The following is a 44,780-nucleotide window of genomic DNA, read 5'->3' as shown; positions in this document are numbered from 1 at the left end:
TCGCCACTGATCCACCCCGAAGGGCTTCACCGTTCGACTTGCATGTGTTAAGCACGCCGCCAGCGTTCGTCCTGAGCCAGGATCAAACTCTCCGTGAATGTTTACTCGGCCCCGACATAAAGCAGGGCCGGTTCACACCCGCGTTGAGCGGCACGGCAACCACCGGAATAAGGCGGCCCCGCGCACTGCGTCCTCGCTAGTGTTATTTCAAAAGGAATCTCCAACCCCGATCAAACGACCGAGGCCGGGGATGTCAACATATCTGGCGTTGACTTTTGGCACGCTGTTGAGTTCTCAAGGAACGGACGCTTCCTTCGGACCGCCTTCCAGCAGGCCCTCCGGGCTTCGTTCTTTCGCGTTTCCAGCTTATCAGACGTTTTCCGCTCCGTTTTCCGGAGTTTCATTCACCCAACTTCCCGAACTGGTCGGGCCCGCTTTTTGCGACATCCACCACACTAGCGCATTCCGAGTGTTACTCGGAATTCACACTCACCTGATTGGCGGGAACGCCGAAGTGCCCAATTTTCATGGGGATCAGAGTGAGAGTGGGTTGTGCTGAGTGAGGTGGCCGCTCCAGCGACTCGTTCAACACTAGGCCACCCGGCCGACATCGTCAAACGTCGAGGGCCGGATCTGTCCAGATCCGGCCCTCGTTGCTCAAAGCCGCAGCTCAGAGCGGGTGCACTTTCAGCCTGGCCTCAGGCCGGCCGGTCCGTAGACCCGTCAGCCGGCGGCAACCAGCTCCGCCGCCGCCAGGTTCCGCTTGCCGCGCCGCAGCACGAGCCAGCGGCCATGCAGCAGGTCGGCCTCGGTCGGCACCGCCTCCTCGTCCGTCACCTTGACGTTGTTGAGGTACGCACCGCCCTCCTTGATCGTCCGGCGGGCAGCCGAGCGGCTCGGCGACAGGCCGACGGCGACCAGCAGGTCGACCACCGTCTGGAGTTCGGACACCTCAGCCTTCGGGACCTCGGCCAGGGCGGCGGCCAGAGTCGCGGCCTCGAGGTCGGCGAGGTCGCCCTGGCCGAACAGCGCCTTGGACGCGGCGACCGCGCGCTCGTACTGCTCCGCGCCGTGCACCAGGGTGGTGAGCTCCTCGGCAAGGGCACGCTGGGCAAGGCGGGCAGCGGGGCGCTCGGTGGTCTCGCGCTCCAGCTCCTCGATCTCCTCCTTCGAGCGGAAGCTGAAGATCCGCAGGAAGTTGGGGATGTCCCGGTCGTCCGCGTTCAGCCAGAACTGGTAGAACGCGTACGGGGTGGTCAGCTCGGGGTCGAGCCAGACCGTGCCGGACTCGGTCTTGCCGAACTTGGTGCCGTCGGCCTTGACGATCAACGGCGTGGCCAGCGCGTGGACGGACTTGCCGTCGGCCTTGCGGATCAGGTCCGTGCCGGCGGTCAGGTTGCCCCACTGGTCACTGCCACCGGTCTGCAGGGCGCAGCCGTAGCGGCGGTTCAGCTCCAGGTAGTCCATGCCCTGGAGGATCTGGTAGCTGAACTCGGTGTAGCTGATGCCTGCGTCGGAGTTGAGCCGTCGAGCGACAGCCTCCTTGGCGATCATGTTGTTGACCCGGAAGTACTTGCCCACGTCACGCAGCAGGCTGATGGCCGACATCCCGGACGTCCAGTCCAGGTTGTTGACCATCCGCGCCGCGTACGGGCCCTCGAAGTCGAGGAAGCGCGAGATCTGGCCGCGCAGGCGCTCGACCCAGCCGGCCACCGTCTCGGGATCGTTGAGCACCCGCTCGGCAGTGGGCTTCGGGTCGCCGATCAGGCCCGTGGCACCGCCGACCAGGCCGAGCGGGAGGTTCCCCGCCTGCTGGATGCGGCGCATGGTGAGGATCTGCACCAGGTTGCCCAGGTGCAGGCTGGGGGCCGTCGGGTCGAAGCCGCAATAGAACGTGACCGGGCCGTCCGCGAACGCCTTGCGCAGTGCGTCCTCGTCAGTGGACAGGGCGATCAGCCCTCGCCACCGCAGCTCGTCGACGATGTCCGTCACGGTCACGCTTCTCCTTCGATCGGGCGTCCGCCCGGTGCCGGCCCGATTCGGTCGGGCCCCGGGTCGATACGACTCCAGCCTGTTAGAGCCTACGCGGTTCCGGCCAGCGAGTTTTCCCCGAGGCACCCCCGGGTCGGGTGGCCCGCCCTCGCGGGTCCCTCCCCGATACCGGAAATTCCGTTGTTCGACGGCTGCGGGCCCATTCAGAGTGGTTCCACCGCCGTGCGGCGGCAGTGACGTGTGTGGAGACGGTCGTGCCGCCGTGGCACGCCCGCGGGAAGGGTGTGCCGAGTGCGCAACACGCTGGTTCTGAACGCGAGCTACGAGCCCCTGACGACGGTGTCGCTCCAGCGCGCCGTCGTCCTGGTGCTCCAGGACAAGGCGGTGGTGGAGCAGGCGCATCCGCTGCGCTCGATCCGGGGAACGGGCGTGGCCGTCCCGGTGCCTCGGGTGATCAGACTGCAACGGTACGTAAGGGTGCCATTCCGACAACAGGCTCCGTGGTCGCGGCGGGGCGTCCTGGCCCGGGACCAGCACCTGTGCGCGTACTGCGGCCGGCGGGCCACCACGGTGGACCACCTCCAGCCCAAGTCGCGCGGTGGTGCCGACAGCTGGATGAACACCGTAGCTGCGTGCCCGGAGGACAACCAGCGAAAGGCGGACCGCACGCCGGAGCAGGCCGGGATGAAGCTACTGCGCCGCCCGTTCGTGCCGACGCCGCAGGCCAGCCTGATGCTGGCGCTCGGTCTGCGCAGCTCGGAGGTCCGGGACCTCGCCGACTGGCTGCCGACCGTACCGGGCCGGCCCGTCTCCGCCGCGTGAGGCGGTTCCCGGGAGCGAGGACGCTCTCAACCTGAGGAAACTCTCATTGTCAGGACGGCGGCGGGTGGGGGCGGCATGGGCGTGGACCAGGGCGGAAGGCCTCAGTCCTTCGCCTTGTACCCCGCCGCCGTGCCGTAGTTGGTCGAGTGCTCGGGTACCACGACCACCTGCCCGCCGCCGATCAGCACCCGTCCGGAGATCAGCAGCGAGCCGGTGCCGGGCGGGAAGTTGCCGCCGATCGCCTCCCGGCCGCCCGCCAGCGGGAACCGGCTGAGGCGGGCGGGCTGGTCGCGGCGTTCGTCGGCGGCCAGCACGAGCGACCCGCCGTCGATGCCGACCGCCCGGACGGCGCCCTTGGCGGCGGTCGGCACCTTCCAGCGCTGCTTGCCGGTGTCCAGGTCGTAGCCGACCGCGGCCACCGGCCCGCCGCCGTTCGGCGGTGCCAGGGTGGTGACCATCGTGCGGCCCTCGAAGTACACGCCGGGAGTGGCCGAAAACGCACCGTGCGCGACGTCCAGCCGACCGCCGTCGACGGCCACCGGGATCTCGGCGGCTGGGTCGCCGCCCGCGCCCCAGGCGAACACCCGGTCGGCCTCGGGCTTCTCCCCGGTGGTGAGGACCACGGACGGCTCGGCGGACAACACGGTCACCGTCTTCGGCTGGTTGTTCAGGCCCCGCCACCAGCCGACCTTGCCGTCCAGGATGTTCAGCGCCACGGCCTGGTCGGCGGGGGTCGAGTCGGCGCAGGAGGAGGCGACAAGCACGGTCTTGCCGCTGACGCCGCCGGACAGGGTGCAGAACTTGCCCTGCCCGGTGTACTGCCAGACGTCCTTCCCGTCGGCCGATTCCCAGGCCAGCACGCGGTCGTCGCCGACGGCGACCACCTTGTCCTCGGTGACGCCGACCCGGGCCGAGTAGCCGCCCTTGGTGTCCGAGAGGGTCTTGGTCCACGCGGTCTTGCCGGTCTTGCTGTCCACCGCGGCCACCAGCGTGCAGGGGCTCTTCGGATCGGGCTGCGGACGGAACAGCGCCGCGCCCAGGCCCGCCTGGTTCACCCCCGCCGACAGCCCGCACGGGACGGCCCCTGCGGCCGGCGGCTCCACCGACCAGGTCGGCTTGCCACCCGCCCGGTCGTACGCGTGCACCCCGGAGCCGTCGGCCCGGACCACCACGTCGGCCAGCAGCCAGCTGCCGATCAGAGTGTCGTCGCCCGCGGAGGAACCGGCCGCGGCGGGCTGCGCGGCCCACGCCCGGGTGTGCGCCACCGCGAAGCCCGGCTCACCACTGCTGCTCGCCGCCGCGCTGCCACCGCCCTCGGTGCCGACCATCAGCCCGGCCGCCACCAGCACTCCCAGCGCGACCACCCCGGCGCCGGTCCGCACCAGCAGGGCCTTGCGGCTGGGCACGTGTTCCCCTGTCAGCACCGCGTCGGCGGCCTTCCGGGCCTTGGCGGAAAGCGAGGAGCCGGAGCCCTCCCCAGCACCGGCACCGGCACCGCCGCCGGCACCTCGACGGGCAGCGGCCCGCGACGGCGCGGCGGTCCCGGCCTGCGGCACGGGAGCCTGCTCCGGAGAAGTCTCCGCAGGTTTCTCGGGGACGAGCGCCGGCGCCGGCTCGGCCTCCTCGACGTGCACGTAGCCGTCCGCCGAGTACCCCGCCCCCGCCGGGACGTACAGCCCCTCCTCGGCGGGCTGCTGCATGGTGGCGTACGTCGCGTACGCCTGGTGCTGCTGCGCGTGGTCCGGGTACTGCGGATACGGCTGGTACTGCTCCTGTCCGCCGTACTGGTCCTGGGCGTAGCCGCCCTCGCCATAGCCGACCTGGCCGTACCCGCCCTGGTGGTACCCACTCTGGTCATAGCCGGTCTGGTCGTAGCCGGTGTGCCCGTGGGCGCCCTGGCCGAACTGCGGCTGCTGCTGCCCGTACTCGGCCGAGGCGTAGCCCGGCTGCGGCTGCCACTGCGACGGCTGCTGCGGTGTCTGCTGCTGCTCGGTGTACCCGCCGTTCTGCCAGTCCGAGTGGCCCGAGGGCGACCACGGCTGCGGGGAGTGGGCGTCTCCGAAGGGCTCCTGCGCCATCCGTTCCGTCCCTCCCGAGCCGCCTGTCTGCCGATGCGGCAGTCAGCATCTCACGCCCGCCCGGTGACGCGGCCCGGGCCCTCGGTCGTACGGTCCCGGGCTCCTCGGTGGCGTCGCGTCAGGCTGCCGACTCGGCGCGCAGGGCCCCGTCGATCCGGGCGGCGAGGGTGAAGTCCAGCCCGGTGAGGCCGCCGGCGCTGTGGGTGGACAGGACGAAACGCAGAGTGCGCCAGCGGATGTCGATGTCAGGGTGGTGGTCGAGCGCCTCGGCCTGCTCGGCGACGGCAACGACCACCCGGATCGCCGCCGGGAAGTCCGGGGCGTCGGCGCTGCGGGCGATGCTGTCGCCCTCCCGCGTCCACTGGGGCAGCGCCGCCAGGGCCGCTGTGATCTCGTCCTCGTTCAGCCGTGCCCTGCTGGTCATCGCCGCGCTCCTGGTGGGTCGGGGGTGCCGGGATTCCGGGATGTCCGGGGTTCCGGGATGTCCGGGGTTCCGGGATGTCCGGGGTTCCGGTGTCAGGCGGCCTTCCGACGCGGACGGGCCACGAGCTCGCCGCCGCAGTTGGGGCAGGCGGCGGCCATGGCCTCTGTGCAGTCCGTGCAGAAGGTGCACTCGTAGGAACATATCGAGGCGCGGCCGTCCGCGCTCAGCGACACCGCGCAGCGCTCGCAGCTCTCACGCATCTCCAGGGCCATGGCGTACTCCTCCGACCTGCGTACGGTCTGACGTTCGTTCAACTCAGCAACAGCTTGGTGACGGCCACGAGGCCGACCACCACGATGACCCCGCGCAGCGCGGTCGGCGGGAGGCGGCGGCCGACCTTGGCGCCGAGCAGGCCTCCGACCAGCGAGCCCGCCGCGATCAGACCGGCGGCGGCCCAGTTCACGGTCGAGGTGAAGAGGAAGAAGAGCGCGGCGACTGCGTTGACGATCATCGCCAGGGCGTTCTTCACCGCGTTGATCCGCTGGAGGTCGTCCTGGAGCAGCATGCCCATCAGCGCCATCAGCAGCACGCCCTGCGCGGCGCCGAAGTAGCCGCCGTAGATGCCGGTCAGGAACACCCCGGCCAGCAGCACCTGGCTGCCGTCCGGATCGCCGCCGGGGCGGCGACGGGCGGCGACGGCCTTGGCCACCCGGGGCTGGATCACCACCAGGACGAGCGCGAGCAGGATCAGCGCCGGGACGATCGCGTCGAAGGCCCCGCTCGGCAGCTTGATCAACAGCATCGCGCCGACCAGCCCGCCGAGCAGTGACGCGATGCCCATGCGCAGCACGCGGCGGCCCTGGCCGACCAGTTCGCGGCGGTACCCGATCACGCCGCTGAGCGAGCCGGGGACCAGGCCGAAGGAGTTGGAGACGTTGGCGGTGACCGGAGGGATACCCACGGCGAGCAGAACCGGGAAGGTGATCAGGGTGCCGGAGCCGACGATCACATTGATCATCCCGGCGCCGACGCCGGCCACCAGGACGGCGATCGACTCCCAGAGCGTCATGGGTCACCTCTCCTCTCGGTCCTGTCCGAGGGGATCATGCCGGACGGCCTTGCGGGCCGACCAGACCCGCCCACGATTCGGGACGCACGCCACAGCGCCCGGTAGGCACGATTCGGCACCGCGAAAGGCCGAGGGCCCGCCACCTCTTGGCAGCAGGCCCGCGGCGAAGCAGGTTCGACCGATCACTCCGGGTCGATCTTCGGGTACTCCCGCGCCGGGTCCACCCGGGGACGGGCGGCGCCCTTCTCGGTGTCCACCGGCCGCGGGCCGGACGCCGGGTCCAGCGGCACCTGGGTGGCCGCGGGGGCAGCCTGCGGAACGCTGGGCGCCGCGACCGCGCCGCCGTTCACCCCGCCGGTCAGGCCGGTGAAGGCGCCGCCGAGGCCCTTGAGCGCGTCGCCCACCTCGCTGGGGATGATCCAGAGCTTGTTGGAGTCGCCCTTGGCCAGCTCGGGCAGAGTCTGGAGGTACTGGTAGGCGAGCAGCTTCTGGTCGGCGTCGCCGTCGTGGATGGCCTCGAAGACCGTCCGGATCGCGGCCGCCTCACCGTCCGCGCGCAGGACCGCGGCCTGCGCCTCACCCTCGGCCTTGAGCACCTCGGCCTGCTTCTCACCCTCGGCCTTGAGGATCTGGGCTTGGCGCTGGCCTTCGGCGGTGAGGATCGCAGCGCGCTTGTCCCGGTCGGCGCGCATCTGCTTCTCCATCGAGTCCTGGATGGAGGTCGGCGGCTCGATCGCCTTCAGCTCGACGCGGTTGACCCGGATGCCCCACTTGCCGGTGGCCTCGTCCAGGACGCCACGCAGGCCGGCATTGATGACCTCGCGCGAGGTCAGGGTGGACTCCAGGTCCATCGAGCCGATGATGTTGCGCAGCGTGGTGACGGTCAGCTGCTCGATCGCCTGGATGTAGCTGGCGACCTCGTACGTCGCGGCGCGGGGGTCGGTCACCTGGTAGTAGATGACGGTGTCGATGTTGACGACCAGGTTGTCCTGGGTGATCACCGGCTGCGGGGGGAACGGCACGACCTGCTCGCGCAGGTCGATCCGGTTGCGGACCCGGTCGATGAACGGGACGACGATGTTCAGCCCTGCGTTGAGCGTCCGGGTGTAGCGGCCGAAGCGCTCCACGATCGCGGCGCTGGCCTGCGGGATGACCTGGATCGTCTTGATCAGCGCGATGAAGGCCACCACGACCAGGACGACCAAAACGATAAGGACGGGTTCCACGGACTCTCCCCTAGACGACCAGGGCGGTCGCGCCCTGGATTTCGACGACGTCGACCTGCTGCCCGGGCTGGTACACCTGGCCCGGATGGAGCGCACGGGCCGACCAGATCTCACCGTTCAGCTTGATCCGCCCGCCCTCCCCGTCGACGGTTTCCGCGACGACCGCGGTGGCGCCCTGGAGCGCCTCGATGCCCATCTTGACCTGCGGGCCCTTCTGAAGCTGCCGATAGGCGATCGGGCGGACGAAGACCACCAGTGCGACCGAGACGACGACGAAGGTCACGGTCTCCAGGACCACTCCCCCGCCCAGCGCGGCCACACCGGCGGCGGCCAGCGCCCCGACCGCGAACATGGCGAACTCCGGCATCGCGGTGAGCACCAGCGGTATGCCGAGCCCTGCGGCGGCCAGAAGCCACCAGATCCAGCTGTCCACACATCCATCCTAGGGAGCGAAGGCCTTCGAAGCGGACAGTTCCCGCAGGTCGAGGGGCGGAAACCGGTCGCGTGTGCGACCGGTTCCGACGGCGTTCCGGATGAACCAACGGACGGGGCCTCAGCCCAGCGGCAGACCCTGGGCCGACCAGCGGTCTCCGTGCCGCTCCAGGGTGAGCGGCAGGCCGAAGCACTTGGAGAGGTTGCGGGCGGTCAGCTCGGTGTCGATCGGGCCGGCAGTGAGCACCTTCCCCTGACGGATCATCATGACATGGGTGAAGCCCGGCGCGATCTCCTCGACGTGGTGGGTGACCATCGCCATTGCCGGAGCGAACTCGTCCTGGGCGAGCGCGCCGAGTCGGCGGACCAGGTCCTCACGGCCGCCGAGGTCCAGGCCGGCGGCGGGCTCGTCAAGCAGCAGCAGCTCGGGGTCGGTCATCAGGGCGCGGGCGATCAGGGTGCGCTTGCGTTCGCCCTCGGAGAGGGTGCCGAACTTGCGGTCGGTGAGGTTGGCCATGCCGAGGCGGTCGAGCAGGGCGAGGGCACGGGCCTCGTCCGACTGCTCGTAGGTCTCCTGCCAGCTGACAGTCATGCCGTACGCGGCGGTGAGCACGGTCTGGAGCACGGTCTGCTCGGCCGGCAGCTTGTCGAACATGGCGGCGCCGGCCAGGCCGATCCGGGAACGCAGCTCGAAGACGTCGATCTCACCGAGCTTCTCACCCAGCACTGTGACCTTGCCCGAGGTCGGGAACAGGTACGAGGAGGCGATCTGCAACAGCGTGGTCTTGCCGGCGCCGTTCGGGCCCAGAATGACCCAACGCTCGCCCTCGGAGATGGACCACGAGACCTGGTCGACCAGCGCGCGCCCCTCCCGGACCACGGATACGTCCACCAGCTCCAGCACGTCGCTCATGCCTATGCCTTCCCCAAAAACAAGATTCTCGGCCGTCGGTGCGGGCGGCGGGCCTACTCCGGCAGCCGGTGGGCACGGGGTGGGTGCGCCGCACACGCATGGGCAAACCTACGCCACGCGGATGACCGCCGATTCCGTAGGCTGGCCGGATGCTCGCGACTCCTGCCGACAATCCGTACGAAGAGCCCCGTTCGGGGCGGCTCACCGCATGGGGCAACGCCCTGCTGGCCGGCCTGGTGCCGCCGGACGACGCCGCTGCGGCTGTCCTGGGTGCGGACGAGATCCACCGGGTTACCGATCTGCCCGGTGACGAGCCTGGCGAACAGCACGGGCTGACCTGGGCGCTGGGGCGGCTGCGGGTGCTCGGCGTGAAGGGCCTGCGTCTCGCTCTGCCCTCAGCCGGGCACCCGCTCGGATTGACCGGCCCGAAGGCCTTCAACGAGCAGGCCATGAGTGCGGGTGAGGCCGTCCTGGCCGTGGGCGCACCGCTCGGCCTGGTGCCGGAGGTGGAGGTGTACGGCCCGGTTGGAGACCGCTCGGCAACCGTGCTGTGGCGCTGTTCCGAGGTCAACGACACACCGCCGGCGGACGTGCCCTCTCTGAACGAGGCGGAACGTGAGCTGGCGGACGGGCTGCGCGAGGCGACCGTCATGCTCACCCGCCTCAACGTGGCTGGCGCCGGGCCCGAGGCCCTGCGCGCCCTCGATGCCTACCGCCGTCGAGGACACAGCAAGCTGCTCGCCCCCGGCTACCCACCCCGGGCCGTCCGTGTGCTGGAGTCGGCCCGCCAGGTATCCGCCTTGCTCGCCATCGCCTCCGGCAGCCACGGCGCTGCCGTCAGCGCCTCCGAGATGGCGGCCCGCCAGTCCCTCCTGGCCCCGCTGCGGCGCACGGCCCGACGTGCCCAGGTGGCCGCCTACAACGCCCTCGTCGACGAGCGAGACGACCGCTGAGAGGTGCCGGCTCCCGGGGTCGGCGGCGAGCGCGATTACCTCGGCGCGCTCGTACCTGCCGTCGGGCCCGGCGGCCAGGCTTCCCTGCGCCGTAGCTGCTGACAGCCGACACCGGGACCACCCCAGGACTTCGGCTGCCTCCTCCACCGAGTAGCTCTCCGCAAGCCGTTGCTCCGCCGCCTCGGAGGCGGCCCGCGCCGTGGCCGCAGCCTTGTGCATACGTTTCCTGACGACCTGCTCCACCGCGGCACGTGGGACGGCGGCCAAGGCCTCCCGGCTGTATGTCGGCCAGCCTCGATATCCGCCGCAGGGGCGCAGCTCCCCTGCGGCGGCAAGCCGCCTGATGTCTTCGGCGATCACCAACAGGCCGGTGGTATGGCCCAGAACCGTGGCTGCTTTGGCCACCCCCACTGGAGGCACAGCGCCCAGCGCGAGGATGATCTCCTCGGCACGGGCCTTCAGCTGCGCCTCGACGAGGGCCGACCAGGTGCCGTTTTCGAGGTCCGGCTCTGGGATCAGTTCACGTTCCCGTGCCAGGTTGAACTGCCAACGCCGCATCCGGAGCCGGCGCCTCAGCAGCTCCGGCCCGTAGGCGTCCCGCTCTCGGACTGCCTCCCGAACCAAGCTCGCTCCACGCTCGATGGCCTCGGCTGCGCGGACATCTACTCTCGCCGCCTGGCACCCGGACGAGCGTCCACCTGGCTCCCGTCCTCGATTTCCGCCCTCGGCAATCGGTTGCGACCCAGGCCCGGACATCGGAGGCTCATCGAACATGCGGCACGTCAACTCAAGTTCATGGGCCGGTACGACAGGCCCGCACTCACTGCACATCGCGTTCATCCGGCCCTCCCTCGGGATCGGTGTCGGCGATCAGCCTGGCACAGCCGACTGACTACACATCGCCCCAATTCCGGCGATCCCTGCCGAACAGCACATGCAGGACCCCCGTTTGACGCCTGTCCTGGCCGAAAACCTGCCGATCGGCACGGCGTCCGCACCAACTCCCCGCGCCCCCAGCGCACTACCCCTCGCGGGTCTCGCCGTGGCGAACGGCCCAGAGTGCTGCCTGGGTGCGGTCGGCCAGGTCCAACTTCATGAGGATGTTGGACACATGGGTCTTCACCGTCTTCTCCGAGAGGTGCAGGCTGCGGGCGATCTCCCGGTTGGAGCGGCCATCGGCGATGTGACCGAGCACTTCGCGCTCGCGCTCTGTGAGCGTGCCGCCGCGGCCCTGTGGAGCGCGCGGGCCATCGTCGGAAAGTAGAGCCTCGGCCAGTTCAGGCTGGAGCAGAACGTGGCCGGCGTGCACCGAACGGATCGCCCCGGCCAGCGCCTCCGGGTCCACGTCCTTGTAGACGTACCCGGCCGCACCGGCCCGCAGCGCGGGAACCATCGTGCGGTGCTCGGTGAAGCTGGTGACGATCAGGATCCGGGCGCGGCTGCCCTCCCCCTTGAGCGTGCGCAGCGCCTCGATGCCGTCGACGCCGGGCATCTTGAGGTCCATCAGGACGACGTCAGGGTCGAGTTCACGGGCCCGCTCGACGCCCTCCGCCCCATCGGCGGCCTCCCCGACCACGTCGATGTCGTCCTGAACTTCCAGGAAGGTGCGTAGCCCTCGTCGAACCACCTGGTGGTCGTCGACCAGCAGGACACGGATCGACGGTGTGCTCTCAGGCACCGGGGACCTCCATCTCGACGAGCGTCCCCCGGCCGGGGGCCGACTCCAGGGTGAGCGTGCCGCCGACGGCGGCCGCGCGGTCGCGCATCGAGGCCAGGCCGAGGTGGCGGCCGGCCCGACGGACGGACTCTGGATCGAAGCCGCGCCCGTCGTCGTGCACGCGCAGCACCGCACCGCGCACAGGCGTCCCGGCCAGGGTGACGGTGACCCGGCGGGCGCCGGAGTGGCGCAGCGCATTGTGCAGCGCTTCCTGGGCGACTCTCAGCAGCGCAGCCTCCTGAGCGGGCGGCAGCGCCCGGACGCCGTCGGCGGCGAAGACGACATCGGCGGTGTGCGCCCGGTCGAGGACCTGTACCTGGGAGGCGAGAGTGGCGCTCAGCCCGTCCTCCTCCAGGGCGGCGGGACGCAGTTCCACGACGACGGCGCGCAGTTCGTCGGCGGCCTCGGCGGCCAGCCGGGCGACCTCGGCAAGCTCGGCGCGCGCCCGGGCCGGGTCACGGTCGACGAGCTTGGCGGCCGCCTTGGCGGTGAGCCGGAGCGAGAAGAGCTTCTGCGAGACGGCATCGTGCAGGTCATGGGCGATCCGGGCACGCTCGCCGGCCAGTGTGAGCTCGCGGCTGCGTTCGTACAGCCGGGCGTTGGAGAGGGCGAGGGCGGCGTGCGCGGCAAGGATCCGCAGCAGTTCCTCGTCGTGGTCGGTGAAGAGGCCCCCGCCTCGCTTGTTGGCGAGGAAGATGACGCCCATCACCTGCGGCTCGTCTTCGGCCGCGTCGGTGTCCAGGATCGGCATACCGAGAAAGGCGTCCATATCGGGGTGGGCCGCGGGCCACCCTTCGAAGGCGGGTGCTTTGCGGACGTCCACGAGCCGGGTAGGGCCGGTCTCGTGCAGCATGGCCGCGAGCACGCCGTGTTGCCGGGGCAGCGGGCCGATCGCCCGCCACTGCTCGTCGGTGACACCGTCGACCACGAACTGGGCGAAGCCTCCGTGGTCGTCGGGCACGCCCAGGGCCGCGTACTCGGCGCCGAGCAGACCCCGGGCCGAGGCGGTGATGCGGCGCAGCACCTCGCGGACCTCCAGGTGCCGGCTCATGGCGAGCAGCGCCTGGCTGACGGCCTCGATCCCGGACAGACACGGTTCGCAGGCGGACAGCGGGCCCCGGTGGGCACGGTGGTCTCCGGTGGTGCTGGGCATACCGCCAACCTACCGCCGCCGTCACGACCGCCGCGTCCGTCCGCGGCCGCCCCGGGCCCAGGTCCGGGGACCTAGGCCGCAGGGCCCACCCGGAGCCTCGGGAGACCGCCCGGAACGCCGAGGGGCGGCCCTCCCCAGTGGGAGAGCCGCCCCTCGGCCTGCTGTCGGAGAAGGGGTCAGCCCTTCTGCATGACCTCGGGCTCGTGCCGGCGCTGGAGCCGGGTCACGAGGACGCCGATGACGATCGAGATGGCGATCAGCACGCCCGCGTCGATCGCCCACTGGGCGACGCTGTGCTTCCAGAGCGGGTCGTAGTTGGGGTTCTGGAAGTCCTTGTTCCAGGGGCCCATGAGCGTGGACAGGTCGAGCGTGGTGGACACGATGCCGGTGCCCCAACGGGCCGGCATCAGCCAGGCGATCTGCTCCAGACCGGGCTTGCTGAAGATCTGGAAGAGGCAGCCGGTGAAGACGACCTGGACGATGGCGAACATGACCAGCAGCGGCATGGTCTTCTCGGCGGTCTTCACCAGCGCGGAGATCATCAGACCGAACATCATCGCAGCGAAGCTGAGCAGGATCATGCCGATGGTCATCTCGATGATCGGCAGGTTCCTGACGATCAGGCCGTGCTCGGGGAGCTTGCGCGGCAGGAAGCCGACGGCGGAGATGATCGCGCCCTGGATCACGCTGAAGATACCCAGCACAATGATCTTGGACATCATGTACGCCGAGCGAGACAGGCCGGTGGCCCGTTCCCGTTCGTAGATCGCCCGTTCCTTGATCAACTCACGGACCGAGTTGGCCGCACCGGAGAAGCAGGCGCCGATCGCCAGGATCAGCATGATCGTCGCGGCCCCGCTGTTGAGGTGGAGCTGCGTCTTCGGGTTGGGTGCGAGCCCCGGTTCATTGGGGATCAGCACGCTGACCGCGCCGATGACCGCAGGCAGCAGCACCGACAGTGCCAGGAAGCCCCGGTCCGAGGCGAGCACCGACATGTAGCGGCGCATCAGGGTCCACAGCTGCGAGCCCCAGCTCTGCGGCTTCGGCGGCTTGACGGCCTCCTGCGCGACCTGGACGTGCTGCACCTCGCCCGCCTCCACGGTGGGTGCGGAGTACTGCTGGTAGTGCACCGAGCCCCGGTAGCGACCGGCCCAGTCGTGGTCCGGGTAGTTCTCGAAGGCCTGGAAGACGTCCGCCCAGGTCTCGTACCCGAAGAAGTGCAGTGCCTCGTCCGGCGGGCCGAAGTAGGCCACCGAACCGCCCGGCGCCATCACGAGCAGCCGGTCGCACAGTGCGAGTTCGGCCACCGAGTGGGTGACGACCAGGATGGTGCGGCCGTCGTCGGCGAGGCCTCGCAGCATCTGCATGACCTCACGGTCCATGCCCGGGTCGAGGCCCGAGGTGGGCTCGTCCAGGAAGATCAGCGAGGGCTTGGTGAGCAACTCCAGGGCGACCGAGACACGCTTCTGCTGGCCGCCGGAGAGCGCGGTGATCTTGTTGTCGGCACGCTTGTCCAGGCGCAGCTCGTACAGCACCTCGTCGATCCGGGCCTCGCGCTCGCGCGCCTCGGTGTCGCCGGGGAAGCGCAGTCGGGCCGCGTACTTGAGGCCCTTTCGGACGGTGAGCTCGCGGTGCAGGATCTCGGACTGCGGCACCAGGCCGATGCGCGAGCGGAGCTCGGCGAACTGCTTGTAGAGGTTGCGGCCGTCGTACAGGACCTCGCCGCGGTCGGCCGGGCGGTACCCGGTGAGGGCGCGCAGCAGCGTGGACTTGCCGGAGCCGGACGGGCCGATGACCGCGACCAGGGACTTCTCCGGGACGCCGAAGCTGACGTCGTTGAGCAGGATCTTCTTGCCGCCCTTGTGTTCGACCTCGACGGTCAGGTGGCGGGCGGAGAAGGAGACCGCGCCGGTGTCGACGAACTCCTGGAGCTGGTCGCCGACCAGGACGAAGCCGGAGTGGCCGACGGTCAGCCGGTCCTGCGGGCCCATCAGCTGACGCTGTACCCGCTGACCGTTGAGGAAGATGCCGTTGTGGCTGCCGAGGTCGACGATCTCGTAGCGGCCGTCCGGGAGCTGACGCAGCTCGGCGTGGTGGCGGGAGACCTGGAGGTCGGACACCACGATGTCGTTGTCGAGCGCACGACCGATCCGGACGGTGCGCATCGCCGACGTCAGGTTGCGGATGATGGTCGGCTGCGGCCCGTCGCCACCCTGCTGCGGCGGGCCCTGGAAGCCCTGCTGCTGCGGGAAGCCACCGTGCTGGGGCTGCGGCTGCGGGGCCGGCTGGGCCTGCGGCGGCGCGTACTGCTGCTGCGGGAACGGCGGCTGGGCCTGCGGCTGACCCGGCCAGGCCTGCTGCGGCTGCTGGTACGGCTCGTGCTGCGGCCAGCCCTGCTGCGGAGCGGGCTGCTGGGGCGTGGGCACCGGACCACGGCTGGTGGTGGCCTCGTGCATCGGGGCGGTCTGCGGAGCAGCGGCGTGCGCGGGTGCGGAGAAGCCGAGCCGGGGGCCGTTCTCCGGGTTGCCCAGGTTGACCACGGCACCGGGGAACAGCTGGGCCTGCATGGTGCGGGCGCCGGCCACGTACGTTCCGTTGGTGCTGCCGTGGTCGTCCAGTTGCCAACCGCTGCCGTTGAAGCTGATGGTCCCGTGCTGCCAGGACACCCTGGCGTCGTCGAACGGGAAGTCGGACTGCGGGTTGCGCCCGATGGTGTAGGACCGCCCCGGCTCCAGAGTCCGCTGCTGTCCGTTGATCTCAATGACGAGTTGCGGCACTGCGCGCCTGCCCCGCTCTCTCGGTTCCCCCGAATTGTTGCCCCCGGCCAGGGGTGCGATGTTCCTGTGATTGACGGGGGGAATCATTCCAGCCCGCCGACCGCCGATGAAAGTCGGCCCGGGTGACTGTGACCAGGCTGCTACCGAGCCGGACCCGTGGCGTCCCGCGAGGTGGGACGGGTGCCCCCGGGCCGTCGAGCGCCCGGTAGCGTGGGAGGCACCATGAACGCATCGCCCCTGGCCGCTGAGCCCCTCCCCGCCGCCCAGCACCGGACCGCGGACGAGCGCACCCTGCTCGTCAAGGTGTTCGGCAAGGACCGCCCCGGCATCACCGCCGGCCTCTTCGCGACACTGGCCGGCTTCGGCGTCGACGTCATCGACATCGAGCAGGTCGTCACCCGTGGCCGCATCACGCTGTGCGCCCTGGTCACCCAGCCCCCCACACCCGGCGCCGAGGGCGGGCTGCGGGCCACCGTCCACCGCTGGGCCGACGAGCAGAAGCTCCAGGCCGAGATCCTCTCCGGCATCGGTGACAACCGGCCGCGCCGTGAGGGCCGCTCGCACGTCACGGTGCTCGGCAACCCGCTGACGGCCGCCGCCGTCTCCGCGCTCACCTCCCGGATCACCGCCTCGGGCGGCAACATCGACCGTGTCTTCAGGCTCGCCAAGTACCCGGTGACGGCGGTCGAGCTGGCCGTCTCCGGTGTCGCCACCGACGAGCTGCGGGCCGCGCTGGCCCAGGAGGCGGCCACCCAGCGGGTGGACGTCGCGGTGGTCGCGGCCGGGCTGGAGCGCCGGGCCAAGCGCCTGGTGGTCATGGACGTCGACTCCACGCTCATCCAGGACGAGGTGATCGAGCTGTTCGCCGCCCACGCGGGCTGCGAGGAGAAGGTCGCCGAGGTGACGGCGGCGGCGATGCGCGGCGAGCTGGACTTCGCCGAGTCGCTGCGGGCCCGGGTGGCGCTGCTGGCCGGGCTGGACGCCTCGGTGACGGAGAAGGTCCGCGCCGAGGTCCGCTTCACGCCGGGCGCGCGCACCCTGATCCGCACCCTCCAGCGCCTCGGCTACCAGGTCGCGGTGGTGTCCGGCGGCTTCACCCAGGTCACCGACCACCTGGTGGAGCAGCTGGGGCTGGACTTCGCGGCCGCGAACACCCTGGAGGTGGTGGACGGCAGGTTCACCGGCCGGGTGGTCGGCGAGATCGTGGACCGGGCGGGCAAGGCACGCTGGCTGGCCCGCTTCGCCGAGCAGGCGAAGGTGCCGCTGGAGCAGACGGTGGCGATCGGCGACGGCGCCAACGACCTGGACATGCTGAACGCGGCCGGCCTCGGGGTGGCGTTCAACGCCAAGCCGGTGGTGCGCGAGGCCGCCGACACCGCGGTGAACGTGCCGTTCCTGGACACCGTGCTGTACCTGCTGGGCATCACCCGCGAGGAGGTCGAGGCGGCCGACGCGCTGCACGGCACCCCGACCGAGTAAGGGCCGGCCCGGCCACGGCCGATGGAGTGAGGCCCGCTCGAAGAGGGCCTTCGGACGTACACGAGGGGCGCGCGGATCAAGTCCGCGCGCCCCTCACGTACGTTCCCGGGATCAGTCCTGCGGCGTGTAGTACGAGACCAGCTGGGCCACGCCCGGCTCGACGCCCTTCCAGGAGCCGCTGAAGCTGAGCACGGCGATCGCCGCCGTCGGGAAGCCCCCGAGCCGAAGCCGCTCCAGCGCGTCCCGGTCGCCCGCGTCCCCGGCCAACACCTGGGTCAGACCCAGCACACCCGGGTTGTGGCCGACCAGAACCAGGTCCGAGAACTCCTCCGGAGTCTCCTGGAGCACGGCGATGATCTCACCGGGGCTGGCCTCGTAGACCCGGTCCTCGTACACCGTCTTGCGGGCCCGCTTGGGCAGCTCGTGCGCCGCCAGCTTCCAGGTCTCGCGGGTGCGCAGCGCGGTGGAGCAGAGCACGTAGTCGGGGTTGATGCCGGAGTCGACCAGCCAGCGGCCGGCGTCCGGAGCCTGGTGTCGGCCCCGGTCGGCCAGCGGCCGCTCGTGGTCGTCCACACCGTTCGGCCAGTCGGCCTTGGCATGGCGGAGAACGATGATCCTGCGGGGCGTGTCGGCGCTCATACCCAGCAAGCTTGGCAGAAAAGCGGCCCGGCGGCGCGATGCTCCCGGATGCCACCACTCCGAGGGACGAGGAGTCTCACCAAGCCCCGTTCACCAGGGCATCAGGTGGCGTACGGAATCCCTCAGCCCATCGTGGCCGCGACGGTGGCGATGATCGCCACCAGCACCACGATGGCACCGAAGGCGAGGGCGATGCGGCCGAGCTGCTTGCGGCCGTCGGTGGGATCAGGATCGAGAACGGGCATGTCCGGAATTCTCCCATCCCGAACGCGCCCGCCGTCCGCTGGCCCCACCGCCTTGGCCAGGCCTTGACCTTCCCCGTCGGTCCTCGCCCTTCACCGCCGCGTGCGGTCCCCGGCGTCACACACCCCCGTCGGACGTCACGCCCTGGTCTGCTCCCCCGGGTGCACCGCCTCGTCCTCGATGTACCGCGCCAGCGCCGCGCGCAGGCCGAACAGCATCTGCGGCACCAGCAGCAGGGCCAGGAAGCCCAGCGGCCAGTACCACTGGCCGGTGACGTCGTAGATCCGGCCGATCAGGATCAGGCCGGGAACGGAGATCAGGTAGCCGATCCCCTGCGCGAAGGCGGACAGCTGTGCGACGCCGCCGGCCGTCCGGGCGCGCAGTCCGATCATCGTCAGCACCAGCGGGAAGGCGCAGTTGGACAGGCCCACCAGGACCGCCCAGACCCACGGCGCGCCGGCCGGGGCGAGCGCCAGCCCGGCGTAGCCGGCGATGCCGCACGAGGCCAGCACGACCACGAACGGCCGCTGGTCACCGCGGCGGGCGGCGAGGTTGGGCAGGACATAGGAGACCGGCACGCCGATCACCATGGTGACCGCGAGCAGCACCCCGGAGGTGCCCTTGTCGATGCCGGCGTCCTGGAAGATCTTCGGCAGCCAGCCCATCACCATGTACGCACCGCTGGCCTGGAGGCCGAAGAAGCCGGCCAGCGCCCAGGCCGTACGGCTGCGGGTGATCGGCAGCTTGGCCGGGACGGCGTTGCCGCCCGCCCGCTCGCCGCGCTCGCGCTTGGCGATCAGCACCGGCAGCCAGAGCAGCAGCGCGAGCGCGGCGAGCGCTGCCCAGACGCCCAGGCCGTAGCGCCAGTCGCCGCCGAACGCGCTGGTCAGCGGCACGGTGACGGCCGCGGCCAGCGCGGTGCCGGCGGACAGCGCCATGGAGTACAGGCCGATCATCGGACCGACCTTCTCCGGGAAGTAGCGCTTGATCACGACCGGGAGCAGCACGTTGGAGACCGCGACGCCGGCCAGCGCGAGCGCGGTCAGCAGCAGGAAGACCGCGGTGCCACCCGCGAAGGAGCGGGCCAGCACGCCCGCGGCGATCGCGCCCATGCCAGCCGTGATCACCGCGATGGGGCCGATCCGGCGGGCCGCGGCCGGCGCGGCGAAGCCGAACAGCGCGAAGCACAGCGACGGGACGGCGGTGAGCAGCCCGGCGAGGGTCGGGTTCATTCCCAGGTCGGCGCGGACCTGGTCGAGCAGCGGCCCGAGGCTGGTGACCACGGGGCGCAGGTTGAAGGCTGCGGCGGCGATCGCGACGGCGAACAGCCAGCCCAGGTACTTGGCGGAGCCTGAGGCGGCGGGCCGCTCGGCCGGCGGCCGCCGGGTGTCGGTCGGGGTGGAAGCGGTGGTGTCTGCTGCGGGCATGAGCGACATCATAGAATGATGGGATGAATTGATGCACCTTGTACTTGGCATGATGTGCCGACCGTTCATCCACCGGCCACCTCCCACCAGGCCCCACCCGAGCCGTAGTCGCAAGGAGTCCCCGTGGCGCTGTCCTCGCCGAGGCGCACCCCGCTGTCCGACCAGGTGATCGCACAGCTGCGTGCCCAGATCACTTCCGGGGAGTGGCCGGTCGGCTCGCGCATCCCCACCGAGGCCGCCCTGGTCGAACAGCTCGGCGTCGCCCGCAACACCGTCCGCGAGGCCGTCCGCGCCCTCGCCCACAACGGCCTGCTCGACATCAGGCAGGGCTCCGGCACGTACGTGCTGGCCACCAGCGAGCTGGCCGGAGTGATGCACCGCCGCTTCGCCGACGCCGAGCAGGCCCAGATCGCCGAGCTGCGGGCGGCGCTGGAGACCTCGGCGGCGGGCCTCGCCGCCCAGCGCCGCACCGCGCGCGACCTGGAGCTGCTGGACGGCGCGCTGGCCCGCCGGGAGGCCGCCTGGCACTCCGGCGAGGCCGAGGACTTCATCCAGGCCGACGCTGCCTTCCACCAGGCCGTGGTGGCCGCCGCCCACAACGACGTCCTGCTCGCCGTGTACGCCGACCTCGGTGAGGTCACCCGCGAGCACCTGCGGCACGACGTCGGCCCCGAGCTGATCGCCGAGCGCTACATCGGCCACCACGGCATCCTGGAGGCCATCCGGGCCGGCGACGCCCAGCGTGCCTCGGTCGAGGCGGGCCGCGCCATCGGCGTCTGCGCCACCGCTGAGGTCTGACCGCCCGCGCGCCGACACCAGGCCCGCCCTCAAGCCCGACGCGCCCGGCCCCGATCCCGACCCCAACCCCGGCCGGGGATCCCGGCCGGGAGCCCAGGCCCGCCCTGGATCCCCGGCCGAGACGAGAACGAAACGCCGCTGCCCGGCACCCCCACGAGGGAGGGCCGGGCAGCGGCGTACGGGCGGAGCGTCAGGCGCCGATGGCGTGCAGACCGCCGTCGACGTGGATGATCTCGCCGGTGGTCTTCGGGAACCAGTCCGACAGCAGCGCGACGATGCCGCGGCCGGCCGGCTCCGGGTCGCTCAGGTCCCACTTCAGCGGGGAGCGGTGGTTCCAGGTGTCGGCCAGCTCGCCGAAGCCCGGGATGGACTTGGCGGCCATCGAGCCGATCGGACCGGCCGAGATCAGGTTGCAGCGGATGTCCCGCTCGCCCAGGTAACGCGCCAGGTAGCGGTTGGTCGACTCCAGGGCGGCCTTGGCCGGGCCCATCCAGTCGTACTGCGGCCAGGCGAACTGGGCGTCGAAGGTCAGACCGACCACCGAACCGCCGTCCTGCATCAGCGGCAGCAGCGCCGTGGTCAGCGACTTCAGCGAGTACGCCGAGACGTGCATCGCGGTGGCCACGGACTCCCACGGGGTGTCCAGGAAGCTGCCGCCCAGAGCGTCCTGCGGAGCGAAGCCGATCGAGTGGACGATGCCGTCCAGGGTCGGCAGGTGCTCGCGGACCTGGTCGGCGATGCCGGCCAGCTGCTCCGCGTTGGAGACGTCCAGCTCCAGCACCTTGACCGGGTGCGGCAGCTTCTTGGCGATCCGCTCGGTCAGGCTCGGACGCGGGAAGGCGGTGAGGATGATCTCCGCACCCTGCTCCTGCGCGAGCTTGGCGGTGTGGAAGGCGATGGAGGACTCCATCAGCACACCGGTGATCAGGATCCGCTTGCCTTCGAGGATTCCGCTCATGATCAGTGACCCATGCCCAATCCGCCGTCGACGGGAATGACGGCTCCAGTGATGTACGCGGCCTCGTCCGAAGCGAGGAACCGCACGGTGGAGGCGACCTCGGCGGGCGCCGCGTAGCGGCCCAGCGGCACGCCCGCGACGATCTCCGCGCGGCGCTCGTCACTGAGCACGGCGGTCATGTCGGTGTCGACGAAGCCGGGGGCGACCACGTTGACGGTGATGTTGCGCGGGCCGAGCTCGCGCGCCAGCGACCGGGCGAAGCCGACCAGGCCGGCCTTGGAGGCGGCGTAGTTGGCCTGGCCCGGGGAGCCGGACAGGCCCACCACGGACGAGATCAGCACGACGCGGCCCTTCTTGGCACGCATCATCAGCTTGGAGGCGCGCTTGACCACCCGGAAGGTGCCGGTCAGGTTGGTGTCCACGACGGAGGTGAAGTCCTCCTCGGACATGCGCAGCAGCAGGGTGTCGTTGGTGATGCCCGCGTTGGCGACCAGAACCTCGACCGCACCGTGCTTCTGCTCGATCTCGGTGAAGGCGGCGTCGACCTGCGCGGAGTCCGTGATGTCGCAGCGGACCGCGAGGACGTCGTACTTGGCCAGCGCCTCCGGCACCTCGCCCGAGCGGCTGGTGACGGCCACCTTGTCGCCCGCTTCGGCGAAGGCCTGGGCGATCGCGAGGCCGATGCCCCGGTTTCCTCCGGTGACGAGAACCGAGCGGCTCAACGATCCACCTCTCTCCGTGTGTGAGCGCGTACGTCGGAATGCGTACGCACTGTGACGCTATCGGGCGGTCGGCGGCGGCGGCGCATCGGGCTCCCACAGCGCCTTCCCGGCGGATCTGTCGCAATCCGACAATCCGTGCCCGCCCGTTCCGTCCCGGCGGCGGACATCGCCCAGGCCCGGGCGCTGCCCGGATCGGGGCGACTGTACGGGAACAACACGGGCGGGCACACCCGTTGCCCCCGTGGTGCGGGCCGGCCCGGGACCTGCCGTACCGATTCCCGACCATCCCGGCGAGCGACGAAGGCAGAGCGGATGACCAAGGCACGGCCCGGGAGCACCCACCGAGGCGGACGACTGCTGGCCCTCACCGCGCTGGCGGCCGGCCTGGGCGCGACCGTCTGGTCGCTGCGCGACCTGCCTGCGGCGTTCGGGCGACGGCCGGACGGCGAGCGCGAGGAGCGGGTGCGCAACTCCCCGCAGTACCGCGACGGTGTCTTCCACAACGCGCCCTCCGCGCTCGCCCGCGCCGCCGACGCCCCCGGCTTCGACGGCGCCACCGCCCGCCGGATGCTGTTCGAGCGGGCCGGCCGCGTCCCCGCCCACCCGGTGCCGACCGTCCGCCCCGCGACCCCGCCCGGACCGGCCGCCGAGGGCGTGGAGGTCACCTGGTACGGCCACGCCTCCGCGCTGGTGGAGATCGAGGGCTTCCGGGTGCTGCTCGACCCGGTCTGGAGCGACCGCTGCTCCCCCGCCGCGCACGTCGGCCCCAAGCGGCTGCACCCGGTGCCGGTCGAGCTGGAGGAGCTGCCGCAGGTCGACGCGGTGCTGATCTCGCACGACCACTACGACCACCTGGACATGGTGACGGTCAAGCGCCTGGTGCGCAGCCAGTCCGCGCCCTTCGCGGTGCCGCTCGGCATCGGCGCCCACCTGCGCCGCTGGGGCGTCCCCGAGCACCGGATCATCGAGCTGGACTGGGACGAGACCTGCACCCTGGGCGACCTGGTGCTCACCCTCACCGCGGCGCACCACTTCTCCGGCCGCGGGCTGACCCGCAACACCACGCTGTGGGGTTCCTGGGTGATCGCCGGCCCGAGCCGCAAGGTCTTCTACACCGGCGACTCCGGCTACTTCGAGGGCTACGCCCGGATCGGCGAGCAGCACGGCCCGTTCGACGCCGCGCTGGTCCAGATCGGCGCCTACGACGCGGCCTGGGCGGACATCCACATGACCCCCGAGGACGCCGTCCTCGCGCACAAGGACCTGACCGCCGGCCTGCTGGTGCCCGTCCACTGGTGCACCTTCAACCTGGGCCTGCACCCGTGGGCCGAGCCGATCGAGCGGCTGGTGACGGCGGCCAAGAGGCAGGCCGTCCCGCTGGCCGTCCCGCGCCCCGGCGAGCGGGTCGACGTCGACAACCCGCCGGAGCTGGACGGCTGGTGGGAGACCGTCGCCTGACGGCCCGTGCCGACACCCCCGGGCAGCGGGGACCGGAAGCGGGAATCGGCGGCCGAACCGTACTGGCCGAAACCGCAGCGCACCGGTCGAAATGCACTGGCCGGAAACCCGGTGGACGGGAAATGATGCGGTGTGGGCGCCCCTGTGGCGCCGCACCGCCACCCCCGCGACCTGGGAGCCCGATTGCCTCCGATCCCTCCGGCCGATCGCTCCGGCGCCCCGCACGGGCGCGCCGTCGACCCGCTGTTCCTCGCCCTGCCGCTGCGCCCCCTCGCCGACGCCGCGCTCACCCGGGCCCGCGAGCTGGGCGTGAGCCACGCCGACTTCCGCCTGGAGCGGATCCGCGGCGCCTCCTGGCGGCTGCGCGACGCGCGTCCGGCCGGCACCTCCGACAGCGTGCAGCTCGGTTTCGCCGTCAGGGTGCTGCTGGACGGCGCCTGGGGCTTCGCCGCCGGTGTCGACCTCACCCCCGACGCGGCGGCCCGGGTCGCCGAGCAGGCCGTCGCGGTGGCCCGCCTCTCCGGCGGGATCAGCCGGGCGGCCGGTTCCACCGAGCGGGTCGAGCTGGCCGACGAGCCGGTGTACCGGGACGTCACCTGGGTCTCCGCGTACGAGATCAACCCCTTCGAGGTGCCGGACGCCGAGAAGACCGCGCTGCTCGCCGAGCGCAGCTCCCGGCTGCTGGCCGCCGAGGGCGTCTCCCACGTCCGGGCGGCCCTGCGGACCGTCCAGGAGAACAAGTTCTACGCGGACACCGCCGGCACGGTGACCACCCAGCAGCGGATCCGGGTGTACTCCGACCTGGAGGCCACCTCGGTCGACGAGCGCACCGGCGCCTTCGACTCGATGCAGACCCTGGCCCCGCCGGTCGGCCGCGGCTACGAGTACCTCACCGGCGCCGGCTGGGACTGGGACGCCGAACTCGCCGAGCTGCCCGTCCTGCTGGCCGAGAAGATGAAGGCCCCGAGCGTCGAGGCCGGCCGCTACGACCTGGTCATCGACCCGACCAACCTCTGGCTGACCATCCACGAGTCGATCGGCCACGCCACCGAGCTGGACCGCGCGCTCGGCTACGAGGCCGCCTACGCCGGCACCTCCTTCGCCACCTTCGACCGGCTCGGCTCGCTCAAGTACGGCTCCGAGCTGATGCACGTCACCGGCGACCGCACCGCCGAGCACGGCCTGTCCACCATCGGCTACGACGACGAGGGCGTGGCCACCCAGTCCTGGGACCTGGTCAAGGACGGCATCCTGGTCGGCTACCAGCTCGACCGCGGCATGGCCGGGTTGAAGGGGTTCGAGCGCTCCAACGGCTGCGCCTTCGCCGACTCCCCCGCACACGTCCCGGTGCAGCGGATGGCCAACGTCTCGCTGCAACCGGCCGCCGACGGCCCGGACACCGAGGGCCTGTTCGCCCAGGTCGAGAGCGGCCTCTACATCGTCGGCGACCGCTCCTGGTCGATCGACATGCAGAGGTACAACTTCCAGTTCACGGGGCAACGCGCCTACGCCATCAAGGACGGCGAACTCGCCGGCCAGGTCAAGGACTTCGCCTACCAGGCCACCACCACCGACTTCTGGGGCTCGATGGCGGCGGTCGGCGGCCCGCAGACCTACCGCCTCGGCGGCGCCTTCAACTGCGGCAAGGCGCAGCCCGGTCAGATCGCGGCGGTCAGCCACGGCTGCCCGTCGGCGCTGTTCCGCAACGTCAACGTGCTCAACACCCAGCAGGAGGCGGGTCACTGATGACCGCGAAGCAGCCCCACGAACTCGTCGAGCTGGCGCTCGGCCTCTCCCGCGCCGACGGCTGTGTGGTGATCGCCGACGAGGAGTCCACCGCCAACCTGCGCTGGGCCGGCAACGCGCTGACCACCAACGGCGTCACCCGCAGCCGCCGTCTCACCGTGATCGCCACCGTGGCCGGCGCCGAGGGCACCGCCTCCGGCGTGGTCTCCCGCGAAGCCGTCACCGCGGAGGAGGTGGAGGACCTGGTGCGGGCCGCCGAGGAGGCCGCCCGCGCGGCCGGACCAGCCGAGGACGCCCAGCCGCTGATCGCCGACCAGCCCTCCTCGCCGGACTTCACCGAGCCGCCCGCGGTGACGTCCATCGAGGTGTTCGACGCCTTCGGCCCGGCCCTCGGCGAGGCCTTCGCCCGCGCCGCCGCCCAGGGCGAACTGCTCTACGGCTTCGCCCGGCACGAGATGACCTCCAGCTACCTGGGCAGCTCCACCGGCCTGCGGCTGCGCCACGACCAGCCCACCGGCATGGTCGAGATCAACGCCAAGACCGCCGACCTGTCCGGCTCGGCCTGGGTGGGCGCCGCCACCCGGGACTTCGCCGACATCGACGTCGCGGCCCTGCACGCCGAGCTGACCAGGCGGCTCGGCTGGGGCGCCCGCAAGGTGGACCTGCCGGCCGGACGGTACGAGGCGCTGCTGCCGCCCTCGGCCGTCGCCGACCTGCTGATCGTCCTCAACTGGTCCTCCGGCGGCCGGGACGCCCAGGAGGGCCGGACGGTCTTCTCCAAGCCCGGCGGAGGCACCCGGCTCGGCGACAAGCTCAGCGGCCTGCCGCTGACGCTGCGCTCCGACCCGCACGAGCCCGGCCTGGAGGCCGTGCCGTTCGTGCTCGCCCACTCCACCGGCGGGGACTACTCGGTCTTCGACAACGGCCAGCCGATCGCCGCCACCGAGTGGATCCGCGAGGGCGTGCTGAACGACCTGATCACCAGCCGCCACGCGGCCGCCCTCACCGGCCTGCCGCTGCGCCCGGCGATCGACAACCTCGTGCTGGAGACGGCGGACCAGGAGTCGGCGCCGACCCTGGACGAGATGATCGCCCGCACCGAACGCGGTCTGCTGCTCACCTGCCTCTGGTACATCCGCGAGGTCGACCCGGCGACGCTGCTGCTCACCGGACTCACCCGGGACGGCGTGTACCTGGTGGAGAACGGCGAGGTCGTCGGCGAGGTCAACAACTTCCGGTTCAACGAGTCCCCGGTGGACCTGCTCAACCGGATCACCGAGGTGGGCCGCACCGAACGCTGCCTGCCCCGCGAGTGGAGCGACAACGTCACCCGCACCGCGATGCCACCCGTGCGTGTCACGGACTTCAACATGAGTTCGGTCAGCCAGGCCTCTTAGCCACTGACCAACGGGGGATACGAGAGACATGATGGACGAGAAGCGCCTGGTCAGGTCGAGCAAGATGCTGTCACGCATCCTGCGGCACGAGCCCGGGCTGGTGGGGGTCACGCTGGACGGGGCCGGCTGGGTCCGGGTCGACGAGCTGCTCGCCGCGCTCGCCGCCCGGGGCCGGCCACTCACCCGGGCCGAGCTGGACCACGTCGTGGCGACCAACAACAAGCGCCGCTTCGGCTACTCACCGGACGGTCTCTCGATCCGCGCCAACCAGGGCCACACGGTGGCGGTCGACCTCGGTCTGGCCGCCGCCGTGCCGCCGCCCGTGCTCTACCACGGCACCGCCGACCGGCACCTGGCGGCGATCTTCCGCGAGGGCCTGCGCCCGATGGCCCGCCAGGACGTCCACCTCTCGGCGGACACCGAGACGGCGACCAGGGTCGGCGCCCGGCACGGCCGTCCGGTGGTGCTGACCGTGAACGCCACGGCGATGACGGCGGCCGGCCACGAGTTCCGGCTCAGTGAGAACGGCGTCTGGCTCACCGACGCCGTGCCCCCGCAGTACCTCTCCCGGCGCTCGTAGCCCGCCGGGCCGCACCACCGCGCCGGTGCCCGCTGCCGAAGGGCCTGTCCGCTCCGCCGGTCAGGCCCTTCGCGTACCCGGCCGGGTGGCTCCGGTCCACCCGGTCTCGTCGCCGCCCGGGTCCGGGCGTACCGTGAGGATTCCGCGCGGCCAGGCGCGCGGGTGCGTGACGAGGGCGGTAGGACACATGGGCAAGAGCGCCGGCGGCGGGCAGGTCTTCCGGATCACGGGAGCGCGCAGCAGCCTCACCGAGGATGTCCGGGGGCGCCAGCGCCGCTACGTCATCTCGATGCTGGTCCGCACGGCCTGCGTGCTGCTCGCCGTGGTGCTGTGGGACGTCCAGCGGGTGCTGGCGCTGGCCGCGCTGGCGGGCGCTGTGCTGCTGCCCTACTTCGCGGTGCTGATCGCCAACGCGGGCCGGGAACGGGCCCCGGGTCTGCCGAGCACCTTCGACATTCCGCTCGACACCCCGGTGATGATCGGCCCCGGTGGGACGGGTGGGGCTGGTGCGAAAGCCGGCGCAGGAGAGGCAAAGGCCGTTCCCACCGATCCTTCACAGGACGTGGACTGACCGTCCGTTTGATACTGTTTCGCCCTCGTTCGGCTCAGCGAAAGCTCAAAAGAAGCTCAGATTAATCATGCAAGACCTCCCCATCCGAGGGTCTCGGCGTGACATACTGCGTACGCGCTCCGCATCCCCCGTCGGAGCGACGGACCGACGCCGGGCGGCTCCCCCCGTGGCTGCCCGGCGTCGTCATGCCCGGATCCGGACGGTCCGAGCGGGCGTGACAGACTGGCGGTGCAGACGTACCCGCCAATCGTTGAGGACGGCCCGATGGACACCTCGCAGACGCCGATCTGCTCCGCCAAGGGCTGCCGGGCGGACGCCGGCTGGGTGCTGGTATGGAACAACCCCAAGTTGCACACTCCGGACCGCCGCAAGACCTGGCTCGCCTGTGACGAGCACCGCGAGCACCTGTCCCAGTTCCTCGGGGTCCGCGGCTTCCTCAAGGAGATCATCGCCTTCACCGACTGGACCCCCGAGGCCGCCGAGGGCTCCGGCAAGCCGTCCTAGCCGCCGATCGGCCTCGGAGAGAACGGCCTAGCCTCCGATCGCGGACATCGGCCGCTCGGGCTGGAGGAACTCCGGGTTGTCGATCCCGGCCCCGGCCTTCTTGCCCCACATCGCCGCCCGCCACAGCCCGGCCAGTTCGGCGTCGTCCGCACCCGAGCGCAGCGCGGTGCGCAGGTCCGTCTCGCCGGTCGCGAACAGGCAGTTGCGCACCTGGCCGTCGGCGGTCAGCCGGGTGCGGTCGCAGGCCCGGCAGAACGGGCGGGTGACCGAGGCGATCACCCCCACCCGACCGGGGCCGCCGTCCACCAGCCAGCGTTCGGCGGGTGCCGCGCCCCTACGCGCGGACGGCTCGGGGGTCAGCGCGAAGCGGGCCTGGAGCAGGTCCAGGATCTCCGTCGCGGTGACCATCGACGCGCGGTCCCAGCCGTGCTGGGCGTCCAGCGGCATCTGCTCGATGAAGCGCAGCTCGTAGCCCTTCTCCAGGCACCAGGCCAGCAGGTCGGCCGCCTCGTGGTCGTTGACCCCGCGCATCAGCACCGCGTTCAGCTTCACCGGCGCCAGCCCGGCGGCCTCGGCGGCGGCCAGCCCGTCCAGCACGTCCTGGTGGCGGTTGCGGCGGGTGAGGGTGCGGAACACCTCGGGGTCGAGAGTGTCCAGCGAGACGTTGACCCGGTCGAGGCCGGCCTCGCGCAGTGCCGTCGCGGTACGGGCCAGCCCGATGCCGTTGGTGGTCAGCGAGAGCTCCGGGCGCGGCTCCAGCTCCGAACAGGCGGCGACGACGGCGACCAATCCGGGGCGCAGCAGCGGCTCGCCGCCCGTGAAGCGGACCTCGCGCACGCCCAGGTCGCGCACGGCGATGGTGACCAGCCGGACGATCTCCTCGTCGGTCAGCAGGTCCGGCTTGGCCAGCCACTGCAGGCCCTCCTCCGGCATGCAGTAGGTGCAGCGCAGGTTGCACCGGTCCGTGAGGGAGACCCGCAGGTCGACGGCCTGTCGTCCGAAGGTGTCGAGCAGCACGTACGTCCTTCCCCGAGATGCGGCCGGCCCGGCCACCGTCACGGCGGGCCGGGCCAGCATAGTCATCGCGGGACGATCAATGGGCGCCCAGCCCGGTCAGCGAGCGAACCTCCAGTTCAGCGTACTTCGCCGGGTCGGCGCGTTCCCTGGACAGCAGCGTGCCGAGCCAGCCGGCCAGGAAGCCGACCGGGATGGAGACCAGGCCGGGGTTCTCCAGCGGGAACCAGTGGAAGTCGGAGTGCGGGAAGAGCGAGGTCTTCGCGCCGGAGACCACCGGGGAGAAGACCACCAGCGCCACCGAGGTGATCAGACCGGCGTAGACCGAACTGACCGCGCCGACGGTGGTGAAGCGCTTCCAGAACAGCGAGTAGAGCAGGGTGGGCAGGTTGGCGGAGGCGGCGACCGCGAAGGCCAGGGCGACCAGGGCGGCGGTGTTGAGCTTGTCCGCGAAGAGGCTGAGCACGATCGCCACCGCCCCGATCGCGACCGCGGCCCACTTCGCCGACAGCACCTCCTCCTTCTCGCTCGCCTTCCCGCGCCGAATCACGTTGGCATAGAGGTCGTGCGCGAAGGAGGCCGAGGAGGCGAGCGTGAGCCCGGCGACCACGGCCAGGATGGTGGCGAAGGCGACCGCCGAGATCACCGCGAGCAGGATCGCGCCACCGGTGGTCCCGGCGCCTCCGCCGAGCGCCTCGGCCAGTTGCGGGGCCGCGGTGTTGCCCGCCGCGTTCGCCGTCTTGATCGCCTTGGAGCCGACCAGTGCGGCCGCGCCGAAGCCGAGCGCCAGGGTCATCAGGTAGAAGACGCCGATGATTCCGATCGCCCAGAGCACCGATTTCCGGGCCGCCTTGGCGGTGGGAACGGTGTAGAAGCGGACCAGGATGTGCGGCAGGCCGGCGGTGCCGAGCACCAGCGCAATGCCCAGGCTGATGAAGTCGAGCTTGGCGGTGCTGCTGCCGTACTTCTGCCCTGGCTGGAGGAAGGCCTCGCCCTTGCCGCTCGCGCTCGCCGCCGCGCCGAGCAGTTCGGAGGGGTTGAAGTGGTACTTGGCCAGCACCAGGACGGTCATCAGCGCGGCGCCGGCAATCAGCAGCACCGCCTTGACGATCTGCACCCAGGTGGTGCCCTTCATCCCTCCTATCACCACATAGATGATCATCAGTGCGCCGACCCCGACGATGGTCCAGCGCTTGGCGGCGTTTCCCTCGGCCCCCAGCAACAGCGCCACCAGGGTGCCGGCGCCGACCATCTGGGCGAGCAGGTAGAAGATCGAAACCACGATGGTGGAGACGCCCGCCGCGGTGCGCACCGGGCGCTGGCGCATCCGGAAGGCGAGCACGTCGGCCATGGTGAACCGGCCGGAGTTGCGCAGTGGTTCGGCGATCAGCAGCAGCGCGACCAGCCAGGCGACCAGGAAGCCGATCGAGTAGAGGAAGCCGTCGTAGCCGCTGAGCGCGATGGTCCCGGCGATGCCGAGGAAGGAGGCGGCGGACATGTAGTCGCCGGAGATGGCCAGACCGTTCTGGAAGCCGGTGAAGCCGCGGCCGCCGGCGTAGAAGTCGGAGGCGCTCCTGGTCTGCCGTCCGGCCCACACGGTGATGCCGAGAGTGGCCAGGACGAAGACGCCGAACAGGGCCATGGTCAGGCCGCGGTGCTCGGTGGCGGAGCTGGCGAGCGGGATCATTCGGCAGACTCCCGGGGGGCGTGGACGACGGCGCCGTGCGCCTCGCGGATCGCCGCGGCGGACGGATCGATCCGCCGGTCCGCGTAGCGGGCGTACCAGGCGGCGATGGCGAAGGTGGTCGCGAACTGCAGCAGCCCGAGCACCAGGGCCACGTTGACGTGCCCGAGGACCTTGGTGCGCATCAGCCCCGGGGCATAGCAGGAGAGCAGGACGTAGAGCAGGTACCAGAGCACGAAACCGATGGTGACCGGGAAGGCGAAGCTGCGGAACGAGCGCCGCAGGGTACGGAACTCCTCGCTGTCGTCGACGAGTCGGGCTTCCGTGGCGGCGGTGGTGAGCGGCGGCGAATCCACGCTGTCTCCTCACTCCTTCGGCGTATTTGTCACACGGGGGCGGGAATGATCGAACGTGAGGGGCGCCACATGTCTGGTGCGCGCCGCGCAATGCTAGAAGCGTCCTGCCCGCCCCGGAAGGGGTTGACCGCGGTCAGTCGACCGTTCACCCCTTCGCACCATCTGATTGGCCGAAAAGCAGCTCATTTCGACGAATGTGCCGCATGCGATCAAATCCCGTCGGCTCCAACGGTTCGCGATGGTAGCCTCCAGCCACTCATCTGATCTTCATAAAGTCCCATCGTTGACGCAGCCTCTTCGCAACTCTGGCTATTCGTCAATTCACGGCCATGATCGATGAGATGGGCACACCACCGCCAGGGGGGAACTCCACACGCCATGACCCGCAGATCCGCGACCACCCGACTCCTCGCGCTGCCATTCCTGGCCTCCGCGCTCGCCCTCACCAGCCCGCTCCCCAGCGCCTCCGCCGCCCCGGCCGACGCTACCGCTACCCCGGCTGCCCTGCCGGAGGTCGTGGTCCCGGGCGAGCCCCTGCCCCAGCCCCGGACCGAGACGCTGCTCGCCGCCGGGGCCAAGGGGTTCTTCCATACCACTCAGGACGACACCTTCGCCTGGACCGCGTACGACACCGGGGCCACCACGGTGGTCGGCCACTACGACGAAACCAGGCCCGATCCCGGTCTGCACGGCGCGGGTTCGGACTTCACCGTCGACGCAGATCCGCGTCAAACCGGCAGGACGTGGAAGCTCCAGGACATGTCAACCGGGGCGGCTGCCACGGTGGACGGCCCGGAGTCCGCATGGATCCGGGGTGTCTACGGTGACGCCGTGCTCACCGAAGGGTCCGCGACGTACCCCGGGCCGCTGCGCTTCCTGCGTCCCGACGGCAACGGCGGCACCACCGTCGTGTCCGTCACCAGCTGGGCGAACGCCGGCCTGACGCCGGGCTCCACCCAGCCTCTGGGCGGGGACGCGCGCGAAGCGGCGTTCGGGCTGTACTTCAACGACGGCTACCGGATCGCCCTGGCCGACACCCACACCGGGGCGCTCCGGGTCTCACCGCTCCTCCCCTCGCCCCGGACCACCGGGGGATGTGACAACCCGCTCATGGCCGTGGACACCACGCAGCTCGCCTGGCTCGGCGGCGACTGCAAGATCCACGTCCTGTCCCGGGCCGACCTGAACGCGCCCGACCGGACGGTCCCGGTCGACTACTACGACCAGCCCCGCGCGCTCGGTCTGTCCGGCGACTGGGTGCTGACCGTCAACCGCAGCGGCTACGACCAGCGGGACTCGGACATCCCGGTCCAGCGGGAGCTGGTGGCCACCCCGGTCGGGGGCGGCGATCCCGTCGTGGTGCTGTCCCACGCCTCCGAGACCATCGCCCAGGCTCCCGACGGCACCGCGCTCGTGGAGGGCGGCGACACCGCCGCCGACTGGACGGTCCGCAAGGTCACGGCCACGGGTGGCACAGCGCCCACCGCCGTGGCGACCGAGTACCGGGTGGCCCCGGAGGCGTACCACCTGGACAGCCTCGATCTGTCCGCCAACACCCTGATCAGCGCCGAGGGCGGCAACTACCTCGGCGAAGGCTTCTACGGCCGTCAGGGCACGCTCGGCGACACGCCGACCGTCTCGGCCCGGACGCCCCTGGGCCGAGACGGCTACCTGAGACCCCACGTCTCCTGCGGTGGCGGCCCTGCCATCTGCACGGACATGGCCGGGACCGGCGACGGCCGGGTCGTCCACCTCAACAGCAGCATCAACAGCTTGTCCGTACGCCGGGGCGACAAGTACCAGGAGATCGCCCTCGACCGGGCCGTTCGCCCCAGGGAGGTCGTCGGAGCCTCCGGCCGGTACGTCCTGCTGGACACGTCGTACTGGCCGCAGAGCACGCTGGCCGTGGTGGACCTCGACGGCTCCACCCCGGGCACGACCGTGGCGACGGCTTCCGGCAACGTCGGCACGATCGACGACGGACGGCTCATCACCGCCGGCGCGAAGACCGGAGAGGTCGTCGTCCTGGACCTGGCCACCCAGCAGTCCCGGACGCTGCAGACCGGCAGGGACTGCAAGATCACCCAGCTGAAGTCCGCCGGCGGGTGGCTCTACTGGAACTGCTGGTTCGACGGTGCCACCGGATCGGCCGGGTTGCTGCGCCCCGACGGCACGAGCCTGCCCATCGAGGTTCCGGCGCGCGCCCAGGGCATGGGCAGGGGCTTCCTCGTGTACACCCCCAGTGACGAGGGCATGAGCACCGTGGTCGACTTCCACACGGGCGTCCCGGTGACCAAGCCCCTCAACGCTCATCTCCCCGCCGACCAAGCCTTCGACTACGAGTGGAGCGCCGACCGCTTCGGCGGCGGTCTGGCCTACGTCGACAAGTACCAGAACATCCATCTGGTCTCCGTCATCGCTCCGGACTCCGCCTCCCTCTGATCCCTCTCCGGAGAACGGCACCGGCCCGTGCCGCGCCCACACGGGGCGGCACGGGCCGGTGCCGGGAGGCCGACGCCTCAGAACGCGATCCGCACCTTCAGGGCGGAGCGGTCGTCCATCGCGCGGTAGCCGTCCGGAACGCCGTCCAGGTCGACGGTGCGGTCGAAGACCAGACCCGGCTCGATGGCGCCCGAGAGCACGTCCGGCAGCAGTTCGGGGATGTACGCCCGGGCCGGGGCGACGCCGCCGTTCAACGAGACGTTTCGGCCGAACATCTGACCGATGTCGACGCCCGCGCTGCCGCCGTGCGGCACCCCGACGTAGCCCACCGCGCCACCGTCCCGGGTGATCGAGATGGCCGTCCGCATCGACTCCTCGGTGCCGACCGCCTCCAGCACCGCGTGCGCGCCCTGACCGCCGGTCAGCTCCTTCACCGCCTCGACCGCGGCCTCGCCGCGCTCCGCCACCACGTCCGTCGCACCGAAGCGACGGGCCAGCCGGGTGCGGGCCTCGTGCCGACCCAGCGCGATGATCCGGCCCGCGCCCAGCCGGTGCGCCGCCAGTACGCCGCACAGGCCCACCGCGCCGTCGCCGACCACCGCGACCGTCGCACCGGGCCGCACCCGCGCCGAGACCGCCGCGTGATGCCCGGTCGACATCACGTCGGACAGCGCCAGCAGCCCGGGCAGCAGCTTCTCGTCGCCCGCCGCCTCCTTCGGCAGCTTCACCAGCGTCCCGTCCGCGAACGGCACCCGCACCGCCTCGCCCTGGCCGCCGTCCGACCCGACCTGCCCCCAGAACCCGCCGTGCGGGCAGGACGTCTGGAAGCCTTCGAGACAGAAGTCACACGTCCCGTCCGACCAGACGAACGGCGCGACCACCAGGTCGCCCTTGGCGAAGCCGCGCACCTCGGCGCCGACCTCCTCGACCACGCCCAGGAACTCGTGCCCGATCCGCTGTCCGGCCACCCGCTGCGCCACCCCGCGGTAGGCCCACAGGTCGCTGCCGCAGATGCAGGCGTTCACCACGCGGAGCACCACGTCCGTCGGGTGCTGGATCACCGGGTCCGGTACTTCTTCGATCCGGATGTCGTTGGGGCCGTGAATCACGGTGGCACGCATGCGCTGTTCCTTAGCTGAACGATCTCGACCAGGTGTACGACACCCCCGCCGACCACTCTATTCCGGCCGGCCGGTCGGAACATTCCGGCCGGAGCCCCCCGCCCGGCCCCTTATCCTGTTGGACCATGCAACCGATCCAGCCCGAGACGTACGGAGCGCCGCGGACCGCACCGGTCCCCGCGCAGCGCTCCGCCGCCCCCACCGGGGGCTTCGCGGTCGTCGACGTCGAGACGACCGGTCTCGGCCGCTCGGACCGCGTCATCTCGGCGGGTGTCTACCAGCTGGACGCGGACGGCGACGTCGTCGACCACTGGTACACCCTGGTCAACCCCGAGCGGGACCCGGGCCCGGTCTGGATCCACGGCCTCACCGCCGAACTGCTCGCGACCGCCCCGACCTTCCCGCAGATCGCCGACGAGTTCGCCACGCGCCTGGAGAACCGCGTCCTGGTCGCGCACAACGCACTCTTCGACTGGAACATGATCTCCCGCGAGTTCTCCCGGGCCGGCCTGCGCGCCCCGGTCGAACAGCGGCTGTGCACCATGGTCCTCTCCCGCGACCTGCGCCTGCCGCTGCCCAACGGCAAGCTGTCCTCGCTCGCCGCCCATTTCGGTGTCCAGCAGCGCCACGCCCACAACGCCCTTGACGACGCCCGGGTGCTCGCCGAGGCCTTCCGCCCGAGCCTGCACCTCGCCCGCGACGGCGGCGTGCCACTACCGCTCCAGAACTGCGTCGCGGTCACCGACCTCGGCGAGGAGGAGCCCGCCACACCCGGCCGCAGCACCTGGTCCGGTGCCACGTACCGCCAGGCCAAGAAGCGCCCGCCCTGCCCGCACCCCAACCCGGGGCGCTGGGAGGACGGCAAGCCGCTGGTCCAGGGCATGCGGGTGGCCATCACCGGCGACACCGCCACCGACCGCGAGGTCCTGGAGGACCGCGCGGTCGAGGCCGGCCTGCACATCGCCACCTCGGTGAGCCGCCTCACCAGCCTGCTGGTCACCAACGAGCCGGACAGCTGGAGCGGCAAGGCCCGCAAGGCCCGCGACGTCGGCACCCCAGTGGTCGGCGAGGACGCCTTCCTCCAGTTGCTGCGCGAAGTCGCCCCGCACCCCGGTGCGTGAGCCGGTTGTGAGGTCGGCGTACCGTTCCCATGTGTACCGTTTTCTGCTGACCCGACAGTGGCTGATCACCATGCTGGTCGCGCTGCTGCTGATCCCCGCGACGATCAAGTTGGGCTTCTGGCAGCTGCACCGCCACGAGGCACGGGTGGCCCGGAACGAGCTGATCGGCCAGGCCCTCACGGCCGCGCCGGTCCCCTTCGACACCCTGTCGCCGACCCCCGGCTTCGCGGTCCCCAAGGACCTCACCTGGCGCGCGGTGACCGCCACCGGACAGTACGACCCGGCACACGAGTTCGTGGTCCGCAAGCGGACCGACTCCAACGGGACCATCGGCTACTTCGTCGTGACCCCCTTCCAGCTCGCCGACGGCAAGGGCACCGTCCTGGTCAACCGCGGCTGGGTCGCCTCCGGCACCGGAGCCACCGAGTACCCGCCCGTCCCGGCCGCCCCCACCGGCGAGGTCTCCCTCGCCGGCCGCCTGCGCGCCGAGGAGACCTACGGCGCCAGCGGCATCAAGGACCGCACGGGCCTGCCCGACCGCCAGTTCAACCTGATCAACACCGACGAGCAGGCCAAGCGAACCGGCGCCCCCCTCCTCGGCGGCTACCTCGAACTCACCGGCACCACCCCGGCCCCGGCCGACCAGCCCGAGCTGATCCCCGAGCCCAACCACTCCGACATCGGCCCGCACATGGCCTACGCCATCCAGTGGTGGCTGTTCACCGCCATGATCCCGGTCGGTGTCTGGGTCCTCGCCCGACGCGAGGCCAAGGACCGCGCCAAGCAGGCCGCCGAAGCCGAGGTCCCGCTCGACGCCGTCCCCGCCTAGAGAACGTCGTCCAACTCCCTCAGCAACCGCGCCTTCGCCCGCGCCCCCACCACCGACCGCACCGGCCGCCCGTCCCGGAACACCATCAGCGTCGGCATCGACAGCACCCCGTACGCCGACTGCGTCCGCGGGTTGTGGTCCACGTCCACGCTCACCACCCGCAGCCGATGCGCCTCCTCCCGCGCGATGTCCGCCAGCACCGGCGCCATCATCCGGCACGGCGGGCACCAGTCCGCCGTGAAGTCCACCAGCACCGGTCCCCCGGCCGCCAGCACCTCCGCGGCGAACGTCTCGTCCGTCACCGCCGGCACACCCGTGATCTCCACCACCGTCTACTCCTTCACCAGTTCACAAAGGGGCGGTTCCTGAACGGCGGCCAACTCGTCCCTGGCCCTCACCGCCCGATCGAACTGCCCCGCCACCTGCGCCCGCACGTCCTGGAGCCGGGCGATGCACTCGTCCAGCTCCCCCAACTTCCGGCGGTACACCTCCAGAGAGGCCGGGCACGAGTCCCCCTCCGGGTGCCCCGCCCGCAGACACTCCACGAACGGCCTGGTCTCCTCCAGCCCGAACCCGAAGTCCTGCAACATCCGGATCTCCCGCAGCAACCGCAGATCCGCCTCGTCGTACGCCCGGTACCCGTTGCCCGCCCGCCGGGCCGGCAACAACCCCAACTGCTCGTAGTACCGCAACGCCCGCGTGGTCGTCCCCGCCCGCTCCGCCAACTCCCCGATCCGCACGCCGAACCACTCCTCCCGCACTTCCGGCAACGACCGTAAACCTTCCCCCCGGCGTCAACGCCAGCCCCGACCCGCCCCACCCCGGCGGGCGTGCAGGGCCAAGCCCGCGCGCGCCCGCGCGGAAACCCACCCACTCCCCCACCCTCCCGGGAGCCCCGGCCCGCAAACCCCGACCCCCACCGGGCACTATGTCCCCATGGATCTCGGACTGAAAGACAAGGCCTACATCGTCACCGGCGCCACCCGGGGCCTCGGCCTCGCCGGCGCCCGCGAACTCGCCGCCGACGGCGCCCGCGTGCTCATCAGCGGCCGCACCCAGCAAGCCGTCGACACCGCCGTCGCCGAACTCGAGACCTTCGGCACCGCCCGGGGCCTCGTCGCCGACAACGCCTCCCCCGACACCCCCGAGCGCCTCATCGCCGAGGCCCGACAGCACTTCGGCCGTCTCGACGGCATCCTGATCAGCGTCGGCGGCCCGCAGGCCGGCCCCGTCGAGACCACCCCCGAGGACGCCTGGCGCGACGCCTTCGAGTCCGTCTTCCTCGGTGCCCTCCGGCTCGCTCGCGCCACCGCCGCCGCGCTCCCCGACGGTGGTGTGATCGCCTTCGTGCTCTCCAGCTCGGTCCGCCAGCCGATCCCCGGCCTGGGCATCTCCAACGGTCTGCGCCCGGGTCTCGCCATGGCCGCCAAGTCCCTCGCCGACGAGCTCGGCCCCCGCGGCATCCGCGTGCTCGGCCTGCTCCCGGGCAGGATCGACACCGACCGGGTCCGCGAGCTCGACGGCCTCGCCCCCGACCCCGACGCCGCCCGCGCCCAGGCCAACGCCACCATCCCGCTCCGCCGCTACGGCACCCCCGAGGAGTTCGGCAAGGTCGCCGCCTTCCTGCTCTCCCCCGCCGCCTCCTACCTGACCGGCGTCATGGTCCCCGTCGACGGCGGCGCGCTCCGCACCCTCTGACCCCCGCCCCGCCCCTCTCGGCTCCTGCCCCCACTCCCGCTCCGCTCTCGGTCACTCGGCCCTGACCGGCCGGTCCCGGCTATTCCACCCTCGGCAGCCTCCGCCTGCGCCCCCGCCGACCCCGCCCATGCCGCGGCTCGGCGGGGGCGCCCTGCAGAACCCGGATCCGCAGATCGGCCGGCAACTGCGCCAGCCGCAGGCTCCCGCACGCATCCGAACGAGGCCCGTCCTCGAAGTGCTCCACCAGCGCGGCCGGGTCCCCGCCCGGCCGCAACCGCACCGCCCCGCGCAACCGCGGATGTCTCGGCGCCCGCACCAGCCGCACCCTGGCCCGCTCGACCTCCGGCAGCACCGCCGTCCGGTTCTCCAGCGCCTCCTCCAGCGCCTGCGCACCGACCCGCAGTCGAAGCCCGCTCACCCCCGGTGTCGGCACCGCGATGCTCGACAGCCCACTGCGCCTCAGCTGTGCCACCAGCCACCACACCGTCCCCGCGACCAGCACGGTCAGCCCGCCGATCACCGTGGGCCACCACCACGCCGACGCCACCCACCGCACCCGCGAACTCGCGCTCACCACCGGCTGGTCGGGCGAGGTGAGCGGCCACCACTGCGGCGGATGTACGCCCAGCCGCCGGTACAGGTCGAGCCCGCCTGCCAGCACCAGCACCCCGGCCACCAGCAGGACCGCCCCCACCATCCCCAGCATCGCCCGGTTGACGACCGTTCTGCTCACCCCGTCACCCCCTCACCGCCGGCAGCCCCGGCCCCCGTCCCAACACCGGCACCCCCACCCGGGTCCTCCCCCACCACGCCCGCAGCCCCCCGCGCCGCCCGCACGTCCAGCCGCATCGGCCGCCCCAATCCCACCCGTCCCAGCTCGTCCCGCAACTGCCGCTGCACCAGCGCCGGATCCGCCACCCCCACCATCGACACCCGGACCCGCCGCCGCCCGACCCGGACCCGCAGGTGGTCGATCCCGTCCAGCCCCGCCGCCCGGTCCGCCAGCAGGTGCCCGACCCCGGCCCGGTCGATGGCCGCGGTCGTCCCGCCGTACGGCCGCAGCACGAGCCACCGCCGCAGCCCGGGCGCGACGGCCAGCCACAGCAGCCACCCGCCGAGCAGGGTCGCCGCTCCGGCCCCCACCAGCACCCGCGGGTCGTCGAGGTGCCGTGTCGCCAGCTCGTCCGCGATCTGCGCCCGCCACTGCCGCGCCGGCTGCCCCAACCGCACGGCGACCACGTCGTACAGCAGCGCCCCCGCCACCACCAGTACCCCCGTCGCCACCAAGGCCGCCGCAGCCGTACGAGGCGCCCGCAGCCGCCTCACCTTCCCCGGCCGAACCCCCGGCGCCGGCGCCTGCACGCCTTCGGTCCCGGGAACCTGCGCCCCGGAAACCTCCGCGTTCACGAGGAACCCCCCGTCACCAACTTCTCGACCACGACGACCACTTCCGACACCCTGACCCCGGTCAGCCCCGCCACCCGCTCCCTGATCCGCTGCCGCACCGCCCCGGCCAGCGCCGCGATGTCCGAAGGGAACGGCAGCTCAAGTGCCACCCGGACCTTCACCGTGCTCCCCGGTACGGTCACCGAGACATGCGGCGGCGCCCCCTTCGCCCGTCCGGCGGGCCAGGCCTCGGACAGCACCTCCCGGGTGGCCCGATCCGCGATCCGGGCGTACACCCGGTCGGCGACCCTGAGCCGCCCCCGACGCCCCGGCACGGACCCCGAACCGGAAGCCACGGCCGGAACCGACGCGGGGCCCGCCATCAACGGCGCCGGTCGCGGCCGCGGAGCAGGTCACCGAGGTCGCCGAGATCGATGTCACTCTCCAGCAGGCGCCCGATCACGAAACCGACCAGCCCGAGCGCGGCCACCAACAGGAAGGCCGCGAACCCACCGAAGTACCCGGCGAAGCCGAGGGCCATGCCAACCACCAGGCCGATGATGGCCAGGTTCATCCGCTACTCCCTTGTCTCCCGCTGCCTCGACTGGTCCTCGGACCGGACCCCGGCCGACCCCGGCCCGCCGCTGCCCGCCCGCACCCGGCCCCGTTACTTGAGCTTCGGCCGTTGCCCGGACACCGGCACCGGCTCCTCTTCCTCCTCGAACTCCACTTCGTCCGGGAGGTGGACGTCGTTGACCGCGATGTTGACCTCGACGACTTCCAGGCCGGTCATCCGTTCGACCGCGTTGATGATGTTCTCCCGCACCTGGTGGGCGAGTTCGGGAATGACCACGCCGTACTCGACCACCAGGGCGATGTCGATCGCGGTCTGCTTCTCGCCGACCTCGGCCTTGATGCCCCGCCCGACGCTGGACTTGCCGCCGGGCACCCGGTCCCGCATCGCGCCGAAGGTACGGGCGAGCCCGGAGCCGAGCGCGTGAATCCCGACGACCTCGCGGGCCGCCATCCCGGCGATCTTCTCCACCACGCCGACGGCCAGCGCGGTGTGGCCGCGCTCCCGCACCGGCTTGGCACCGCCGGCACCCGGCGGCGGACCGGCGGGCGCGGCGCTGCCAGTGCCGCTGCCGGTGTGCTTGTGCATGGTCGCGGGCGTCGGAGTGTCAGGCATGGGTGTTTCTCCCGTCGTGCGGCTCCAGCTGTATCGCAAACCCCCCTAACTCTGGCATTTCGCCACGATCCCCGCCCGCCGAGCGACGACGCCCACCTCGCCCCACCCCGTGCACGACGCAGGGCCCGACCCCGGGGAGATCCCTCGGGGTCGGGCCCTGCCTCGTTGCCGTGCGGTCAGTCGCCGATCCCGGCGAGCTCCCGCAGCCGGCGGGCCTGCGCCGCCCGTTCGGCCGAACGCTGCTCGTCGAAGGAGCGCCCGGCGGCCCCCTGCAGCAGGGCCTTGGTCTCGATCACCGCGCCGCGCGGGGCGGCCAGCAGGGCCGCCGCGAGGTCGCGGGCGGCGGCGTCCAGCTCCCCGCCCGGCACCACCAGGTTGGCCAGCCCGATCGCGGCGGCCTCCTCGGCGCCCACCCAGCGGCCGGTCGCACAGATCTCCAGGGCTCGCGCGTAGCCGACGAGATCGGTGAGCGGCTTGGTGCCGGCCAGGTCCGGGACGAGGCCCAGCGAGGTCTCCTTCATCGCGAACCGGACGTCCTCGGCGACCACTCGCAGGTCACAGCCGAGGGCCAGCTGGAAGCCCGCACCGACGGCGTGGCCCTGGACCGCCGCGACGGAGATCAGGTCCGGGCGGCGCCACCAGGTGAAGGCCTCCTGGTACGAGGCGATGGCCTCGTCCAGCTCCCGGTCGCCGGAGGCGGCGAGCTGGAGGAAGGTGGGCTCGCCGGGGATGCCCTCAGGGGTGAACATGGCCCGGTCCAGCCCGGCGGAGAAGGAGAGCCCCTCCGCACGCAGCAGCACCACCCGGACGCTGCCGGGCAGCTCGCGGCCCGCGTCGGTGAGGGCGCGCCAGAGGGCGGGCGACTGGGCGTTGCGCCGCTTCGGCTGACACAGGGTGATGACGGCGAGTTCGCCTTCGATCTCCAGACGGACGCCGTCCCGCTCCCAGCTCGGGGCCTGCGGGTCGATGGCGGGAGCGGTCATGCGGGGACCTCCGGTGGCGAGAGACTTGGCTACCGGAGAGTAACAAAACTCGACACGCGAGGGCAGTGCCCCGGCCCGGAAAGATCGACGGGCCCACGATGCTCGGCGAAGAGGGAGGCCGAGGGGCGAAATCGAGGAGTGAAAGGAAAACGAACGGAGGCGAGGAATGAGGAACGGGCGGCATCCCGGACATGACGATCGGCGGCCGGTCCACACGACCCGAGGGCGGACGCCCAGCTGGTGGCCAGCCGTCGTCTCCTCGGTCGGCGCCCTGCCGCCGCGTCATCCAGCCAATGGCTGACGAACCGTCAGGAACCGGCCCCGGCAGTTGCCTTGTTCTTGCCCCGCGTGGCACCGCCGCGACCCCGGAGGATCACTCCGGACTCGCTCAGCATCCGGTGCACGAAGCCGTACGAACGACCGGTCTCCTCCGCGAGAGCGCGAATGCTCGCCCCGGAGTCGTACTTCTTCTTGAGATCGGCCGCGAGCTTCTCACGCGCGGCACCGGTCACCCGGCTGCCCTTTTTCAGAGTCTCGGCCACCCGTGCCTCCTCGTAGCGTTGCTCGGTCAGATTCCCATGATCACCCATCCACCGCGTCCTGGCCACCCATTCGACAAGGTCGGTGTCGGAAATGCGCGGTCCGCCGGTGGTGATCCGAGCGCATCAGGGCGCTCACACAGAGTGCACGCCCCCTGGGTTGATACCGCCGCTCACCGCGAAACTGCTGATCAGCAGCGTCGGCCCGACCACGATCGAGTGGCGGGCCGACGGAAAGTCCTTAAACGGAATCCGGGTCTACTTCATTCCCGGACACGCCGAAAGGACTAGATATTCTCATCTGAAAAGCGGATCTCGCGTCTACTTCCGGTCAGGCCAAGGAGACCAGATCGGCGTAGGCCGGGCTCCAGAGGTCCTCCACACCGTCCGGCAGCAGGATGATCCGCTCCGGCTGGAGCGCGTCGACCGCGCCCTCGTCGTGGGTGACCAGGACGACCGCCCCGGCGAACTCGCGCAGCGCGCCCAGGATCTCCTCGCGGCTGGCCGGGTCGAGGTTGTTGGTGGGCTCGTCGAGCAGCAGCACGTTGGCGGAGGAGACCACCAGGGTGGCGAGCGCCAGACGGGTCTTCTCGCCGCCGGAGAGCACCCCGGCCGGCTTGTCGACGTCGTCGCCGGAGAACAGGAAGGAGCCCAGGATCTTGCGGATCTGCACCAGGTCGGTGTCCGGCGCGGCCGAGCGCATGTTCTCCAGCACGCTGCGGTCCGGGTCCAGGGTCTCGTGCTCCTGGGCGTAGTAGCCGATCTTCAGACCGTGACCGGGGATCACCTCGCCGGTGTCCGGCTGCTCCACCCCGGCCAGCATCCGCAGCAGGGTGGTCTTGCCCGCGCCGTTCAGACCGAGGACGACGACCCGCGAACCGCGGTCGATCGCCAGGTCCACGCCCGCGAAGATCTCCAGCGAGCCGTACGACTTGGACAGGTCGCTCGCGGTCAGCGGGGTCTTGCCGCAGGGGGCGGGCTCGGGGAAGCGCAGCTTGGCGACCTTGTCGCTCTGGCGCACCTGCTCCAGCCCGGACAGCAGCTTCTCGGCCCGGCGGGCCATGTTCTGCGCGGCCACCGTCTTGGTCGCCTTGGCACGCATCTTGTCGGCCTGGGCGTTGAGGGTCGCGGCCTTCTTCTCCGCGTTGGCCCGCTCGCGCTTGCGGCGCTTCTCGTCGTCCTCGCGCTGCTGCTGGTACTGCTTCCAGCCCATGTTGTAGACGTCGATGCAGGAGCGGTTGGCGTCCAGGTAGAAGACCTTGTTGACGACCGTCTCGACCAGGTCGACGTCGTGCGAGATGACGATGAAGCCGCCCTTGTAGGTCTTCAGGAAGTCCCGCAGCCAGGCGATCGAGTCCGCGTCCAGGTGGTTGGTGGGCTCGTCGAGCAGCAGCACGTCGGAGTCCGAGAAGAGGATCCGGGCCAGCTCGACACGGCGGCGCTGACCGCCGGAGAGAGTGTGCAGCGGCTGGCCGAGGATGCGGTCCGGCAGGCCCAGCGCGGCGGCGATGGTGGCGGCCTCGGCCTCGGCGGCGTACCCGCCCTTGGTGAGGAACTCGGTCTCCAGCCGGGCGTACTTCTTCATCGCGTTGTCCCGGGTGGCGCCCTGGCCGTTGGCCATCCGGTCCTCGTTCTCGCGCATCTTCTTCAGCACGGTGTCGAGGCCGCGGGCGGACAGGATGCGGTCCTTGGCGAGGACGTCCAGGTCACCGGTGCGCGGGTCCTGCGGCAGGTAGCCGACCTCGCCCGAACGGGTGACGGTACCGGCGGCCGGCAGGCCCTCGCCGGCCAGCACCTTGGTGAGAGTGGTCTTGCCGGCGCCGTTGCGGCCGACCAGACCGATCCGGTCGCCGGCGGCGACCTTGAAGCTCGCGGACTCGATCAGGATCCGGGCACCGGCACGCAGTTCGAGGGCGTTGGTGGAAATCATGGCTGGGAACTACTCCTGGGACGTGAGCGGGCGGCCGGGTGGGACGGACCCGGGGCCGGGTTGGCGTGTGGGGGCTTCATCGGCGGTCGGCGCGACCCTCGTGGCGCCGCCGCCCGCTATTGCCCGGAGAAGATAGCCATGACGGCAAGTCTACCGGGCCCCGCGCCGCCGCCGGAGAAGTACCGTCCTGGGGTATTCACCGACTCCCGGCGCCTGCCGGCACACACCGAGCGGCGGCACACCGACCGCCGACCCCCGACAGGGGGCCGTCGTCCGCGAGCCCTCCCGGCTACTGCGGCTGCGCGGCCGGCTGGTCCACCGCGGGAGCTCCGGTGGCAGCCTCGGCGTCCGGGGCCGGGGGGTTCGTCTGGGCCGCCGGGTCGCCGGCGGCCGGGTTCGGCGACGGGTCC

44 protein-coding genes and 1 rRNA gene are annotated in these 44,780 nt (G+C 71.5%); 14 read left to right on the top strand and 31 right to left on the bottom strand.

Features of this window, described 5'->3' with window-relative positions; all coding sequences use genetic code 11:
- A 16S ribosomal RNA gene (locus tag KS423_RS03655) occupies nt 1-98 on the bottom strand; the annotation flags it as partial.
- Between the two features lie 625 nt (nt 99-723).
- Nucleotides 724-1,992 (bottom strand): tyrosine--tRNA ligase, encoded by a 1,269-nt coding sequence (gene tyrS / locus KS423_RS03650; RefSeq protein ID WP_224274768.1) that lies wholly within the window; start codon nt 1,990-1,992, stop codon nt 724-726.
- A gap of 291 nt (nt 1,993-2,283) precedes the next feature.
- On the opposite strand from tyrS, the gene KS423_RS03645 reads away from it, so the two are divergent.
- Nucleotides 2,284-2,814, top strand: a complete 531-nt coding sequence (locus KS423_RS03645) for an HNH endonuclease (RefSeq protein WP_224274729.1) — start codon at nt 2,284-2,286, stop codon at nt 2,812-2,814.
- Between the two features lie 101 nt (nt 2,815-2,915).
- Here the strand turns inward: KS423_RS03645 and KS423_RS03640 are convergent, their stop codons facing one another.
- The 7 genes from KS423_RS03640 to KS423_RS03610 all read right to left on the bottom strand — a co-directional run bounded on the left by KS423_RS03640 (nt 2,916) and on the right by KS423_RS03610 (nt 8,956).
- The gene (locus KS423_RS03640; protein ID WP_224274728.1) at nt 2,916-4,892 is read right to left on the bottom strand and encodes a PQQ-binding-like beta-propeller repeat protein; all 1,977 of its coding nucleotides are present in this window, start codon (nt 4,890-4,892) and stop codon (nt 2,916-2,918) included.
- Between the two features lie 118 nt (nt 4,893-5,010).
- Nucleotides 5,011-5,316, bottom strand: coding sequence for a 4a-hydroxytetrahydrobiopterin dehydratase (locus tag KS423_RS03635; RefSeq protein ID WP_224274726.1), 306 nt, complete (start codon nt 5,314-5,316; stop codon nt 5,011-5,013).
- Nucleotides 5,317-5,408: 92 nt separating this feature from the next.
- On the bottom strand, nt 5,409-5,588 hold the full coding sequence (locus KS423_RS03630; RefSeq protein ID WP_224274767.1) for a DUF1272 domain-containing protein: 180 nt from the start codon (nt 5,586-5,588) through the stop codon (nt 5,409-5,411).
- Between the two features lie 38 nt (nt 5,589-5,626).
- Complete coding sequence (locus KS423_RS03625) at nt 5,627-6,385, bottom strand: sulfite exporter TauE/SafE family protein (protein ID WP_224274724.1); 759 nt, start codon at nt 6,383-6,385, stop codon at nt 5,627-5,629.
- 182 nt (nt 6,386-6,567) lie between these two features.
- Nucleotides 6,568-7,611 (bottom strand): SPFH domain-containing protein, encoded by a 1,044-nt coding sequence (locus KS423_RS03620; protein ID WP_224274716.1) that lies wholly within the window; start codon nt 7,609-7,611, stop codon nt 6,568-6,570.
- 10 nt (nt 7,612-7,621) lie between these two features.
- Complete coding sequence (locus KS423_RS03615; protein WP_224274714.1) at nt 7,622-8,044, bottom strand: NfeD family protein; 423 nt, start codon at nt 8,042-8,044, stop codon at nt 7,622-7,624.
- 120 nt (nt 8,045-8,164) lie between these two features.
- Nucleotides 8,165-8,956, bottom strand: a complete 792-nt coding sequence (locus KS423_RS03610) for an ABC transporter ATP-binding protein (protein ID WP_224274712.1) — start codon at nt 8,954-8,956, stop codon at nt 8,165-8,167.
- A 149-nt stretch (nt 8,957-9,105) separates the two neighbouring features.
- On the opposite strand from KS423_RS03610, the gene KS423_RS03605 reads away from it, so the two are divergent.
- Entirely contained in the window at nt 9,106-9,909 is an 804-nt protein-coding gene (locus tag KS423_RS03605) for a hypothetical protein (RefSeq protein ID WP_224274710.1), read from the top strand.
- 1,021 nt (nt 9,910-10,930) lie between these two features.
- Here KS423_RS03605 and KS423_RS03600 read toward each other — a convergent pair.
- The 3 genes from KS423_RS03600 to KS423_RS03590 form a co-directional block, all read right to left on the bottom strand.
- Entirely contained in the window at nt 10,931-11,587 is a 657-nt protein-coding gene (locus tag KS423_RS03600) for a response regulator transcription factor (protein WP_224274708.1), read from the bottom strand.
- Nucleotides 11,580-12,677: a GAF domain-containing sensor histidine kinase gene (locus tag KS423_RS03595; RefSeq protein WP_224274745.1), complete on the bottom strand. Its 1,098-nt coding sequence runs from the start codon at nt 12,675-12,677 to the stop codon at nt 11,580-11,582. The genes KS423_RS03600 and KS423_RS03595 overlap by 8 nt, the downstream gene beginning before the upstream one ends.
- 278 nt (nt 12,678-12,955) lie before the next feature.
- A complete protein-coding gene (locus tag KS423_RS03590) occupies nt 12,956-15,556 on the bottom strand; it encodes an FHA domain-containing protein (protein WP_224274706.1) in 2,601 nt (866 codons plus the stop codon).
- A 222-nt stretch (nt 15,557-15,778) separates the two neighbouring features.
- Here KS423_RS03590 and serB point away from each other — a divergent pair, with 222 nt between their 5' ends.
- Nucleotides 15,779-17,035, top strand: coding sequence for a phosphoserine phosphatase SerB (gene serB / locus KS423_RS03585; protein WP_224274704.1), 1,257 nt, complete (start codon nt 15,779-15,781; stop codon nt 17,033-17,035).
- Nucleotides 17,036-17,146: 111 nt separating this feature from the next.
- Here serB and KS423_RS03580 read toward each other — a convergent pair whose 3' ends face one another.
- The 3 genes from KS423_RS03580 to KS423_RS03575 form a co-directional block, all read right to left on the bottom strand.
- On the bottom strand, nt 17,147-17,674 hold the full coding sequence (locus KS423_RS03580; RefSeq protein WP_224274702.1) for a histidine phosphatase family protein: 528 nt from the start codon (nt 17,672-17,674) through the stop codon (nt 17,147-17,149).
- Nucleotides 17,675-17,796: 122 nt separating this feature from the next.
- Nucleotides 17,797-17,919: an SGM_5486 family transporter-associated protein gene (locus KS423_RS47165; RefSeq protein ID WP_263454436.1), complete on the bottom strand. Its 123-nt coding sequence runs from the start codon at nt 17,917-17,919 to the stop codon at nt 17,797-17,799.
- A gap of 135 nt (nt 17,920-18,054) precedes the next feature.
- Nucleotides 18,055-19,353, bottom strand: a complete 1,299-nt coding sequence (locus KS423_RS03575; protein ID WP_374119896.1) for a CynX/NimT family MFS transporter — start codon at nt 19,351-19,353, stop codon at nt 18,055-18,057.
- 114 nt (nt 19,354-19,467) lie between these two features.
- Here KS423_RS03575 and KS423_RS03570 point away from each other — a divergent pair, with 114 nt between their 5' ends.
- Nucleotides 19,468-20,142: a FadR/GntR family transcriptional regulator gene (locus tag KS423_RS03570; RefSeq protein ID WP_224274699.1), complete on the top strand. Its 675-nt coding sequence runs from the start codon at nt 19,468-19,470 to the stop codon at nt 20,140-20,142.
- A 190-nt stretch (nt 20,143-20,332) separates the two neighbouring features.
- On the opposite strand, the gene fabI is transcribed toward KS423_RS03570, so the two are convergent.
- Together fabI and fabG are read right to left on the bottom strand one after the other, a co-directional pair.
- Nucleotides 20,333-21,100, bottom strand: coding sequence for an enoyl-ACP reductase FabI (fabI, locus tag KS423_RS03565; protein WP_224274697.1), 768 nt, complete (start codon nt 21,098-21,100; stop codon nt 20,333-20,335).
- A 2-nt stretch (nt 21,101-21,102) separates the two neighbouring features.
- Complete coding sequence (gene fabG / locus KS423_RS03560) at nt 21,103-21,822, bottom strand: 3-oxoacyl-[acyl-carrier-protein] reductase (RefSeq protein ID WP_224274695.1); 720 nt, start codon at nt 21,820-21,822, stop codon at nt 21,103-21,105.
- Nucleotides 21,823-22,134: 312 nt separating this feature from the next.
- Between fabG and KS423_RS03555 the strand changes: the two genes are divergently transcribed.
- The 6 genes from KS423_RS03555 to KS423_RS03530 all read left to right on the top strand — a co-directional run bounded on the left by KS423_RS03555 (nt 22,135) and on the right by KS423_RS03530 (nt 28,078).
- Nucleotides 22,135-23,280 carry an MBL fold metallo-hydrolase gene (locus KS423_RS03555; protein ID WP_224274693.1) on the top strand — a complete coding sequence of 382 codons (1,146 nt, stop codon included), beginning with the start codon at nt 22,135-22,137 and terminating at the stop codon, nt 23,278-23,280.
- Nucleotides 23,281-23,472: 192 nt separating this feature from the next.
- Nucleotides 23,473-25,026: a TldD/PmbA family protein gene (locus tag KS423_RS03550; protein WP_224274744.1), complete on the top strand. Its 1,554-nt coding sequence runs from the start codon at nt 23,473-23,475 to the stop codon at nt 25,024-25,026.
- Nucleotides 25,026-26,423, top strand: coding sequence for a metallopeptidase TldD-related protein (locus tag KS423_RS03545; RefSeq protein ID WP_224274691.1), 1,398 nt, complete (start codon nt 25,026-25,028; stop codon nt 26,421-26,423). Before KS423_RS03550 ends, KS423_RS03545 begins: the two co-directional genes overlap by 1 nt.
- A gap of 31 nt (nt 26,424-26,454) precedes the next feature.
- On the top strand, nt 26,455-27,003 hold the full coding sequence (locus tag KS423_RS03540) for an RNA 2'-phosphotransferase (protein ID WP_224274737.1): 549 nt from the start codon (nt 26,455-26,457) through the stop codon (nt 27,001-27,003).
- Nucleotides 27,004-27,190: 187 nt separating this feature from the next.
- On the top strand, nt 27,191-27,574 hold the full coding sequence (locus KS423_RS03535) for a DUF3099 domain-containing protein (protein WP_224274690.1): 384 nt from the start codon (nt 27,191-27,193) through the stop codon (nt 27,572-27,574).
- Nucleotides 27,575-27,838: 264 nt separating this feature from the next.
- Nucleotides 27,839-28,078 carry a hypothetical protein gene (locus tag KS423_RS03530; RefSeq protein WP_224274688.1) on the top strand — a complete coding sequence of 80 codons (240 nt, stop codon included), beginning with the start codon at nt 27,839-27,841 and terminating at the stop codon, nt 28,076-28,078.
- Between the two features lie 27 nt (nt 28,079-28,105).
- On the opposite strand, the gene moaA is transcribed toward KS423_RS03530, so the two are convergent.
- The 3 genes from moaA to KS423_RS03515 form a co-directional block, all read right to left on the bottom strand.
- Nucleotides 28,106-29,095: a GTP 3',8-cyclase MoaA gene (gene moaA / locus KS423_RS03525; protein WP_224274735.1), complete on the bottom strand. Its 990-nt coding sequence runs from the start codon at nt 29,093-29,095 to the stop codon at nt 28,106-28,108.
- 76 nt (nt 29,096-29,171) lie between these two features.
- Nucleotides 29,172-30,779 (bottom strand): cation acetate symporter, encoded by a 1,608-nt coding sequence (locus KS423_RS03520; protein ID WP_224274686.1) that lies wholly within the window; start codon nt 30,777-30,779, stop codon nt 29,172-29,174.
- Nucleotides 30,776-31,132 (bottom strand): DUF485 domain-containing protein, encoded by a 357-nt coding sequence (locus tag KS423_RS03515; RefSeq protein WP_224274684.1) that lies wholly within the window; start codon nt 31,130-31,132, stop codon nt 30,776-30,778. Before KS423_RS03515 ends, KS423_RS03520 begins: the two co-directional genes overlap by 4 nt.
- A 378-nt stretch (nt 31,133-31,510) precedes the next feature.
- Between KS423_RS03515 and KS423_RS03510 the strand changes: the two genes are divergently transcribed.
- Complete coding sequence (locus KS423_RS03510) at nt 31,511-33,574, top strand: hypothetical protein (protein ID WP_224274683.1); 2,064 nt, start codon at nt 31,511-31,513, stop codon at nt 33,572-33,574.
- Nucleotides 33,575-33,651: 77 nt separating this feature from the next.
- On the opposite strand, the gene KS423_RS03505 is transcribed toward KS423_RS03510, so the two are convergent.
- On the bottom strand, nt 33,652-34,695 hold the full coding sequence (locus KS423_RS03505) for a zinc-dependent alcohol dehydrogenase family protein (RefSeq protein WP_224274681.1): 1,044 nt from the start codon (nt 34,693-34,695) through the stop codon (nt 33,652-33,654).
- 125 nt (nt 34,696-34,820) lie between these two features.
- On the opposite strand from KS423_RS03505, the gene KS423_RS03500 reads away from it, so the two are divergent.
- Both KS423_RS03500 and KS423_RS03495 read left to right on the top strand, forming a co-directional pair.
- Nucleotides 34,821-35,816, top strand: coding sequence for a DEDDh family exonuclease (locus tag KS423_RS03500; protein WP_224274679.1), 996 nt, complete (start codon nt 34,821-34,823; stop codon nt 35,814-35,816).
- Nucleotides 35,817-35,847: 31 nt separating this feature from the next.
- A complete protein-coding gene (locus KS423_RS03495; protein ID WP_224274677.1) occupies nt 35,848-36,645 on the top strand; it encodes an SURF1 family protein in 798 nt (265 codons plus the stop codon).
- Here KS423_RS03495 and trxA read toward each other — a convergent pair.
- On the bottom strand, nt 36,642-36,974 hold the full coding sequence (gene trxA / locus KS423_RS03490; RefSeq protein ID WP_308020129.1) for a thioredoxin: 333 nt from the start codon (nt 36,972-36,974) through the stop codon (nt 36,642-36,644). The genes KS423_RS03495 and trxA overlap by 4 nt on opposite strands.
- 3 nt (nt 36,975-36,977) lie before the next feature.
- On the bottom strand, nt 36,978-37,385 hold the full coding sequence (locus tag KS423_RS03485) for a MerR family transcriptional regulator (protein WP_224274731.1): 408 nt from the start codon (nt 37,383-37,385) through the stop codon (nt 36,978-36,980).
- A gap of 196 nt (nt 37,386-37,581) precedes the next feature.
- Between KS423_RS03485 and KS423_RS03480 the strand changes: the two genes are divergently transcribed.
- Nucleotides 37,582-38,343, top strand: coding sequence for an SDR family oxidoreductase (locus KS423_RS03480; protein ID WP_224274669.1), 762 nt, complete (start codon nt 37,582-37,584; stop codon nt 38,341-38,343).
- Between the two features lie 79 nt (nt 38,344-38,422).
- Here the strand turns inward: KS423_RS03480 and KS423_RS03475 are convergent, their stop codons facing one another.
- From KS423_RS03475 to abc-f, 8 genes are all read right to left on the bottom strand, one after another.
- Nucleotides 38,423-39,076, bottom strand: coding sequence for an alkaline shock response membrane anchor protein AmaP (locus tag KS423_RS03475; protein ID WP_224274667.1), 654 nt, complete (start codon nt 39,074-39,076; stop codon nt 38,423-38,425).
- Nucleotides 39,073-39,627 (bottom strand): DUF6286 domain-containing protein, encoded by a 555-nt coding sequence (locus KS423_RS03470; protein WP_224274666.1) that lies wholly within the window; start codon nt 39,625-39,627, stop codon nt 39,073-39,075. The genes KS423_RS03475 and KS423_RS03470 overlap by 4 nt, the downstream gene beginning before the upstream one ends.
- 119 nt (nt 39,628-39,746) lie before the next feature.
- The gene (locus KS423_RS03465) at nt 39,747-40,064 is read right to left on the bottom strand and encodes a hypothetical protein (protein WP_224274664.1); all 318 of its coding nucleotides are present in this window, start codon (nt 40,062-40,064) and stop codon (nt 39,747-39,749) included.
- Nucleotides 40,065-40,111: 47 nt separating this feature from the next.
- Nucleotides 40,112-40,303 carry a hypothetical protein gene (locus KS423_RS03460; RefSeq protein ID WP_224274662.1) on the bottom strand — a complete coding sequence of 64 codons (192 nt, stop codon included), beginning with the start codon at nt 40,301-40,303 and terminating at the stop codon, nt 40,112-40,114.
- Between the two features lie 93 nt (nt 40,304-40,396).
- Nucleotides 40,397-40,918 (bottom strand): Asp23/Gls24 family envelope stress response protein, encoded by a 522-nt coding sequence (locus KS423_RS03455; protein WP_224274660.1) that lies wholly within the window; start codon nt 40,916-40,918, stop codon nt 40,397-40,399.
- A gap of 176 nt (nt 40,919-41,094) precedes the next feature.
- The gene (locus tag KS423_RS03450) at nt 41,095-41,901 is read right to left on the bottom strand and encodes an enoyl-CoA hydratase/isomerase family protein (RefSeq protein WP_224274658.1); all 807 of its coding nucleotides are present in this window, start codon (nt 41,899-41,901) and stop codon (nt 41,095-41,097) included.
- A 308-nt stretch (nt 41,902-42,209) separates the two neighbouring features.
- The gene (locus KS423_RS03445; protein ID WP_030059940.1) at nt 42,210-42,443 is read right to left on the bottom strand and encodes a helix-turn-helix domain-containing protein; all 234 of its coding nucleotides are present in this window, start codon (nt 42,441-42,443) and stop codon (nt 42,210-42,212) included.
- A 328-nt stretch (nt 42,444-42,771) separates the two neighbouring features.
- Nucleotides 42,772-44,370 (bottom strand): ribosomal protection-like ABC-F family protein, encoded by a 1,599-nt coding sequence (abc-f, locus tag KS423_RS03440; RefSeq protein ID WP_224274657.1) that lies wholly within the window; start codon nt 44,368-44,370, stop codon nt 42,772-42,774.
- Between the last annotated feature and the right edge of the window lie 410 nt (nt 44,371-44,780).

Origin of the sequence: Streptomyces sp. LS1784 (assembly GCF_020103755.1) — a bacterium.
GTDB lineage: Bacteria > Actinomycetota > Actinomycetes > Streptomycetales > Streptomycetaceae > Kitasatospora.
This window is presented reverse-complemented; position numbering and strand designations above follow the sequence as displayed.

What these genes read in the sequence shown, in the direction of transcription:
- fabI (WP_224274697.1), bottom strand. Translation starts at nt 21,100, where the DNA reads ATGAGCGGAATCCTCGAAGGCAAGCGGATCCTGATCACCGGTGTGCTG.
- KS423_RS03530 (WP_224274688.1), top strand. Translation starts at nt 27,839, where the DNA reads ATGGACACCTCGCAGACGCCGATCTGCTCCGCCAAGGGCTGCCGGGCG.
- KS423_RS03630 (WP_224274767.1), bottom strand. Translation starts at nt 5,588, where the DNA reads ATGGCCCTGGAGATGCGTGAGAGCTGCGAGCGCTGCGCGGTGTCGCTG.
- KS423_RS03555 (WP_224274693.1), top strand. Translation starts at nt 22,135, where the DNA reads ATGACCAAGGCACGGCCCGGGAGCACCCACCGAGGCGGACGACTGCTG.
- KS423_RS03575 (WP_374119896.1), bottom strand. Translation starts at nt 19,353, where the DNA reads ATGTCGCTCATGCCCGCAGCAGACACCACCGCTTCCACCCCGACCGAC.
- KS423_RS03640 (WP_224274728.1), bottom strand. Translation starts at nt 4,892, where the DNA reads ATGGCGCAGGAGCCCTTCGGAGACGCCCACTCCCCGCAGCCGTGGTCG.
- KS423_RS03595 (WP_224274745.1), bottom strand. Translation starts at nt 12,677, where the DNA reads ATGAGCCGGCACCTGGAGGTCCGCGAGGTGCTGCGCCGCATCACCGCC.
- KS423_RS03540 (WP_224274737.1), top strand. Translation starts at nt 26,455, where the DNA reads ATGGACGAGAAGCGCCTGGTCAGGTCGAGCAAGATGCTGTCACGCATC.
- KS423_RS03460 (WP_224274662.1), bottom strand. Translation starts at nt 40,303, where the DNA reads ATGAACCTGGCCATCATCGGCCTGGTGGTTGGCATGGCCCTCGGCTTC.
- KS423_RS03635 (WP_224274726.1), bottom strand. Translation starts at nt 5,316, where the DNA reads ATGACCAGCAGGGCACGGCTGAACGAGGACGAGATCACAGCGGCCCTG.
- KS423_RS03605 (WP_224274710.1), top strand. Translation starts at nt 9,106, where the DNA reads ATGCTCGCGACTCCTGCCGACAATCCGTACGAAGAGCCCCGTTCGGGG.
- KS423_RS03580 (WP_224274702.1), bottom strand. Translation starts at nt 17,674, where the DNA reads ATGAGCGCCGACACGCCCCGCAGGATCATCGTTCTCCGCCATGCCAAG.
- KS423_RS03500 (WP_224274679.1), top strand. Translation starts at nt 34,821, where the DNA reads ATGCAACCGATCCAGCCCGAGACGTACGGAGCGCCGCGGACCGCACCG.
- KS423_RS03450 (WP_224274658.1), bottom strand. Translation starts at nt 41,901, where the DNA reads ATGACCGCTCCCGCCATCGACCCGCAGGCCCCGAGCTGGGAGCGGGAC.
- KS423_RS03610 (WP_224274712.1), bottom strand. Translation starts at nt 8,956, where the DNA reads ATGAGCGACGTGCTGGAGCTGGTGGACGTATCCGTGGTCCGGGAGGGG.
- serB (WP_224274704.1), top strand. Translation starts at nt 15,779, where the DNA reads ATGAACGCATCGCCCCTGGCCGCTGAGCCCCTCCCCGCCGCCCAGCAC.
- KS423_RS03520 (WP_224274686.1), bottom strand. Translation starts at nt 30,779, where the DNA reads ATGATCCCGCTCGCCAGCTCCGCCACCGAGCACCGCGGCCTGACCATG.
- KS423_RS03510 (WP_224274683.1), top strand. Translation starts at nt 31,511, where the DNA reads ATGACCCGCAGATCCGCGACCACCCGACTCCTCGCGCTGCCATTCCTG.
- KS423_RS03455 (WP_224274660.1), bottom strand. Translation starts at nt 40,918, where the DNA reads ATGCCTGACACTCCGACGCCCGCGACCATGCACAAGCACACCGGCAGC.
- KS423_RS03625 (WP_224274724.1), bottom strand. Translation starts at nt 6,385, where the DNA reads ATGACGCTCTGGGAGTCGATCGCCGTCCTGGTGGCCGGCGTCGGCGCC.
- abc-f (WP_224274657.1), bottom strand. Translation starts at nt 44,370, where the DNA reads ATGATTTCCACCAACGCCCTCGAACTGCGTGCCGGTGCCCGGATCCTG.
- KS423_RS47165 (WP_263454436.1), bottom strand. Translation starts at nt 17,919, where the DNA reads ATGCCCGTTCTCGATCCTGATCCCACCGACGGCCGCAAGCAGCTCGGC.
- KS423_RS03505 (WP_224274681.1), bottom strand. Translation starts at nt 34,695, where the DNA reads ATGCGTGCCACCGTGATTCACGGCCCCAACGACATCCGGATCGAAGAA.
- KS423_RS03545 (WP_224274691.1), top strand. Translation starts at nt 25,026, where the DNA reads ATGACCGCGAAGCAGCCCCACGAACTCGTCGAGCTGGCGCTCGGCCTC.
- KS423_RS03535 (WP_224274690.1), top strand. Translation starts at nt 27,191, where the DNA reads ATGGGCAAGAGCGCCGGCGGCGGGCAGGTCTTCCGGATCACGGGAGCG.
- KS423_RS03480 (WP_224274669.1), top strand. Translation starts at nt 37,582, where the DNA reads ATGGATCTCGGACTGAAAGACAAGGCCTACATCGTCACCGGCGCCACC.